General features: G+C 63.7%; 54 protein-coding genes (2 of these 54 running past the window's edge). 19 read left to right on the top strand and 35 right to left on the bottom strand.

What is annotated here, in order from left to right; translation table 11 throughout:
• The 3 genes from GGD63_RS19125 to GGD63_RS19115 all read right to left on the bottom strand — a co-directional run.
• On the bottom strand, positions 1–1266 hold the 5' portion of the coding sequence (locus GGD63_RS19125; RefSeq protein ID WP_183244675.1) for a CopD family protein. It extends 390 nt beyond the left edge of the window; 1266 of the gene's 1656 nt are visible here — the first part of the coding sequence; the start codon lies at positions 1264–1266; its stop codon lies beyond the left edge, outside the window.
• A gap of 1 nt (position 1267) precedes the next feature.
• Positions 1268–1630: a copper resistance CopC family protein gene (locus GGD63_RS19120; protein ID WP_183244673.1), complete on the bottom strand. Its 363-nt coding sequence runs from the start codon at positions 1628–1630 to the stop codon at positions 1268–1270.
• Positions 1631–1802: 172 nt separating this feature from the next.
• On the bottom strand, positions 1803–2873 hold the full coding sequence (locus GGD63_RS19115; protein ID WP_183244671.1) for a HoxN/HupN/NixA family nickel/cobalt transporter: 1071 nt from the start codon (positions 2871–2873) through the stop codon (positions 1803–1805).
• Between the two features lie 525 nt (positions 2874–3398).
• Between GGD63_RS19115 and GGD63_RS19110 the strand changes: the two genes are divergently transcribed.
• A complete protein-coding gene (locus tag GGD63_RS19110) occupies positions 3399–5189 on the top strand; it encodes a peptide ABC transporter substrate-binding protein (RefSeq protein WP_183244669.1) in 1791 nt (596 codons plus the stop codon).
• A gap of 111 nt (positions 5190–5300) precedes the next feature.
• On the opposite strand, the gene GGD63_RS19105 is transcribed toward GGD63_RS19110, so the two are convergent.
• The 5 genes from GGD63_RS19105 to GGD63_RS19085 form a co-directional block, all read right to left on the bottom strand.
• The gene (locus GGD63_RS19105) at positions 5301–6248 is read right to left on the bottom strand and encodes an ABC transporter substrate-binding protein (RefSeq protein ID WP_183244667.1); all 948 of its coding nucleotides are present in this window, start codon (positions 6246–6248) and stop codon (positions 5301–5303) included.
• Between the two features lie 98 nt (positions 6249–6346).
• Complete coding sequence (locus tag GGD63_RS19100) at positions 6347–7387, bottom strand: ABC transporter permease subunit (protein ID WP_183244665.1); 1041 nt, start codon at positions 7385–7387, stop codon at positions 6347–6349.
• Positions 7380–8903 (bottom strand): sugar ABC transporter ATP-binding protein, encoded by a 1524-nt coding sequence (locus tag GGD63_RS19095; protein WP_183244663.1) that lies wholly within the window; start codon positions 8901–8903, stop codon positions 7380–7382. The genes GGD63_RS19100 and GGD63_RS19095 overlap by 8 nt, the downstream gene beginning before the upstream one ends.
• Before the next feature lie 137 nt (positions 8904–9040).
• Positions 9041–10486 carry a xylulokinase gene (xylB, locus tag GGD63_RS19090; RefSeq protein WP_183244661.1) on the bottom strand — a complete coding sequence of 482 codons (1446 nt, stop codon included), beginning with the start codon at positions 10484–10486 and terminating at the stop codon, positions 9041–9043.
• 13 nt (positions 10487–10499) lie between these two features.
• A complete protein-coding gene (locus GGD63_RS19085; RefSeq protein ID WP_183244659.1) occupies positions 10500–11423 on the bottom strand; it encodes a LysR family transcriptional regulator in 924 nt (307 codons plus the stop codon).
• 107 nt (positions 11424–11530) lie between these two features.
• On the opposite strand from GGD63_RS19085, the gene GGD63_RS19080 reads away from it, so the two are divergent.
• The 12 genes from GGD63_RS19080 to GGD63_RS40610 all read left to right on the top strand — a co-directional run bounded on the left by GGD63_RS19080 (position 11531) and on the right by GGD63_RS40610 (position 22653).
• Entirely contained in the window at positions 11531–11854 is a 324-nt protein-coding gene (locus tag GGD63_RS19080; RefSeq protein WP_183244657.1) for a Dabb family protein, read from the top strand.
• Positions 11851–12927, top strand: a complete 1077-nt coding sequence (locus GGD63_RS19075) for a maleylacetate reductase (protein ID WP_183244655.1) — start codon at positions 11851–11853, stop codon at positions 12925–12927. Before GGD63_RS19080 ends, GGD63_RS19075 begins: the two co-directional genes overlap by 4 nt.
• Positions 12928–12931: 4 nt before the next feature.
• Positions 12932–14296 (top strand): amidohydrolase family protein, encoded by a 1365-nt coding sequence (locus GGD63_RS19070; RefSeq protein WP_183244653.1) that lies wholly within the window; start codon positions 12932–12934, stop codon positions 14294–14296.
• A gap of 21 nt (positions 14297–14317) precedes the next feature.
• On the top strand, positions 14318–15220 hold the full coding sequence (locus tag GGD63_RS19065; protein ID WP_183244651.1) for an NAD(P)-dependent oxidoreductase: 903 nt from the start codon (positions 14318–14320) through the stop codon (positions 15218–15220).
• Between the two features lie 15 nt (positions 15221–15235).
• A complete protein-coding gene (locus GGD63_RS19060; RefSeq protein ID WP_183244649.1) occupies positions 15236–16120 on the top strand; it encodes an intradiol ring-cleavage dioxygenase in 885 nt (294 codons plus the stop codon).
• 60 nt (positions 16121–16180) lie between these two features.
• On the top strand, positions 16181–17575 hold the full coding sequence (locus tag GGD63_RS19055) for an FAD-linked oxidase C-terminal domain-containing protein (protein ID WP_183244646.1): 1395 nt from the start codon (positions 16181–16183) through the stop codon (positions 17573–17575).
• A complete protein-coding gene (locus GGD63_RS19050) occupies positions 17572–19095 on the top strand; it encodes a sugar ABC transporter ATP-binding protein (protein ID WP_183244644.1) in 1524 nt (507 codons plus the stop codon). Before GGD63_RS19055 ends, GGD63_RS19050 begins: the two co-directional genes overlap by 4 nt.
• The gene (locus GGD63_RS19045; protein WP_183244642.1) at positions 19088–20038 is read left to right on the top strand and encodes an ABC transporter permease; all 951 of its coding nucleotides are present in this window, start codon (positions 19088–19090) and stop codon (positions 20036–20038) included. The genes GGD63_RS19050 and GGD63_RS19045 overlap by 8 nt, the downstream gene beginning before the upstream one ends.
• Positions 20035–21012 (top strand): ABC transporter permease, encoded by a 978-nt coding sequence (locus GGD63_RS19040; RefSeq protein ID WP_018316000.1) that lies wholly within the window; start codon positions 20035–20037, stop codon positions 21010–21012. Before GGD63_RS19045 ends, GGD63_RS19040 begins: the two co-directional genes overlap by 4 nt.
• 42 nt (positions 21013–21054) lie before the next feature.
• Positions 21055–22029, top strand: coding sequence for a sugar ABC transporter substrate-binding protein (locus GGD63_RS19035; RefSeq protein WP_183244640.1), 975 nt, complete (start codon positions 21055–21057; stop codon positions 22027–22029).
• 76 nt (positions 22030–22105) lie between these two features.
• Positions 22106–22393: a YciI family protein gene (locus tag GGD63_RS19030; RefSeq protein ID WP_183244637.1), complete on the top strand. Its 288-nt coding sequence runs from the start codon at positions 22106–22108 to the stop codon at positions 22391–22393.
• A gap of 137 nt (positions 22394–22530) precedes the next feature.
• Complete coding sequence (locus tag GGD63_RS40610; RefSeq protein WP_018641330.1) at positions 22531–22653, top strand: hypothetical protein; 123 nt, start codon at positions 22531–22533, stop codon at positions 22651–22653.
• A gap of 17 nt (positions 22654–22670) precedes the next feature.
• Here GGD63_RS40610 and GGD63_RS19025 read toward each other — a convergent pair whose 3' ends face one another.
• From GGD63_RS19025 to GGD63_RS18980, 10 genes are all read right to left on the bottom strand, one after another.
• Complete coding sequence (locus GGD63_RS19025; RefSeq protein ID WP_183244635.1) at positions 22671–23684, bottom strand: formate dehydrogenase subunit gamma; 1014 nt, start codon at positions 23682–23684, stop codon at positions 22671–22673.
• A 39-nt stretch (positions 23685–23723) separates the two neighbouring features.
• Entirely contained in the window at positions 23724–24320 is a 597-nt protein-coding gene (gene fdh3B, locus GGD63_RS19020; RefSeq protein WP_011088224.1) for a formate dehydrogenase FDH3 subunit beta, read from the bottom strand.
• Between the two features lie 12 nt (positions 24321–24332).
• On the bottom strand, positions 24333–27275 hold the full coding sequence (locus GGD63_RS19015; RefSeq protein ID WP_183244633.1) for a formate dehydrogenase subunit alpha: 2943 nt from the start codon (positions 27273–27275) through the stop codon (positions 24333–24335).
• Positions 27276–27277: 2 nt separating this feature from the next.
• Positions 27278–27496, bottom strand: coding sequence for a twin-arginine translocation signal domain-containing protein (locus GGD63_RS19010; protein ID WP_183244631.1), 219 nt, complete (start codon positions 27494–27496; stop codon positions 27278–27280).
• A gap of 29 nt (positions 27497–27525) precedes the next feature.
• Entirely contained in the window at positions 27526–28305 is a 780-nt protein-coding gene (locus GGD63_RS19005; protein ID WP_183244629.1) for a molecular chaperone TorD family protein, read from the bottom strand.
• A 121-nt stretch (positions 28306–28426) separates the two neighbouring features.
• Entirely contained in the window at positions 28427–29053 is a 627-nt protein-coding gene (locus GGD63_RS19000) for a DUF3306 domain-containing protein (RefSeq protein ID WP_183244627.1), read from the bottom strand.
• Positions 29050–29565, bottom strand: coding sequence for a DUF3305 domain-containing protein (locus GGD63_RS18995; protein WP_183244625.1), 516 nt, complete (start codon positions 29563–29565; stop codon positions 29050–29052). The genes GGD63_RS19000 and GGD63_RS18995 overlap by 4 nt, the downstream gene beginning before the upstream one ends.
• The gene (locus GGD63_RS18990) at positions 29562–30569 is read right to left on the bottom strand and encodes a DUF6352 family protein (RefSeq protein WP_183244623.1); all 1008 of its coding nucleotides are present in this window, start codon (positions 30567–30569) and stop codon (positions 29562–29564) included. The genes GGD63_RS18995 and GGD63_RS18990 overlap by 4 nt, the downstream gene beginning before the upstream one ends.
• Positions 30566–31105, bottom strand: coding sequence for a DUF6505 family protein (locus GGD63_RS18985; RefSeq protein WP_183244621.1), 540 nt, complete (start codon positions 31103–31105; stop codon positions 30566–30568). The genes GGD63_RS18990 and GGD63_RS18985 overlap by 4 nt, the downstream gene beginning before the upstream one ends.
• Positions 31102–31857, bottom strand: a complete 756-nt coding sequence (locus GGD63_RS18980) for a biotin/lipoate--protein ligase family protein (protein ID WP_246785553.1) — start codon at positions 31855–31857, stop codon at positions 31102–31104. The genes GGD63_RS18985 and GGD63_RS18980 overlap by 4 nt, the downstream gene beginning before the upstream one ends.
• A 151-nt stretch (positions 31858–32008) precedes the next feature.
• Here GGD63_RS18980 and GGD63_RS18975 point away from each other — a divergent pair, with 151 nt between their 5' ends.
• Positions 32009–33979: a 4Fe-4S binding protein gene (locus GGD63_RS18975; protein WP_183244618.1), complete on the top strand. Its 1971-nt coding sequence runs from the start codon at positions 32009–32011 to the stop codon at positions 33977–33979.
• 39 nt (positions 33980–34018) lie between these two features.
• Here GGD63_RS18975 and GGD63_RS18970 read toward each other — a convergent pair whose 3' ends face one another.
• Positions 34019–35311, bottom strand: a complete 1293-nt coding sequence (locus tag GGD63_RS18970; RefSeq protein WP_183244616.1) for a c-type cytochrome — start codon at positions 35309–35311, stop codon at positions 34019–34021.
• An 87-nt stretch (positions 35312–35398) separates the two neighbouring features.
• Here GGD63_RS18970 and GGD63_RS18965 point away from each other — a divergent pair, with 87 nt between their 5' ends.
• Positions 35399–35689, top strand: coding sequence for a hypothetical protein (locus GGD63_RS18965; RefSeq protein WP_183244615.1), 291 nt, complete (start codon positions 35399–35401; stop codon positions 35687–35689).
• A gap of 97 nt (positions 35690–35786) precedes the next feature.
• Here GGD63_RS18965 and GGD63_RS18960 read toward each other — a convergent pair whose 3' ends face one another.
• A complete protein-coding gene (locus GGD63_RS18960; protein ID WP_183244613.1) occupies positions 35787–35996 on the bottom strand; it encodes a hypothetical protein in 210 nt (69 codons plus the stop codon).
• 63 nt (positions 35997–36059) lie between these two features.
• Between GGD63_RS18960 and GGD63_RS18955 the strand changes: the two genes are divergently transcribed.
• Entirely contained in the window at positions 36060–36233 is a 174-nt protein-coding gene (locus GGD63_RS18955; RefSeq protein WP_183244611.1) for a hypothetical protein, read from the top strand.
• Positions 36234–37716: 1483 nt separating this feature from the next.
• Here the strand turns inward: GGD63_RS18955 and GGD63_RS18950 are convergent.
• From GGD63_RS18950 to GGD63_RS40825, 3 genes are all read right to left on the bottom strand, one after another.
• Positions 37717–38448, bottom strand: a complete 732-nt coding sequence (locus GGD63_RS18950; protein ID WP_183244609.1) for a sulfite exporter TauE/SafE family protein — start codon at positions 38446–38448, stop codon at positions 37717–37719.
• 734 nt (positions 38449–39182) lie between these two features.
• Positions 39183–40964 carry an ATP-binding protein gene (locus GGD63_RS18945; RefSeq protein ID WP_183244607.1) on the bottom strand — a complete coding sequence of 594 codons (1782 nt, stop codon included), beginning with the start codon at positions 40962–40964 and terminating at the stop codon, positions 39183–39185.
• A 257-nt stretch (positions 40965–41221) separates the two neighbouring features.
• Positions 41222–41872, bottom strand: a complete 651-nt coding sequence (locus GGD63_RS40825; RefSeq protein WP_312013325.1) for a response regulator transcription factor — start codon at positions 41870–41872, stop codon at positions 41222–41224.
• A 127-nt stretch (positions 41873–41999) separates the two neighbouring features.
• Here GGD63_RS40825 and GGD63_RS18935 point away from each other — a divergent pair, with 127 nt between their 5' ends.
• Positions 42000–42245: a hypothetical protein gene (locus GGD63_RS18935; RefSeq protein WP_183244605.1), complete on the top strand. Its 246-nt coding sequence runs from the start codon at positions 42000–42002 to the stop codon at positions 42243–42245.
• A 140-nt stretch (positions 42246–42385) separates the two neighbouring features.
• Here GGD63_RS18935 and GGD63_RS18930 read toward each other — a convergent pair whose 3' ends face one another.
• On the bottom strand, positions 42386–43036 hold the full coding sequence (locus GGD63_RS18930; RefSeq protein ID WP_183244603.1) for a response regulator transcription factor: 651 nt from the start codon (positions 43034–43036) through the stop codon (positions 42386–42388).
• Positions 43033–44478 carry a sensor histidine kinase gene (locus GGD63_RS18925; RefSeq protein WP_183244601.1) on the bottom strand — a complete coding sequence of 482 codons (1446 nt, stop codon included), beginning with the start codon at positions 44476–44478 and terminating at the stop codon, positions 43033–43035. The genes GGD63_RS18930 and GGD63_RS18925 overlap by 4 nt, the downstream gene beginning before the upstream one ends.
• A 247-nt stretch (positions 44479–44725) precedes the next feature.
• On the opposite strand from GGD63_RS18925, the gene GGD63_RS18920 reads away from it, so the two are divergent.
• Positions 44726–45106, top strand: coding sequence for a response regulator (locus GGD63_RS18920; RefSeq protein WP_183244746.1), 381 nt, complete (start codon positions 44726–44728; stop codon positions 45104–45106).
• Between the two features lie 8 nt (positions 45107–45114).
• Entirely contained in the window at positions 45115–46728 is a 1614-nt protein-coding gene (locus tag GGD63_RS18915) for a winged helix-turn-helix domain-containing protein (RefSeq protein ID WP_183244599.1), read from the top strand.
• A 327-nt stretch (positions 46729–47055) separates the two neighbouring features.
• Here the strand turns inward: GGD63_RS18915 and GGD63_RS18910 are convergent, their stop codons facing one another.
• The 10 genes from GGD63_RS18910 to GGD63_RS18865 form a co-directional block, all read right to left on the bottom strand.
• Positions 47056–47802, bottom strand: a complete 747-nt coding sequence (locus GGD63_RS18910) for an SDR family NAD(P)-dependent oxidoreductase (protein ID WP_183244745.1) — start codon at positions 47800–47802, stop codon at positions 47056–47058.
• On the bottom strand, positions 47802–48668 hold the full coding sequence (locus GGD63_RS18905; RefSeq protein ID WP_183244598.1) for a fumarylacetoacetate hydrolase family protein: 867 nt from the start codon (positions 48666–48668) through the stop codon (positions 47802–47804). The genes GGD63_RS18910 and GGD63_RS18905 overlap by 1 nt, the downstream gene beginning before the upstream one ends.
• A 205-nt stretch (positions 48669–48873) precedes the next feature.
• The gene (locus GGD63_RS18900; RefSeq protein WP_246785552.1) at positions 48874–49845 is read right to left on the bottom strand and encodes an MBL fold metallo-hydrolase; all 972 of its coding nucleotides are present in this window, start codon (positions 49843–49845) and stop codon (positions 48874–48876) included.
• Positions 49823–51217 carry an MmgE/PrpD family protein gene (locus tag GGD63_RS18895; RefSeq protein ID WP_183244596.1) on the bottom strand — a complete coding sequence of 465 codons (1395 nt, stop codon included), beginning with the start codon at positions 51215–51217 and terminating at the stop codon, positions 49823–49825. Before GGD63_RS18895 ends, GGD63_RS18900 begins: the two co-directional genes overlap by 23 nt.
• A gap of 10 nt (positions 51218–51227) precedes the next feature.
• Positions 51228–52430, bottom strand: coding sequence for an acyl-CoA dehydrogenase family protein (locus tag GGD63_RS18890; RefSeq protein WP_183244594.1), 1203 nt, complete (start codon positions 52428–52430; stop codon positions 51228–51230).
• An 11-nt stretch (positions 52431–52441) separates the two neighbouring features.
• Entirely contained in the window at positions 52442–53377 is a 936-nt protein-coding gene (locus GGD63_RS18885) for a hydroxymethylglutaryl-CoA lyase (protein ID WP_183244592.1), read from the bottom strand.
• 17 nt (positions 53378–53394) lie between these two features.
• The gene (locus tag GGD63_RS18880; RefSeq protein WP_183244590.1) at positions 53395–54189 is read right to left on the bottom strand and encodes an enoyl-CoA hydratase/isomerase family protein; all 795 of its coding nucleotides are present in this window, start codon (positions 54187–54189) and stop codon (positions 53395–53397) included.
• Positions 54179–55345 (bottom strand): CaiB/BaiF CoA-transferase family protein, encoded by a 1167-nt coding sequence (locus tag GGD63_RS18875; protein WP_246785550.1) that lies wholly within the window; start codon positions 55343–55345, stop codon positions 54179–54181. The genes GGD63_RS18880 and GGD63_RS18875 overlap by 11 nt, the downstream gene beginning before the upstream one ends.
• 44 nt (positions 55346–55389) lie before the next feature.
• Entirely contained in the window at positions 55390–56082 is a 693-nt protein-coding gene (locus GGD63_RS18870) for an ABC transporter ATP-binding protein (protein WP_183244586.1), read from the bottom strand.
• On the bottom strand, positions 56082–56437 hold the final stretch of the coding sequence (locus GGD63_RS18865) for an ABC transporter ATP-binding protein (protein ID WP_183244584.1). Its footprint extends 538 nt past the window's final position; 356 of the gene's 894 nt are visible here — the last part of the coding sequence; its start codon lies off the right edge, out of view; the stop codon is at positions 56082–56084. Before GGD63_RS18865 ends, GGD63_RS18870 begins: the two co-directional genes overlap by 1 nt.

Raw genomic sequence — 56437 nt, 5'->3', positions numbered from 1 at the left:
CGGCCAGGCCTGCTCGTCGGCGCGGAAGAACAGGAAGGTGGCCATCGCGAGGAAGAGCAGCGGCCAGTGCCTCGCCCAGCGGCCCCAGCGAAAATATTCGACGAGTGCCAGCAGCCCGATCAGCACCACGAAGACGCCGGCCCAGTGATGGTTGTACTCCGACCAGGCGATGTCTTCGGCATTGCGCGGCAGGATCGTGCCCTCGCCGGGAACGTAGGCCGCTTGTGCGTTGGCGCGCCCGGCATCCGCAAGAGTGATCTTCGCCTGGAGCTGCGCGACGGTCAGCCTGTCGTAATCCGGGCTGGTCAGGCGCGGCGGCCATTGCGGCGTGGCGCGCTCGACGATCTCCTGCCAGGCGAGCCGATCGTGGGGGAGATCAGCGCCCGGCGGCAATGAGGTCAGGGACGCGGCGGCAAGCAGCACAGTGAGGCCGATGCCGATCTCCACCTCGGCGAAACGCTTCAGGCGAAGGATCGGCGTCGTGGGGTCGCGACGCAGCCGCTCGACCAGGAAGTAGTTGCCCGCGCCGAGCGCCAGCAGCATCAGGAGCAGGCCGAGCTTGGCCAGGGTCATGACGCCATAGGCGGTGCCGTAGATCGCAGCGACCGAGCCGATATAGTTCGCCGCCATGACCAGGCCGCCGCAGACGATCGCCGCGACCGCGGCCATCGACATCAACGAATAGCGGCGCGCGATGAAGCGCCAGTCGCCGGCGTCCTTGCAGCCGTTCAGCGCGATCAGGAAATAGGGCAGGCCGCCGATCCAGACCGCCGCCCCCGCCATGTGGCCTGCGTCGGACAGCAGCAGCGGCCAGCGCACATCCGGCCGGCTGGCCGCATGCGTGAGCCGGGTCTGCATCGCAAGCGCCAGCACCGACAGGGCGAGAAGCGCGGCCGACCGCGCCCGGTGCGCGGGGCCTTGCGTCAGGACGGCGATGCCCACGGCGCAAGCCGCGATCACGAGATCAGCGCGGCCAAAATCGGCAGTGATCGCCTCGCTCCAGGGCACCTGGAGCGTCCCGACCAGCGCGGCCGCGTTGAGCGCCAGCGAGGCGACGGTGAGGAGCGCCCATGCGGCGGCGCTGAACCGCAGGAACGTCCGGCATCGCTCCTCGATCGTGAGGCCATAGACGGAGAGCTGCGGCTGCAGCGGTCCCCACAGCAGGAGCTGAAGGGCAAGACCACCAAGGGTGAACGACTGGGCGATCAGGATCAGGCCCCGCAGGACCACCGACAGATAGCCGAAAATGTCGAGGAGCAGGTACACGTCAGTGGACGGTGAACGGAATGTCGCCGCGGGTGATGTGGCCGTCGACGCTCAGCACCTGCCAGCGCAGGTGCCATGCCCCCGCCGGCAGCTGCGTCGCGTCGGCATTGAGCTCGTCGGCGGGCGCATCGGGAGCCGGCGTCAGGGCGCGCGCCGCACCGTCCGGAGCCAGCAGCGTCAGTTTGGAGCGTGCGCGATCGATCCGGCTGTTGAAGTGCAGGCGGATCGCGACGGTCTCGCCGGATATTGTCGCGCCGGTTGCCGGCGAGGACGAGACGATGATGGCGTGGGCCTGGGATGCGTTTGGATGAGCAGAAAACCACAGTACAGATAGAACGAACGCGATTCGGAGGAACGCGCACATGATGCTCACTCGCTGTCGACAGCCGTCTGTTTCACCCGCCCCCTGGCGCGTGATCTTTACCGGACGCTATGTTGGCGCGAGTTGGTCGTTCGCAAGGGCGCGGGGAATTCGGATCTGATCGCGGGTCGCGGAAAGTCGCCGATTGTTGCCGTTGCGACACACTGAGGTGCGATCACCCCGGCGCGGCGTCCCTGCTCGGCTCGTCAGGATCGACCATGCGCCGCCGGTCGCACGGAGCTATGCGGCGATAGAGCATAACCGAGAGCAGCCATGCGATCACGAACAACGTGATCACGGCGAGGCCGACATTGGCGAGCGAATCGTTGAGGGCCTCGACCAGCGACCACGGCCCGCCCGACAGGCCGAGCCGGTCCGCGATCAGGCCGAGCGTCTCGATGCCGCCGATCAGCAGTGCGACCGCGACGGAGGCGCCGGTGATGGTGAGGTTGTACCAGAGCTTGCGTTGGGGATCGACGAAGGCCCAGCGATAGGCGCTCACCATCAGCGCGGAATCGGCGGTGTCGACCAGCGCCATGCCGGCGGCGAACAGCGCGGGGAAGACCAGCACCTGCGCGAGCGAGACGCCGCGCGCGGCTTCGGTGGCGGAGATGCCGAGCAGGCCGATCTCGGTCGCGGTATCGAAGCCGAGCCCGAACAGCAGCCCGAGCGGATACATATGCCAGGGCCTGGTCACCAGGCGGAACATCGGAGCGAGACATCGCGCCATGAATCCGCGGGCGGCGAGCAGCGCCTCGAGCTGCGCGGCGTCATGGATGCCCTGCTCGCGCACCTCGCGCAGGATCCGCCACAGGCCAGCGAAGATGGCGAGATTGATCGCCGCGATCGCCAGCAGGAACAGCGCCGATACCGAGGTGCCGATCAGGCCGCCGATCTCCTTGAGCAGGCTCTCGCCGCCGCCGCTCACGGCGCCGAGCGCGAGCAGCATGGTCGCGACCAAGACGACGGTGGAATGGCCGAGCGCAAAATAGAGACCGGCGCTGCGCGGTGTATCGCCCGCCTGCATCAGCTTGCGCACGACGTTGTCGATCGCGGCGATGTGGTCGGCATCGACGGCATGGCGCAGGCCGAATACCCAGGCCAGCAGCGCGGTCGCCATCACGGTCGGTCGGTCGCCGAACAGCGCGAAGGCGAAGGCCCATGCGGCGATGTTGGCGGCGATCAGCCCGCCGAACAGCACGCCAGGCTCGAACGCCTGCCTTACGACACCACCTGACCGAACCACGCCACCTCCAAGTATGATGTTTATACATATCCATCATACTGGCCGGCAAGAGCCCTGGCCATGTTCGGGCGACGCAGCCGACCGCCCGGGAACGCGCATCTCGCGGACACTTCAGGTGCCGGCCCTCTCGCCGGCAGGGCTATCGCATATGAAGAAGAGTGGCGGGTAGCTCGCCCACAGCGCATCCTTCGAGACGCCCGCCGATGGCGGGCCCTCAGGATGAGGGCGGGGTGCGCGGCAGCAATTTCAACGCGGCCAATGCTGCTTAGCCTCATCCTGAGGAGACCGCTGGAAGCGGTCGTCTCGAAGGGCGAGGCGCTTGCTCAGGCCGCCACCAAGACGCCATCTGCGATAGCCCCCTCTCGCCGGCAGCGATGACGGCCGGAACCGCGATCTGACAGAGGCGCGTTCGTCATTTCGCCGCAGGGTATCCCTTTGACTCCACGACATCAGGCGTCCCAATCTAGAGTGCACGTAACTTGCATGCCGGTGACGACTTTTTCTTTGTGAAGGTGGAGGCATCTGATGGACGAAAACGACATCCGCGGTCTGATCGCGGAGGTGAAGCAAGGCACGCTGTCGCGACGCTCGTTCATCCGGACCATGGCTGCGGTCGGGATCGCAGCGCCGGTCGCAAGCCAGATCCTGCTCTGGAACGACGTGGCGATGGCGGATGCGACGCTCGCCTACAAGCCGACCAAGGCCGGCGGCGGCGGCCCGCTCAAGATCCTGCTCTGGCAGGCGCCCACCTTGCTCAATCCGCATTTCGCGAACGGCACCAAGGACCAGATCGCCTCGCGCGTCTTCTTCGAGCCGCTCGCCGGCTGGGACAACGACGGCAATCTCATCCCCTGCCTTGCCGCCGAGGTCCCGACCAAGGCGAACGGCGGCCTTGCGGCCGACGGCACGAGCGTGATCTGGAAGCTCAAGAAGGGCGTCAGGTGGCATGACGGCAAGCCCTTCACCGCCGACGACGTCGTCTTCACCTGGCAGTACGCCGCGGATCTCGCAACCGCGGCCTACACCACGGGCTCCTACAAGGACATCAAGGTCGAGAAGATCGACGACCACGCCGTCAAGGTGATCTTCAAGGCGCCGACGCCATTCTGGGCCGACCCGTTCGTCGGCTCGGTCGGCCAGATCCTGCCGAAGCATCATTTCGGCGATTATGCCGGCGCAAAGTCACGCGAGGCTCCCGGCAATCTGAAGCCGGTCGGCACCGGCCCATACAAATTCGTCGAGTTCAAGCCGGGCGACCTGATCCGCGCCGAACGCAATCCCGACTATCACGTCAAGAACCAGCCGCATTTCGACACGCTCGAGGTCAAGGGTGGCGGCGATGCGGTCTCTGCGGCGCGCGCCGTGCTGCAGACCGGCGAATACGATTATGCCTGGAACATGCAGGTGGAGGAGGAGGTCCTCAAGCGCATGGAAGCAGGCGGCAAAGGCAAGCTCGACGTCACGCCCTCCGGCAACGTCGAGTTCATCATCCTCAACACGACGGACCCGTGGACCGAGGTCGATGGCGAGCGTTCGAGCGTCAAGACCAAGCACCCGACGCTGTCCGATCCCGCCGTCCGCCGGGCGATCAATCTCCTGATTGACCGCGACTCGATCCAGAAGTTCATCTACGGACGCGGCGGCGTCGCAACCGCGAGTTTCGTCAACGCGCCCAAGCAGTTCAAGTCGTCCAAGCTGAAATACGAATTCGACGCCGACAAGGCCAACAAGATCCTCGACGAGGCCGGCTGGACCAGGGGCGCGGACGGCATCCGCGAGAAGAACGCCAAGAAGCTCAAATACGTGTTTCAGACTTCGACCAACGCCCCGCGCCAGAAGACCCAGGCCATCATCAAGCAAGCCTGCCAGAAGGCCGGCATCGAGATCGAGATCAAGGCGGTCGCCGCATCGGTGTTCTTCTCCTCTGATGTCGGCAACCCCGATACATACTCGAAATTCTATGCCGACATGGAGATGTACAACACGACGCAGCCGCAGCCCGATCCGGAGCGCTTCCTGAACCAGTGCGTCTCCTGGGAGATCGCCAGCAAGGACAACAAGTGGCTCGGCCGCAACAATTCGCGCTATTCCGATCCCGAGGCCGACAAGGCCTACAAGGCCGCGCAGAACGAGCTTGATCCCGTCAAGCGCGCCGCACTGCTGATCAAGGTCGACGAGATCTTCTGCGAGGCCAACGTGCTCCTGCCCCTGCTCTCGCGCAACATCGTCGGCGCCGGCGTCAACAACCTGATGGTCGACATCTCGGGCTGGGACGTCACGACGTGGAATCTGGCGAGCTGGTATCGAAGCTCGTAGCTCGCAAGATGTGGGATGCGTGCTAACACAACAGTAAGCCCGGCGGGCGGCGTCGAGCAAAACGCCGCCAGTCATCTCGTGTTTCGAGCGTGCCCGGTAGCGGACCGCGACTTAATGGGAGCGATCCGAGGTCCAGCCCTTGTACTCGGCGACGTTGTCCCTGGTCACGAGCTTGGACGGCAGGAGCTCGACGGTCGAGGCAGGCTTCTGGCCGTTGAGAATGCCGACGCCGACCTGCACGGCCCGTCGCGCCATGAAGAACGGGTCCTGCGAAGCCGAGGCCTGGATCTGCGGCGATTGCGGATCTTTCAGCGCGGCCTCGATATCGGGCGCGCCGTCGACCGCCGTGATGACGATGCCCGTGCGGTTCTGCTGGCGCGCGGCAAGGTCGGTGCCGATCGCCTGCGGATCGTTGATGGCGAAGATGGCGTCGATCTTGGGGAAGCGGGTCAGATAGCCCTGCGCGACGGTAAGACCGCCCTCGCGTGAGCCCTTGCCGTCCTGGTCGCTGGACAACACCTTGATGCCGGGATTTTTCGAGAAGACGTTCTTGCAACCGACGACACGGTCGATGACGGCGGAGACCTGCGGTCCGTTCTCGATGATGACGTCGCCCTTGCCGCCCAGCTTGTCGACGATGTACTGGCAGGAGATCTCGCCGGCCTGCACGTTGTTCGTGGTCACGGTGGCGTCGGCGCCTTCGGCCGCGGTGTCGACCGCGACGACGACGATGCCCGCGGCCTGCGCCTTCTTGATCGCCGGCCCGATCGCCTTGGGATCGCCGGGGTTGAGCAGGATCAGGTCGACGCCGGCGGCGATGAAATTGTCGATCTGGGTGACCTGCTTGCCGAGGTCGTATTCGAAGCCGACCGCCGTGATCTTCACATTGGGATTGGTCTTCTTCGCCTCGAACTCGGCGCCCTTCGACAAGGCGACGAAGAACGGGTTGCCCATCGATCCCAGCGAGACGCCGATCGACTTGAGCTCCTTGGCGAAGGATGGCGCGGTGCTCAGGGCAAGCGCCATGGCGGCGCCGGCAAGCATGATCGTCTTCAACATGGACTTCCTCCCTGGTCTGTCTTCATCCCCGGCACGGCAGACCAGTTGCCGCAACGGAACTTCGCATCAAGCCATGCGCGCTCGGGTGCGCGAGCTTTTCAAGTCCTGGCAGAGCCCTGCAGCCGGTAGCGATCCAGTGCCACGGCGCCGATGATCACCAGGCCCTTGATCACATATTGCCAGATGTCGGAGACACCGGTGAGGATGAGGCCGTTCGACAGGACGGCGATGATCAGCGCGCCGACCAGCGTGCCCCAGATCGAGCCGATGCCGCCGACGAAGGAGGTGCCGCCGAGGATCACCGCCGTGATCGCATCGAGCTCGTAGGACTGACCGAGCTGCAGGCCGTTGGCCGCATAGAGCCGCGCCGCCTGCATGGCGCCGCCGAGCCCGGCGAACAGTCCGGAGACGCCGTAGACGAAGATCAGCACGGCCCAGACCTTGATGCCGGCAAGCCGCGCCGCGCTCTCGTTGCCGCCCACCGCATAGATGTGCACGCCGAGCACGGTCCGGCGCAATACCAGCCACGAGACGAGGATGACGAGCAAGGCGATCACCGAGAGCCACGGGATCGACGCGACGCCGGGAAGGAGCGTCAGCGAGCCGTTGCCGATGAAGGCATAGGGAATCGACGGATTGAACACTGTGGTGTCGGCCCCGAGCAGCCGCGCCAGGCCGCGCACCGCGGTGAGCGAGCCGAGCGTGACGATGAAGGGCGGCAGACGAAGCAGCGCAATCAGCGCCCCGTTGACGATTCCGAATCCGAGGCCCGTGAGCAGCGCGGCCGGCAGCCACAGCATCCCGAGTTCCGGCAGCTTGGACAGCGTCAGCCCGGCCATCGCGGAGGCCGCCAGGATCGAGCCGACCGAGAGGTCGATGCCGCCGGTGAGGATGACGAAGGTCATGCCGGCGGCGAGCACGGTGTTCACCGCGGCCTGCTGCAGCACGATGCCGAGATTTTGGCCGGTGAAGAAGCGGCCCTCGGACAACACGTGGAAGCCGATGCAGAGGATCAGCAGCACCGGCAGCATGCCGAGTGCGCTGATCAGCATCCTCATCCGCTGGCGCCTTGTCTCTGCGGCCGCCCCGTTGGTCGTCGTCGGGGCGGGCTGGGCCTCCGAAGCAGCATTGTCAGGCATCGAGATGCTCCATCCCCGTGGCAAGCGCCATGATGTCTTCCTGGTTCAACGGCGAAGTCGGGCCGCGAGTGACCTCACCGGCGATGTGCCCCGCACGCATCACGACGACGCGATCGCAGATGCCGATGATCTCGGGCAGATCGGACGAGATGACGAGGATCGCGGTGCCAGCCTTGGCCAGGTTGTCGATGATCGAATAGATCTCGGACTTGGCGCCGACGTCGACGCCACGCGTCGGCTCGTCGAGGATCAGGACCTTCGGCGCAATGGCGAGAAGCCGCGACAAGAGCAGCTTCTGCTGGTTGCCGCCGGACAGACCGCCGGCGGGAGCGCCGACATTGGCGGCGCGGATGTTGAGGCCTGCGAAGGCCCTGTCGGCGCGCTCGCGCGCCTTGTCGCGATCCAGGAACCAGCCGAGCTTCGCATCGCGCCCGAGCACTGCGAGGTTGATGTTGTCCAGACACGACATGTCGAGAAACAGGCCGAGCGCCTTCCTGTCTTCGGTCAGATAGGCGATTCCAGCCTCCAACGCCTCGCCCGGCGTGCGGATCTCGACCGGGCGTCCCTCCAGCTCGAGCCGGCCGGAGGTTTTTGGCGCCGCGCCGATGATGAGATGCGCAAGCTCGGTGCGGCCGGCGCCGATCAGGCCGGCAAGCCCGACCACCTCGCCCGCATGCACGGTCAGCGAGCAGCCCTTGACGCGCTGGCCATCGGCCATGTCGATCGCTGCGAGAACGGGATGTCCCCGCCCCGCCTCCGGATCGTGATCCTTCTTGTAGAACGAGGAGACGTCACGCCCGACCATCAGGCGGACGATAGTGTCGGCGCGGATGTCCGGCTTGTCGAGCGAGCCGACCAGGCGGCCGTCGCGCAGCACGGTAACGCGATCGCCTAGCGCATAGACCTCGTCCATGCGATGCGAGATGTAGATGATGGCAAGCCCCTCGGAGCGAAGCTGGCGGATCAGTGCGAACAGCCGCTCGCTTTCGGCGGCCGACAACGACGTGGTCGGCTCATCCATGATCAGAATTTTTGATCTCGCGTGCAGCGCACGGGCGATCTCGACCAGTTGCCGCTGGCCCATGGACAGATGCGCCACCAGCGTCGACGGCAGGAAGTCTGCGCCCAGCCGTTTCAGGATGGGGCCGACGCCCTCGCGCATCTCGCGGCGCGCCAGCAAGCCTGAACGCGATATCTCCCGTCCCAGATAGATATTCTCGGCGACACTGAGATTGGGAGCGAGCGACAGCTCCTGATAGATGATGGAGATGCCCGCCGCGCGGCCACCGAGCGGGCCTTCGATCCGCACCGGTCGTCCTTCGATGCGGATCTCGCCGCCGGGATCCGGCCTGTAGGCGCCGGAGAGGATCTTCATCAGCGTCGATTTGCCGGCGCCGTTCTCACCCATCAGGGCGTGAATTTCGCCGGCATAGACGGTGAGATCGACGGCACGCAGCGCCTTGATGCCGAAGAAAGACTTCGAGACCCCGCGCATCTCCAGGATCGGATCGTTCATCTGCCTCCCGGCGCACAATGCGTTTCCCACCCGCGTCTCGTTTCTCGGCAACGCGGTTTGGTCATTAAACAAAAGCGGGTGACGCAGGGCAATACCGAAGGCGAGTATACTGAAGTATGCAAACCAGATTGGGCCAGCTAGTGGCGCGGCCGATACAGTTCGCGCCAGGCGGGAAGCCGTTCGGCGTAGGCATCGACCAGTGCAGCGTCGGGCTCGAATGTTTCGATGCGCTGCGGCCGCACGCATACGTCACCGATTGCCTCATCCGTGACAGCAAGCCGCCCCAATCTCGCCGCACCGAACGCCGCGCCGGTCTCGCCGCCGGCAAAGCGATGGACTGGAACATTCAGCACGCTGGCCAGCACCGCGAGCCAGAACTCCGAGCGTGAGCCGCCGCCGATGACATCGGCTTCCGCAATCGCAATACCGGCATCCGCGAGCGCGTCGCGGCAATCGGCCAGCGCGAAGGCAACGCCTTCGAGCACCGCCTGCATGATCGCCGTGCGATCGGTGCCATGACTCAGACCATCGAGCATGCCGCGCACGGCGGGATCGTCGTGCGGCGTCCGTTCACCCGCGAGATAAGGCAGGAAGCTCACGGGCGATGGCGCCTGCGGGCGCGATCCCAGCGGCGCCAGCAACTCGGCCTCACTGGCGCCGAACAGGCGCGCGGCCCAGGCAAGGCACGACGCGGCCGAGAGGATCGCGCCGGCTTGAATCCACATGCCGGGAACGGCGTGGCAGAACGTGTGCACGACGCGATCGGGATTGGCGGCTATTCGGTTGGAGGGCGCCAGCAAGGCCCCCGAAGTTCCCAGCGATATGAACGCAGTTCCCGGCTCGATCGCGCCGATGCCGACGGCGCCGGCCGGATTGTCGCCGGCACCGCCCGCGATGATCGGCGGCCTGGCCATGCCCCAGCGCCGCGCGAGCTCGCTGCGCAGCGTCGTTGCAGGCGCGCATCCCTCGACCAGACGCGGCATGTGCTCGCGCGAGAGGCCGGTCGCCGCCAATGCCGCGTCCGACCAGTCCCGGCGCGCGGCGTCGAGCCACAGCGATCCCGATGCGTCCGAGACATCCTCGATGGCTTCGCCTGATAGCACCAGGCGCAAATAGGCCTTTGGCAGCAGGACGAGTTCCGTCGCCGCAAAGATCTCCGGCTCGTGCGTCGCGATCCAGAGCAGCTTCGGCGCGGTGAATCCGGCCATCGCCTTGTTGCCCGTCGTCGCACGCAAAGCGGGCCAGCGCTGCTCCAGGATACGGCACTCGGCGGCGGAACGGCCGTCGTTCCAGAGGATGCAGGGCCGCAGCGGCTTCGAGCTCGCATCGAGCAGCGTGGCGCCATGCATCTGACCGGACAGTCCGATGCCTTCGACCGCCGCCAACGCGCCGGCGTGCGACGCCTTGAGGGCATCCAGCGTGGCAAAAGTCGCATCGATCCACTGCGCGGGATGCTGCTCGTAATAGCCTGATTGCGGCGAGGCGGTCGCGAGCGCCCGGCTCTCGCTTGCAATCACCCGCTGGGCATCGTCGACAAGAACGGTCTTGACCGCCGAGGTGCCGAGATCGATGCCGAGATACATGGATGCTTCCCGCTCACTTCGCCGCGTCGATCCAGATCCCCGGCTCCGAATGCTCACGGATGTGGCTGACCAGGAAGTCCGAGAAGACCCTGATCTTGGCCGGCAGCCTGACGCGGTTTTGATAGGCGATGTTCATGGTGAGCAACGGCAGCTGCCAGTCCCTCAGGACGGGCACCAGCCGGCCGGCCGCGATATCGCTCTGCACGATGTAGAGTGGCTGGATCAGAATGCCGAGCCCTGCGCGCGCCGCGCCGCAGATGATCTGGCCGTCATTGCTGTCGAGCGTCGGTGCGATCCGGACGGTCTGCGTCGTGCTGCCCTTGCTTAGCCGCAGCGAATAGGGATCGTTGGCGAGGTTGTAAATCAGCATGTTGTGGCGGGCGAGATCGGCGGGGTGATCCGGCCGGCCGTGCTTCTCCAGATATGACGGGGCCGCCGCGAGCACGCGGTGCATCTGGCCGATGCGGCGGACGACGATGTTGGAATCCGGCTCGTGCTCGCGCGTGCGGATCGCGACGTCGATGCCGGCCTCGATGAAGTCCAGATAGCGGTTCGCGCTGATGATCTGCACGTTGAGATCAGGATAGAGCGCGCGGAAGGCGGGCAGCATCGGCGCGAGATAGATCATCGCGAAAGACAGCGAACTCGTCACGCGCAGCATCCCCTTCGGCGACAGCGCGCGGTCGGAGACGGCGTCTTCGGCCTCGGCGAGTTCGTTCAGCAGCGTGCTGCAGCGCTGCAACAGCTCCTGCCCTGCCTCGGTCAGCCATTGCCGGCGCGTGTTGCGCTCGATCAGCCGAACCGCAAGGCGCTCCTCCAGCGCGCTGAGATGGCGGCTGGCGGCCGCGTTCGACATCCGCAGCATTTCGGCGGCCTTGGACAGGCTGCCGAGCTCGGCGGTTTTGGAGAAGACTTCGAGTTGGAGTAGTCGATCCATTTTTGCGGAAACAGGAAAAGAGACTTACAAATTTTGACCTTTAATTCCGATTTCTGCAAGGCAAAATGCCGCCAACAAGGCACAATGGCAGGCGAGGAAATCAGGAAATGTCGGGCGCGATCAGGCACATCGTGATGTGGCGGCTGCGCGGGGAGACCCCCGAGGAGCGCTCCGCCGCCCGGTTCAAGGTCAAGACCCTGTTCGAGGGCCTCAAGGGCCGGATCGACGGCCTCACCCATATCGAGGTCGGCATGGACGTCAGTGCCGTCGACTACGCCTGCGACGTGGTGCTGTTCTCCGAGTTCACCGACCAAGCCGCGCTCAGCGCCTATGCAAATCATCCGGAACATCTGCGCGTTCGCGAGGCGTTAGGCGACTTGCGGATCGGGCGCTTCCAGGTCGATTATCCCATCAAAGAGACCGGCGCATGATCGGTTCGTTCATCTTTGAAAACCTGCCCTGCCGCGTCGTGTTCGGCAGCGGAACGCTTGCTTCAGCCAAGGCCGAGGTCGAACGGCTCGGCGGCAGGCGCGCGCTGGTGCTGACGACGCCGCAGCAGGAGGCCCAAGGCAAGAGCCTGGGAACGGCGCTCGGCCCGCTCTATGCCGGCATCTTTCCCGGCGCCACCATGCACACACCGGTCGAGGTCACCGAGCGCGCGCTCGCCGCGATGAAGGCGTGCGAGGCGGACTGCGTCGTCTCGCTCGGCGGCGGCTCGACCACCGGCCTCGGCAAGGTGCTGGCGCTGCGTACCGGAATCAACCAGCTCTGCATCCCCACCACCTATGCCGGCTCGGAGATGACGCCGATCGTCGGCCAGACCGAAAACGGCCTGAAGACCACGGTGCGCGACGCGGCGATACTGCCGGAGACCGTGATCTACGATGTCGATCTCACCATGACGTTGCCGGCGAGTCTGGCCGCGACCTCAGGCATCAACGCGATCGCCCATGCGGTCGAGGCGCTCTACGCGCGCGACACTAATCCCGTGACATCGCTGATGGCCGAAGAAGGCATCCGCGCGCTGGCGCGTGCCCTGCCCGCTATCGCCGCGAAAAACGACGACCGCGAGGCCCGCACGGAAGCGCTCTACGGCGCCTGGTTGTGCGGCGTCTGCCTCGGCACCGTCGGCATGGCGCTGCATCACAAGCTCTGCCACACGCTCGGCGGCACTTTTGATCTGCCGCACGCCGAGACGCATACGATCGTGCTGCCCCATGCATTGGCCTACAATGCGCCGGCGGTGCCCGATGCGATGGCGCGCATCTCGCGCGCGATCGGTGCCGCCGATGCATCGCAGGGTCTCTACGACCTTGCGAAACGGCTCGGCGCGAAGCTCGCACTGCGCGACGTCGGCATGCCCGAGAGCGGCATCGACAAGGCTGCCGATCTTGCCGTCACCAATGCCTATTGGAATCCGCGCCCGCTCGAACGCGGCGCCATCCGCGACCTGATTGCGCGCGCCTGGGCTGGCGAGCCGCCCAGCGCCGTCAAGGCGGCGTGACGCGATGCGGCGCACGCTGATCAGATCGGCCACCGTCATCAGCATGGATGACGCGATCGGCGACCTCGGCACCGGCGATGTGCTGGTCGAGGGCAGCCGCATCGCCAGTGTGCGACCGTCGATCGACGTCGCGGCCGACACCGAGATCGTCGACGGCAAGGGACGCATCGTCATTCCCGGCCTGATCAACGCGCATATGCACACCTGGCAGACGGGCTTGCGCGGCTTTGCCGCGAACTGGACGCTGCTGGAATATTTCCGCCGCATGCATGCGGGCCTCGCAACCGTATTCCGGCCCGAGGACATCCATATCGCGACCCTCGTAGGCGCGCTGAACCAGATCAACCACGGCGTCACCACGCTGGTCGACTGGTGCCACAACAATCCGACGCCTGCGCACACCGACGCCGCGGTCCGCGGCCTGATCGAGAGCAGCATTCGCGCCGCGTTCTTCCACGGCTCGCCCAAACCGGAGCCGAAGCCGGGCGAGCCGCATTTCTCGGAAGTGCCGCATCCGCGCCGCGAGGTCGAGCGGCTGCTGGCAGGCCCCCTCGCCGACCGCGACGGCCTCGTCACGCTCGGGCTCGCCATTCTCGGCCCGCATTATTCGACGCTCGACGTCGCCATCCACGATTTCCGACTGGCGCGGGAGCTGAACCTGATCGCATCCATGCATCAGGGCGGCGGGCCGGCCAAGACGCTCGGCGGCTGGGAGAAGCTGATCGAGGCCGGCCTCGTCGGCTCCGGCGTCAACATCGTCCATGGCAACGACCTGCCGGATGATCTGCTCGATCATCTCGTCGATCTCGGCGTGTCCTTCTCGGTCACGCCGGAGAACGAGATGATCCAGGGCCATGGCTTTCCGATCACGGGACGGCTGCTCAAGCGCGGCGTGCGGCCGAGCATCGGCATCGATCTCGAATCCGTGCTGGCCGGTGATCTCCTTTCCGTCGCGCGCGTTGCGCTGTCGATGCAGCGGGCACTCGACAATGCCGAGTCGCGCAAAGTGAGCGGCGCCATTCCGGCAACGACCACGATTCCTGTACGCGAGGCGCTGCGCTGGATCACGACGGAAGGCGCCCGCATGCTCGGCCGCGAGGACCAGATCGGGTCGCTGACGCCGGGAAAGCTCGCCGACCTCGTCGTCATCAACGCCTCCGATCTCAATCTCTATCCGGTGCACGATCCCGTCGCGACCGTGGTGATGCAGACGAGCCTCGCCAATATCGAGTCCGTCATGATCGGCGGCGCCTGGAAGAAGCGGAACGGCCGGTTGCTGGTCGAGGGCCTCGAGACGAAGAAGGAGCTGTTGGCGCAATCCGGTCAACGGCTGGTGCAGGAAATCGAACGACAGGGACGCGCCGCCTGAAGGCGCCAATGGACAACAACAATGACAGACGCTTCAAGGAATGTTGCTTTCATCGGAATCGGCAAGATGGGCCTGCCGATGGCCTTGCTCGTCGCCAAAGCCGGTTACGCCGTCACGGCGTTCGACCAGAGCGCGGCGCGGACCAACGAGGCGCGCGGGCAAGGCATTGCGATCGCCGCTTCGCCGGCCGATGCCGTGGACGGCAAGGCCGCGATCATCACGTCCCTGCCCGACGACGCAGCCTTGCGCGGCGCGTTGCTCGGTCCGACCGGCCTCATCGCCGCAATGGCGCCAGGCGCCGTTTTGATCGAGACCAGCACCGTGAGCGTCGAGGCCTCCACCGAAGTTGCAGCCGCAGCGCAGGCGCGCGGCATTGCTTATTTGCGTTCACCGGTTTCGGGCAATGCCAGCATCGTCCACACCGGCGCGCTGACCTGCTTCGTCTCGGGTCCTAAGGACGCTTTCGAAAACGCAAAGCCGTTGTTCTCCGCCTTCACCCGCGCGCAGACCTATCTCGGGCCGGCCGAGGAAGCGCGCTACGCCAAGCTCTCGGTCAACCTGATGATCGCGGTGTCGGCCGCGATGATGGCGGAGAGCCTGGCACTGGCGCGCAAGGGCGGCATCGCCTGGCAGGATATCTTGAAGGTGCTCGACGACAGCGCGGTGGCATCGCCGATGGTGAAGTACAAGACCGCACCGCTGCGCACGCGGGACTTCGAGTCCACCTTCTCCTGCAAGCAGATGGCCAAGGACCTCGATCTGATCCTGGGGGCCGGCCACGCCGTCGGCGTGCCATTGCAACTCGCTGCGCAGGTGCGTGAGACCTATGGCTCGCTGGTCGCCCAAGGCGACGGCGACACCGACTTCATCGCGACCGTCAAGCATCTCGAGCGGTTGTCCGGCCTCGGCGAGCCAAAACTCTGATCCACGGAGCCTCCTATGCGCAACTTCAACGAGAACACGATCACGGACGCGGTGCTGGAGCGGATCGCGGGCGCAACCGACCCACGCATCAAGCAGGTCAGCGAAGCGCTGGTGCGTCATCTTCATGCCTTCGTCCGCGAGATACGGCCGACCCAGAAGGAGTGGGAGTACGGTATCGACTTCCTGACCCGCACCGGACACATGTGCGACGACAAGCGCCAGGAATTCATCCTGCTGTCGGACACGCTCGGCGTCTCCATGCTGGTCGATGCCATCAACCATCCGGTGCCGGAAGGCGCGACCGAGACCACCGTGCTCGGCCCCTTCTTCGTCCAGGCCGCGCCGGAGAAGGACAGCGGCGCCGATATCTCGGGTCCGATGGAAGGCGATCCGATGCTGGTCACCGGCTCGGTCTCGACCGTGGACGGAAAGCCGCTGGCAGCCGCCGTCGTGGACGTTTGGCATTCCGACGATGACGGCTATTACGACGTGCAGCAGCTCGACGAGATCGGAGATCTCGCGATGCGCGCGCGCTTCCATACCGATGCCAACGGCCGCTTCCATTTCTGGTCGATCAAGCCTGCCGCCTATCCGATCCCGCATGACGGCCCGGTCGGCGACATGCTGGAGGCGCAGGGACGCCATCCCTGGCGACCCGCGCATGTGCATTTCATGATCTCTGCACCGGGTTTCGAGCAGCTCGTGACTCATGTGTTCGTCGCGGGCGACCAGTATCTCGACAGTGACGTGGTGTTCGGCGTCAAGGACAGCCTGATCCGCGAATTCACGAGGCATCCCGCGGGCCGTGCGCCGGATGGTCGCATGGTGGACAGCGACTATTTTCATCTCAACTATGATTTCGGTTTGAAGCAGGTTGCGAGCAGCGCAAGAGCAGCCTAAGCCAAACGACAACGCAGCGGACCGGCAAGAGTCCGCGATCGGAGCGAACAGGGAGCAAGGATGGGACCGCGGGTCAGCACGAGCATCTTGGCCGATCGCCTCACCGGCATGATCGGCCCGCGCGCGAGCGTTGCCCGCGGCGTGCTCGATCAGCATGGGCAGAGCGAGTCGCATTATCGCAATCTGCCGCCTGACATCGTCGTCTTCCCTGAAACGACGCAGGAGGTCGCGGAAATCGTCAAGCTGTGCGCCGGCGCGGACATGCCGATCGTGCCGTTCGGCGCCGGGACCTCGCTCGAAGGCAATGCCGCGGCGGTCGCGGGCGGCGTCTGCTTCGATTTCGCGCGCATGAACAAGGTGCTGGCGGTGCACGACAGCGACATGGATGTCGTGGTGCAGCCCGGCATCACGCGCAAGCAGCTTAATGCCGAGCTGCGCAATACCGGCCTGTTCTTCCCGATCGACCCGGGCGCCGACGCCTCGATCGGCGGCATGACATCGACGCGCGCATCCGGCACCATGGCCGTGCGCTACGGCACCATGAAGGACAATGTCGTGGCGCTGGAGGTGGTGCTCGCGGACGGGCGCGTGATCCGGACCGCGAAGCGCGCACGGAAGTCAGCCGCCGGCTATGACCTGACGCGCATGTTCGTCGGCGCGGAGGGCACGCTCGGCGTGATCACCGAGATCACGCTGAAGGTGCACCCCGTGCCGCAGGCGATCTCGGCCGCGGTGTGCAGCTTCGACACGCTGCACGATGCCGTCGACACCGCGATCTCCGTGATCCAGTCCGCGATTCCCGTGGCGCGCATCGAGCTGCTCGACGACGTCATGATGCGCGGCATCAACGCCTACGCCAAGCTTGGCTATCGCGAGGCGCCGACCCTGTTCTTCGAATTCCACGGCTCCGAGACTTCCGTCGCCGAGCAGGCCGAGGCGGCGCAGGCGATCGCTACCGACCATGGCGGCCATGGCTTTGCCTGGGCGAAGGCACAGGAGGACCGCAGCCGACTCTGGCACGCGCGCGACAACACGCTTTATGCCGGCCTCGGCCTGCGGCCCGGCGCGCGGGCCGTGATCACCGACGTCTGCGTGCCGATCTCGCGGCTGGCGGAATGCCTGACCGAGACGCGGCGCGACGCGGATGAGCACGGCTTTACCGCGCCGATCGTTGGCCATGTCGGCGACGGCAATTTCCACATGCTGATCCTGATCGACCCGGCGAAACCCGAGGAGGCCGAGGGCGCCAAGGCGCTGCAGGCCCGCATGGTCGCCCGCGCCATTGCCATGGACGGGACCTGCACCGGCGAGCACGGTATCGGCCTCGGCAAGATCGACTATCTCACCGATGAGCTCGGCGCGGCCGTCGACGTGATGCGGCAGATCAAGCAGGCGCTCGATCCAAATGGACTGATGAACCCGGGTAAGATTTTTTCTGGCGGAGCCAGGGCATGAGCGACGCGCTCCCGATCGAAGTCACATCGCCTGTCCCGCTGCTGGAACTGCGCGGCATCAGCAAGGAGTTTCCCGGTGTCAAGGCGCTGGACGACGTGTCCTTTGCCGTTTACCCCGGCGAAGTCCACATGCTGCTGGGCGAGAACGGCGCCGGCAAGTCGAGCCTGATGAAGGTGCTGTGCGGCGCCTACTGCGCCGATGCCGGCGAATTCTACTACAAGGGTGAGAAGGTCGCGATCTCCTCGACCGCGGATGCGCAGAAGCTCGGCATTGCCGTGATCTTCCAGGAATTCTCGCTGGTCCCCTATCTCGATATCGCCCAGAACATCTTTCTCGGCCGCGAGCCGAAGGGTCGCATCCCCGGCACCATCGACCGCCGCAGGATCCTGGCCGATGCGAAGCGCGTGCTCGACACCATCGGCTTCGACATCGATCCCTCCACAACCGTCGACAAGCTGGGCGTCGCCCAGCAGCAGATGGTCGAGATTGCGAAAGCGATCAGCCAGAACGCCCGCATCCTCGTGATGGACGAGCCGACCGCGGCGCTGTCCGACCGCGAGACCGAGCTGCTGTTCGCGCTGATCGCGCGGCTGAAGGCCGACGGCGTCTCGATCGTCTACATCTCGCACCGCATGGCCGAGGTGTTCGCGCTCGGCGACCGCATCACCGTGCTGCGCGACGGCCGCCGCATCGACGGCGTCCGACCGGCCGACGTCACGCCGGACCAACTCGTCCGCATGATGGTCGGCCGCAACGTCGACATGACCTATCCGCGCAATTTTGCCGACAAGCCCGGCGAGGTGCTGCTGCAGGTCAGGGGCCTGACCGCGCCGACCGGCATCTCCGATATCAACATCGAGGTGCGCCGGGGCGAGATCGTCGGCCTGTGCGGCCTGGTCGGCTCCGGCCGCAGCGAGGTCGCGCGCGCCATCTTCGGCGCCGATCCCGTGACGTCAGGCGAGATCATCTTCGACGGCAAGTCCATTTCCGGCGAGCCGGATCTCGCCGCCCGCCGCGGCATCGCGCTGATCCCGGAGAGCCGCAAGAGCGAGGGCCTCGCGCTGCTGCGGTCGGTCGGCGACAATCTGGTGGTGTCCGCGCTCAAGAAGCTTTTTCCGAGCGGCCTGTTCGACCAGCGTCGCGCGCAGCGCACCTCCGACGGCCTGATCCGGCAGTTGCGCATCGCGACGCCGAGCGCGCGGCAGACCGTCGGCCTGCTCTCGGGCGGCAACCAGCAGAAGGTCGTGATCGGCAAGTGGCTGGCCGCCGGGTCAAAGCTCTTCATCTTCGACGAGCCGACGCGGGGCATCGACATCGGCGCCAAGTCCGAGATCTTCGCGCTGATCGACCGGCTCGTCGCGGAAGGCGCGGCAGCGCTGATGATCTCCTCCGAACAGGTCGAGATCTGTCATGTCTGCGACCGCGCCTATGTGATGCGCGAGGGGCGCATTGCCGGGCACCTGACACGCAACGAACTGACCGAGGAGAACATCGTGCGACTGGGGATGCATCATGCGTGAGGCCGCGGTCGTCTCGGAGCCCAATCCGCTGCAGCGCATTCCCGGCGTTGCCATCGTGCTCGTGCTGCTGATCGCGCTGTTCAGCGCCATCGCGCCGGGCTTCCTCTCGGTCGCCAACCTCTCCAACGTGCTGGTGCAGTCGACCATCCTGACCATGCTCGCGCTGCCGATGACGCTGATCATCATGACCGAGGGGCTCGATCTGTCGATGGGCGCGGTGCTGACGCTGACCTCGCTCTGCGTCGCGATCGTGTCGCTCGCGACCAAGTCGATGCTGCTGGGCCTTGGTGCCGGCCTGCTGGTGGGCGCGGCCTTCGGCGTCGCCAACGGCTGGCTGGTCGCGATAACAGGCATCCCGCCCTTCGTCGCGACGCTCGGCACGCTCGGCATGGCGCAGGGCCTGTCGCTGATCGTCAGCGACGGCCAGAGCGTGGTCGGCATTCCCCACAGCGTGCGCGACATCTATTCGGCGACGCTGCTGGGGATTCCCGTGCCGATCGTGATGGCGCTAGTGACCTATGCGGCCTTCCACGGCCTGCTCTATCACACCCGCTTCGGCACCTACATCTTCGCGCTCGGGGGCAACCGCGAGGCGCTGCGCTATGCCGGCCTGTCGCCGAACAAGCTGCTGATCGCGGTCTACGCCATCGGCGGCGCCATGGCAGGGATCGCCGGCCTGTTGATGACCGCACGCATGAACTCCGGCCATCCCACCGCCGGCCTTGGCCTCGAGTTCGATGCCATCGCCGCGGTCGCGGTCGGCGGCACCTCGTTCGAGCGCGGCAATGGCTGGCTGCTCGGCACGCTGCTCGGGGTCCTTTCCGTCGGCGTGCTGCGCAACGGGTTGAACCTGATCTCGCTGCCGTCCTCGGTGCAGGTCGCCAGCGTCGGCGTGCTCGTCATCGTTGCCTTGTTTCTCGACGGCCTCCGGAGCCGCGCATGACCGACATCACCAAAGAGGCGATGATGCCGCCCCGCTCATTCCTGTCGCAGGATGCGATCCAGGTGTTCTATCGCCTCCTTGCAGCGCTCTTGATCTGCGCGGTGCTCGCCGTGCTCAGCGATTCCTTCCTCAGCCTCGGCAACATCCTCAATGTGCTGAGACAGGCGAGCCTGACCTTCTTCATCGCCTCGGGCCTCACGCTGGTGGTGCTGACCGCCGGCCTCGATCTCTCCGTCGGCGCCAATGTCGCGCTGTCCGCCTGCATCGCCGGCACCGTGATTCACAAGACCGGCTCGCCGGCGCTCGGCATCCTCACCGGCCTTGCCTGCGGCGGCATCGTCGGCCTGCTCAACGGCATCATGGTCACCGCCCTGCGGATCCCCTCCTTCATCGCCACCTATGGCATGCTCTGGGTGCTGAACGGCCTCACTTACTGGTACATGGCCGGCGAAACCCTTCACGGCTTCCCGGCAGGCTTCCGCCAGATCGGCAGCGGCTATCTGTTCGGCCTGCCCATCCCGGTCTATCTGCTGCTGGTGTTCCTCGGGATCGGAACGCTGTTTGCGCAGCGGACGATCTGGGGCCAGGAGATCTATGCGATCGGCGCCAATCCGGTCGCGGCGCGCCTCTCCGGCATTCCGGTCGCGCGCCGCCTGTTGCTGGTCTATGCGGTCTCCGGCACCATGGCGGGCCTTGCCTCGATCATCTTCCTGTCGCGGCTCAATTCGGCGGAAGCCGACATCGGCGAAAGCCTGACGCTGCCGGCGATCGCGGCCGTGCTGATCGGCGGCACTTCGCTGTTCGGCGGCGTCGGCACCGTTTTCGGCACCTTCATCGGCGCGCTGATCCTGACGCTGGTGCTGAACGGCATGAACCTCTTGTCGGTCAGTGCCAATTGGCAGCCGCTGGTCACCGGCATCATCGTCATTCTCGCGGTCTGGCTCGACATGAAGACCCGCCGCCGCGCGCAATGAGCTCTCGGAAATCCAACAAGCAAAATCAGGGATGGAGGCAATATGAAATTGAGACTGGACTATCTGGCGCTGCCGCTGCTGATGGCGGCCGCGTTCACGACCGGGGCGCGCGCCGACGGCGAGACCATCGCCGTCTTTACCAAGAACCAGACCAACCCGTTCTTCCAGACGGTGCGGGTCGGCGCCGACAACATGGCGAAGGCGCTGAACGCGAAGACGCTGCAGTACATCCCGACCAAGCCGGATTCGATCCCCGAACAGCTCAGCCAGATCGAGGACGTCGTGGTGAAGAAGCCGAGCGCGATCGTCTTCACGCCGGTCGACTACAAGGCGATGGTGCCGGGAGTCGAGAAGATCAACGATGCCAAGATCCCCGTCGTCAACATCACCGACCGATCCGCCGGCGGCAAGTTCCTGTCCTTCGTCGGCGCCGACGATTACAGCCTCGGGCTCGAGACCGCGCGCTTCCTGCTGAAGACTTTGGGCGGCAAGGGCAACATCGTCATCATCGAGGGCGTCAAGGGCTCGCTGACGAACGTCGATCGCGTGCGCGGGTTCAACGACGCGCTGAAGGAAGCGCCCGGCGCCAAGCTGCTGGCTTCGCAGCCTGGTAACTATCAGCGGCTCCAGGCGCTTCAGGTGATGGAGAACCTGATGCAGTCGAATTCGCAGATCGACGGCGTGCTCGCCGCCAACGACGCCATGGCAGTCGGCGCGATCGAGGCGCTCGACGGCGCCAACCGCAAGGCGCAAGTGATCGGCATCAACGGCACCAAGGAGGCGATCGACGCGATCAAGTCCGGCAAGCTGCTCGCGAGCGGCGACTACAACGGATTCGCGCAAGGCTGCCTCGGCACCATGATGGCTGTCCGCTCCTTGCGCAATCAGCCTGTCATCAGCGAGATCGTGCTGAAGCCGACCGTCATCACCAAGGACAATTACCAGCCGTTCGACGTCCCGCTGGAGCAGCGGACCTGCCCGAGCTTCGAGGACGCCGGCAAGCTCGGCGCCAAGTAGATCGCCCGATCACGACGAACCCGGACGGCCGCACCTCGCGGCCGTCCCAAGAACTGAGCCAAGAAATGGAGACACCATGCTGTTCGCCATCCACGCCCTCGACCGCACCGGCGCGCTGCCGACCCGGCTCGCCAATTACGACGCCCACAAGGCCTTCCTGAGCGATACCTCGCGCTTCGGCGTCAAGATCGTGATGTCGGGACCGCTCGTCTCCGACGACGGCGCGACCATGATCGGCAGCCTGTTCCTGGTCGAAGCCCCCACGCATGCGGAAGTCGAGGCCTTTAACCGCGCGGATCCCTTCGCTGCGGCCGGCATCTGGGAGAAGGTCACAATCACTGGGTTCATCCGGCGACAAGGATAGGCTGCCAGGCGTTGATCGGAGCCATGGATGAACGAAAGCGGGCCCGGGCTGGCGGTCCGCATCCACTTACACGATCCCAAGCGCAGCCTTTGTCCGCGGCCAGCGGTCCTGTATAATGCGCGCGAGGAGGGATCGCGATGAAGGCTTTCATCCTTGCCTGTGTTGCGACGATCGTCATCACGATGGCTGGAGTTGCCGTGCTCGACAGCGTACAGCTCCCCGTTGCAGAGGCCTTTTCGACGACGGGCGTCCGGCTTTAGGCAATACTCCGTAGGCTCTATTCGGCTGCGGACGCAGCATGGCGAGGCTGCGGCTGAGAATCGTTCGGGCCGGTCCGTGCCAACTCCTGGTCGAGCCACAGGCTATGGTGCTCGCGCGCCCAGTTGACATCCACTTCACCTGATCCCATCGCCTCGAAAGCCCCCTCCATCCCGATGGTGCCGATGTAGATATGGGCAAGCATCGCGGCGATGAACAGCACGGCCACGATGGAGTGAACGATCTGGGAAAACTGCATGCCCTCGATTCCCGTCAGGTAGAACGGGAACATGAGTTGATACCCGGTCGCCGCGACGAGGCTACCGCCGATCACGACGATCCAGTAGATCCCCTTTTGACCCGCGTTGAAACGGCGAGCCGGCGGATGATCGTGACCGAACAGGCCGCCTCCGCGCTTGATCCACTCGATATCCACCTTGTTGGGGATATTGCCGCCGATCCACATCAAAAAGATCAGCACGACGCCAATCGTGAACGGAAAGCTCAGGTAGTTGTGCGCGAATTTCGCCCATTGCGACCATTCCGAGAAGGCTTCAAATCCAATCAGCGGAAGCAGCAGCGGCCGCCCGAACGTGATGTTCAATCCCGAGATCGCCAGGATGATGAAGCAGGTCGCGGTCATCCAGTGCACGAAACGCTCGAAGGTGTTGAACCGCACGATGGTGCGGCCGGATCGTCCGCTTTCGAGGCGGATCATGCCGCGCGTCAAATAGAAGATGACCAGCACCGCCAGCATCCCGAGCACAGCTACGCCGCCGATCCACCGCAGCGCAACGTTGCGGAATTCACGCCACTCGCGGCCAGCAGGTTGCATCAGCACGCTGGAGCGCTGGTCGGGGATGCTGACGCGCCCCTGGATCCGGTCCATCTCCTGCAGCAACTGGCGCTCGTTGACCGAGCTCGCCGTCGGATTGACCTGCTGGGCCGGCGACGGCACCGGAGCTGCCACGACCAACAGAAGCAACGCCCACGCGCCGATGGCTGGTCGAATGAACCTTGAAAATGAGGACATCTGCTCCTCCCGGCATTTGTGCCCCGGCGCGCGGCGCCTTCAGGACTCGATTGTTTCGCGATAGGCGGTCTTCCAGCCCCATGCGCCTGAACCATAGCCCCGCTTCAAGACGCGCTCCTTATAGATCTGGGCGATGATCTCGCCGTCGCCGGCAAGCAGAGACTTGGTCGAGCACATCTCGGCGCACAGCGGCAGCTTGCCCTCGGCCAGGCGGTTCGCGCCGTATTTTTCGTATTCCTCCTTGCTGCCGTCGGCCTCGGGACCGCCGGCGCAATAGGTGCATTTGTCCATTTTCCCGCGCGAGCCGAAATTGCCGACCTTCGGATATTGCGGCGCGCCAAACGGACAAGCGTAGAAGCAATAGCCGCAGCCGATGCAGAGATCCTTGGAGTGCAGGACGACGCCATCGGCGGTGGTATAGAAACAGTTCACCGGGCACACTGCCGCGCACGGCGCATCCGTGCAGTGCATGCAAGCCATCGAGACTGATCGTTCGCCCGGCTTGCCATCGGCGATGGTGACGACCCTGCGGCGGTTGATGCCCCAGGGGACCTCGTGCTCGTTCTTGCAGGCCGTGACGCAGGCGTTGCACTCGATGCAACGGTCGGCGTCGCAGAGAAACTTCATACGTGCCATCGTCGTTGCTCCTTATGCCGCCGCGATCTGGCAGAGAGTGACCTTGGCCTCTTGCATGTTCGTCGCGGGATCGTATCCGTAGGTGGTGATCGTGTTCGCGCTTTCACCAAGCACGATCGGATCGGTGCCCTTCGGGTAGTTGCCGCGAAGATCCTTGCCCGCAAACCAGCCACCGAAGTGGAAGGGCATCCAGGCAACTCCCTTGCCGACGCGCTCGGTGACGAGCGCCTTCATCCTTGCCCGGGAATTGTTCTCGGCTCCCGTGACCCAGACCCAGCCGCCGTCCTTGACGCCGCGCTCGGCGGCGTCGGCAGGGTTGATCTCGATGAACATGTCCTGCTGCAATTCGGCGAGCCACGGGTTGGTCCGGGTCTCCTCGCCGCCGCCCTCATATTCGACCAGGCGGCCGGACGACAGGATGAGCGGGAACTGTTTTGCGATTCCCTTCTCCACCGCAGCCTTCTGCACGGAGAAGCCGATATTGGGCATCCGGAACTGCTTGGCGTCGGGCAGCGTCGGGTATTTGGCGACGAGATCGGCGCGCGGCGTGTAGATCGGCTCGCGGTGAACCGGGATGGGATCGGGCAAGCCGAAGGCATGCATGCGCGCCTTGCCGTTGCCATAGGGAACGCAGCCATGCGCCAGCGCGACGCGCTGGATGCCGCCCGACAGGTCGAGCGCCCACGACACCGCATCCGGAGTGGCCGGGTTGACCTTGTTGATCACGGCCATTTCCGCTTCGGTGAGCTCGGTGTCCCAGCCGAGTTTCTTCAAGCTCGCGAGCGTAAATTCCGGATAGCCGTCCTGGATGCCCGACCCCAGCGAGTACGAGCCATCCGCGAGCAGGCTCACCTTGCGCGTCGTGCCGTCCGGCAGCTTCTCCTCGCGCTCGACGCCGAACCGCGGCCGGAACGTGCCGCCGCCATCCATCACGTGCAGATTGGTATTGTAGAGCAGCGGCGTGCCGGGATGCTTGACCTCCGGCGATCCCCAACACGGCCAGGGCAGGCCGTAATAGTCGCCGCCGACCTCGGGATCGTCCTTCGGCGCGCGCATCGTCAGCATGTCGAACTTGGCCTGGTTCTTCATGTGCGCCTTGAGGCGCTCGGGCGATTGCCCGCAATAGCCGGTCGACCAGCTGCCGCGGTTCATCTCGCGCAGCACATCCTCTGCTTCGGGAAGATTATTCTCGACCTTGATCTTCTTGAACATCTGGTCGGCGAGGCCGAGCTTCTTCGCCATCAGATAGATGATTTCGAGATCATCCTTCGACTCGAAGACCGGCTTCACGATCTGCTCGCCCCATTGCAGCGAGCGGTTGGAAGCGACGCGCGAGCCCTTGCACTCGAATTGCGTGGCGACCGGCAGAATGTAGACGCCATCCTTGCGCCCAGCCTCGACCGCGAGCGAGGCCCAGGTCGTCGGATGCGGATCGGCGATAACGAGCAGCTCCAGCGCCTTCAGGCCATTGAGGGATTCAGGGATGCGGGTGATGCTGTTGGAGGCGTGTCCCTGCACGAACACCGCCCTGACATTGTCCTTCTGCGCGACCTGATCCTTCGGCAGCGTCACCGCCTCGAACCAGCGGGTCAGCGGGATGCCCGGCGTTTCCATGATCTGCTTGGAGTCGAAGCGCGACTTCAGGAAGTCATAGTCGACCTCCCAAACCCGCGACCAATGCTTCCAGGCGCCCTCGGCGAGGCCGTAGTAGAACGGCAGCGTGACGATATCGAGCCCGACGTCGGTCGCGCCCTGCACGTTGTCATGGCCACGGAAAATGTTGGCTCCCATGCCCGCTCCGCCGACATTGCCGGTCATCAGCAGCAGGATGCAGCTGGCGCGCACGTTGGCGGTGCCGACGGTCTTCTGGGTCTGACCCATGGCCCAGATCAGCGTGGCCGGCTTTTCGGTCGCAAACATCTTGGCGACGCGCTTGAGCTGCTCGCCGGGAATGCCGGTGACGCGCTCGACTTCTTCCGGATTCCACTTTTCCACTTCTTTGCGGAGATCATCGAACCCGTAGACCCGCTGCCGGATAAACTCCTTGTCCTCCCAACCATTCTGGAGGATGTGCCACATCATGCCGTAGAGCACCGGGATGTCGGTGCCCGGCCGCATCCGCACATATTCCGTCGCATGCGCAGCCGTGCGCGTCAGGCGCGGGTCGATGACGATGAAGTTGGCCTTCTGCAGCTCCTTCCCCTCGAGCAGGTGCTGCAGCGACACCGGATGCGCCTCTGCCGGATTGCCGCCCAAGATCATCTGCGTCTTGGCGTTGCGGATATCATTGTAGCTGTTGGTCATCGCCCCATAGCCCCACGTGTTGGCGACGCCGGTGACGGTGGTCGAATGGCAGATGCGAGCCTGGTGATCGGTGTTGTTGGTTCCCCAGAATGCGCCGAGCTTGCGGAACAGGTAGGCGCCTTCATTGGTCATCTTGGCTGAGCCGAGCCAATAGACCGAGTCCGGGCCCGACTTCTCGCGCACGGCCTGAAGCCTGTCTCCAATCTCGTTGATCGCGGTATCCCAGGAGACGCGGGTCCACTGGCCACCCACCAGCTTCATCGGATAGCGCAGCCGCCGCTCGCTATGCACGAGCTCACGCACGGAGGCGCCCTTGGCGCAATGCGAACCGCGATTGATCGGCGAATCCCAACTCGGCTCCTGACCGATCCATACCCCGTTCAGAACCTCGGCCGTGACCGTGCACCCGACCGAGCAATGCGTGCAGATGCTCTTGCGGACGGTCGCGCCTGCGGTGAGCGGACCGGCCATCGCCGCTTCCGCCTTACGCACGCCGCCGACCGGCAGCGTGCCGAGCGCGGCGAGCGCGCCACCGGCAAGACCGGATTTGCGCAAGAAGCTGCGGCGGTCGAGACCGCCGGCCTGCCCCGCAAGGGACTCGGCAACGGAACCATGGCGCAGGGAATGCTGGTTTGTTCGCTTGATCAGCACGGTCAACCTCCCTTGGCCGGATAACGATTGACGCGATAGAACGCCTTGACGTGATCGGTTTCCTTGTAGCGCGCCTTGCGCTTCTCATCGTTGGTTTCGCTATCAGCCTGCGCGGACCCGACCAGCGGCGTCGCAAGCGTCGCGCCGGCGCCCACCGTGCCGACACCGACCTTGCGCAGGAAGGCGCGGCGCCCGACTGTGGTTTTCCTGTCTTCACTCATCGCATCTCTCCTGGACCTGCTGGTGCAGGTCAGTTGGCGAACGTGAATGCTTCCGTCTCGATCTCGACAAAGGCGCGACCGAGCGCGCCGACCGCACGATAGAAGATGGCGCTCTCCGCGCTCTCGATGTCGGCAAACAGCCGCCCCATCCAGGGCGCGATGTGCTTCTCGAAGAAGGCGCGCTGCGCGTCGGGCGTCGCCGCGAAACCGCCTCCCGCGAACCCTGCCATGATCTCGCACAGGATGGCCGCGTGATCCTCCGGCTCCGAATTGTTTGCGACGCGCTCGATCCCAAGCGCAGCGAGATCGGCGCGCAGGCGCGACAGCGGCCGCTCGTTGAGAAAGCCGGTCAGATAGTAGGAGGCATAGGGCAAGAGCTCGCCGCGGCCGAGACCTGTGAACAGATCGAAATATTCGCGTTCGACCTTCGCTGCGACTGCATTGGCGGCGGTTGCGGCCAGCGCAGCATGCGCGCGCCCGAGCGGCGTCGCGTCACCAGTCAACGCGGCCAGCTGATCGAGCAGCCTTCCTGACGGTGCTGCGGACAAGAGCGTTGCGAGCAGCAGATACTCCTGCGCACGCGCCGCATCGACGGGATCGATCGGCTGTTCGGACAAAAGCGGCTCGCTGTACAAATCAGGCCGGAGGTCATTGCGCGACACGCCGGTGGCCGCTTCGACTGCAATCACCCGTTGTGCGGGCACCTTGCTCCAGTTCGAAACGGAGGGTTGGCTAATGCCTATTTTGCGCGCAAGCCCGGCAACGCCGCCAGCGGCGTCAATGGCTCGTTCAAGGCCATGATCACGCACGCGGACCTCCCATCTAAGTCCCAGGTGCTTGATTTTGCTTTTGTTAGGCAAAGCGTAGTCCCGGTTCCGCGGAGGGTCAATCGCCTCCCATAGCTTGAGACTATGGTCTTTCGTCGAGTCCCTAGCGGGGCAGCGCGCCGCCATGCGGGCGACGCCGCACCGGCACTGGCTCGCTTTCGCTGTTTTCAACGATCGTTGGTTGCGTTGCAGCAGGAGCCGGCGCGGACTCGGGGCGCGCTTCGTCTTCGGCGACGATCTCGACACTTGATCTCTCGACCTGGCGCAATTCCCGCGCAGAATCCGCGACTTCAACCGAGGTGTCAGCCAGCGTCTCGGCTGACTTGCTGATCCCGCCGATGATCCTGTCCACGAACGTGGCCAGTTCTGCTTCCGAACAATCCAGCGGCCCAAAGCCCGGCATTGCGGAGGGATCGTTGAAGTCCCACGCGTTTTCGGCAAGTCCCACGAAGTCGCGTATGGCTGGATCAGCGCTCCAGGCGCGACGAAGCGCCGCACGTGTCAGCTCCTGCGGTATCCCCTTGCGCAGGAACGCCTTGATGTCGGTCGCTGACGTGATCGAGTCGATCGAAGGCAGGCTCGAAAGGTCGAACTCCACGTCGTCGTCTTTCGTGGCGGGCGGCAGTGCCGACTGCATGTCGTCGTGCATTGCCGGATCCGGTTGCGTCGCGTTCGCCTTTGCCTCCTGCTTGCGCCGGGACCAGCGCGCCAGGAACTTATCCTCGCTCATTCGTGTCCGCCCTCATGCTGCCGACGCGCCAGCGCCTCCGGATCGGCCTGCCGCCGCTCGCGTTTGAAGAACTCCCGTTCGACGTGGTGCTCGGCGACGAAGCTATCAATCTGCTCGCGCAGCACGTCCGGCATGGGAACGGCCTCGACCAGATTGTCGGCGGCCTCCGTGAACGCTTCGCCTTCCGCAGGATCGGCGGTGGCCGCAGCCACCGAATAGGGCCAGGCGCCTTCCGCAGGCGACAACACTGTCCAGATGCTCGGACTCCCCGAAGCGAGATTATCGCGATAGCGCGCCGTCTCGGAACTGTAGAGATCGACTATCGCGCTGCCGGCATAAAACAGTGTTCCATCTCTCTCCTGACGGAGCACCGTCCAGGGCTTTGTGTCCGGCTCGTCCGGCAGCACAGCGACAGCGCGCCAGACGAAGTCGGCCCACGGCGAGTCCGCCTTGTGGCGCTCGACCACGATGCCGACGGGAATGCGCACGAGCGGCAGCGCGGCCGGGCTCATGTCACCATCTCCAGATGTTTGATCGGCAACCCCGTCAGCAAATTCTGCGGCTTCATCCGGAGCTTCTGATCGGAGTTCATCGACAGAATGAGATAGACCGGCTCGCCCTGCATCTCGTCTGCGGCCGCACTCTTGTCTGCAAACGTCAGGCGGAACAATGAAAGCACACGTCCGGCGCTGCGGTCATCGAGTTGCTCCCCATGCCAGAGACGGTCGCCGAGCCTGGTCGCATCAGCGTCGAGCCCAACATACCAGGTGAGCCGCGCATCACGCAATTCGTGCAGCGGCTCAACGACGACGTCGATCCCGAGCAGATGGGAGATCCAGCGCGTCATCGCCTGCGCCAGCGCCCTCGGCCCGCGCCCCCCTGCGGTGAGGTCGAACGCCATGTCGAAATCGTCGCTTCGGTGCCAATAGTCGTCGGCATTGTCCTCGCTCAGGACGTCGAGCTGGGCATCGGTCACCGCCCCCAGCATCGACATCAGCGACAGCACCGGGGTCGGGCTCTGCCCACCGACGACTTCTTCATCTCCGAGCAGCAAGGCCTGCTCATGCGGCAGGATACGCTGCGGGCGGAAGAACAGCTCGGCTGCGCGCAGCACGAAGGGATCATCGCAGCCATCGAGTGCATTGCGCAGGATCACATGCACGAGCTGATTGACGAACAGCGGCGGCAAGTCATTGGCCCGCGACCGGACGGTTGCGAGATAGGCGGCCTCGAGCGTCGGATGCCGCACCAGGAGATCGCGAAAGGCAAGCACGAACCGCCAGTTCTCCCGCGCATCCGCATCGACAATCGCAGCGACCTCGTCAGCGCCGACCGGCCGGCGGGGAGCGGCGAGCAGCGCGCGGTGCAGCCGGCGCTCGACCGGGCATGCTTCGTCCGGCGGAATCAGCTCGGGACGGGCAAAATAGGCCTTCAGGAACTCGTCGGTGACGCAAAGCCCGCCGCTCTCGTTGCGATCGAGCAGATGGTGGCCGCACGCGATCCAGAAATCGTTCATCGGTGCTGCGGCTCCTGGCTCATATCGGCAAGTCTGACATTGCTGTCGGGTTCGACGTCATCCTCGGCTTCCATGAACGAGAACGCCTTGCTGTGCCCCTGCCCTTGCCGCAGCTGCAGCCTGCGGAACGACTCGCGGACCTCGCCGTCGCTCACCGAGCGGTGGACGGCAATGAGCGAACTAATCGGATGCGTGCAGAGCGACTGCACAAAGGCAACCTCGTCTTCGGCGGCCATCCGCGCGGTTGCCGGATCCGGCGCGCCGAAACGATCGATGAGTTGAGCGGCGAGGAGCTCGATCAGCGCCCGGCAATCGCTCTCGGTTGCCGGCACAATCTGCGCCAGCGTCGACCAGCCCCAGGATTGCACCCCGAGGAAGCCGCTCCGAAACGCCGCGCGCGCCTTGCCGCTCAACGTCGCGGGATCCCGGTCGCAGAAGCGGAACGCGCCGGAGACGGCCCATTCGCCGGGCTCTGCCGCCGCATCGAACACGAAGGTATCGGAGGGATCGAGCGCGATGGTGCGCAGCAGTTTCATAACCGCGGTCCCCCGAGTGTCGGATCGAGCCAGGACGGGGTGGCGAGCGCCTTGACGAGCCCGCTCCGCTCGACCCTGTCGGTGCCGACGTGGCGCGTGAGGAGATCGCCGCTCTCGTCGATCCGCAGGACGGTTCGCCGTTCACGGGGAACACGGCTGAGATAGTCGCGCGCGACGCTGTCAAAGCCGTCGACCTGCCAACGATCGATCACCCGCATCAGGTGCCGCGCGAAGCTCTCGGTCACCTCTGCGGCTCCCGCTTCACCAAACCCCTCCTCATCCAGTGCGGACGCGAGCGCATGAACGCCGAGCCCCTGGTCGGCCGTTGCCACCGTCCGGATTATGGCGCCGAACACCAGCCAGGCGGGCGGCTTATCCTCGCTCGCGGACGACGGCCATCCCATCCGCCCACCGCCGACCAGCCCGCCATCGATCTCGACCGCGTCCGGCCAGCCGATCGCGACGGCCTTGTTCGGTGGCGCGTAGGCGCGAAGAGCGTCGGTGAGCGCGACCATGCCGGCGTAGAAGGCGCGCCGCGCGGTGCGCAAGGGTTCGCCCGGCTCGAGCACCACGGCGAATTCGGCAAGATCGAACCGCCCGACATACACCAGCGTGCCGGCGCCGCTCTTGGGTGCAATGCGGCAAGCGTCGGCAAAGGCGTCTCTGCTCTCACGCAACCGGACGAGCGTGAACGGCGGCGGCAGCTGGATCGGCTCCGCCGGGGAGACGTAGCTGGTTGGGGTCGACCGCAAGGCCGTCCTCCACTTTCCTTTTCTTTCCGATAGTGAATATCTATACGAGGTGCGGGAATGGCGCGAGTCTGTAAGTCGGCACCGCACTGGCGGAGGGATTGACCTGAAGCAGCCAGCGAAAACCGTCCTGATCTGTTCGTGTGAAGACACGATGCGCCTTGACACGGCCACGATCCGGCGTGGATGCCCCAACTGCGAGATCAAGAGCTATCGCCATCTCTGCGGCGCAGAGCTCGATCATTTTCGCAACGCGGCAAAGGCGGATGGCCCGCTGACGGTGGCCTGCACGCAGCAGGCTGCGCAATTCACCCAAGAGATCGGCGAGCGCCCTGGCGGGATCAGCTTCGTCAACATCCGCGAGACGGCAGGCTGGTCCCGCGACGGCGCGAATGCGGGCGCGAAGATGGCGGCGCTGCTTGCGGCAGCTGAGATCCCCGCACCGGACTATCCGCTGGTCACATTGTCGAGTGACGGCATCATCCTGATCTACGGGCAGGACGAGGCCGCGATCGAAGCCGGGCTGCTGCTCGCAGATCATCTCGATGTGACGGTCATGCTCAAGCAGCCGGCAGACGTTACGCCGCCTGCCGCGGCCGTGTTCCCGATCGTGAAGGGCACGATCCGCAACGCGCGGGGCCATTTTGGCGCCTTCGAACTCACGATCGACGACTACGCGCAGCCGCACCCGTCTTCGCGCGACCGCTTCGTGTTCGGAGCCCAGCGCAATGGGGCGACCTCGCGCTGCGACCTGGTGCTCGACCTCTCCGGCGATTCGCCGCTGTTCCCTGCGCACGACCTGCGGGACGGCTATCTCCGCGCCGATCCGCGAGATCCCGCGGCAGTGCTGCGTGCGGTTCTTGCCGCTCGCGATCTCGTCGGAACTTTCGACAAGCCGCGATATGTCGACTTCACCCCCGGCCTCTGCGCGCATTCGCGCTCGAAGCTGACCGGATGCCACCGCTGCCTCGATTTGTGCCCGACCGGCGCGATCACCCCGGCCGGCGACCATGTCGCCGTCAACGCGGAAATCTGCGCGGGTTGCGGGCAATGTGCGGCTGCCTGCCCGACAGGAGCTGCGTCCTACGCACTGCCGCCCGCCGACACCCAGTTGCAGATCCTTCGCGCCATGTTGCTCGCCTACCGCGAGGCCGGCGGTGCAGATCCTGTGCTGCTGCTGCATGACAGCGGGCACGGCACGCCGCTGATCGATGCGCTCGCCCGTCATGGCGATGGATTGCCGGCCAACGTGCTTCCCCTCGCCGTCAACGAGTTGACGCAGGTCGGGCTGGAGGCCGTTATCGGCGCATTCGCGTATGGCGCGGCGGCCGTGCGGTTCCTCCTGCGTGCCAAGCCGCGACACGGCATGACCGGGTTGTTGCAGACGATCGCCATGGCCGAGACGGTTCTTGCCGGGCTCGGATTTGACGGCCGCCGCGTGGCCACGATCGAAACCGACGATCCCGACATTCTGGCTGACCAACTGACGGAGGTTGGTCCCCTCGCCGGCCTCGCCACTCCTGCAACTTTCCGGACAGTCGGCAAGCGCGGCGATCTGCTTCGCTTTGGACTGAGTGAATTGCATCGCCTCGCGCCCAAGCCTGTCGACGTGATCGCCTTGCCCGCGGGCGCACCGATCGGAGCGGTCGCCGTTGACGTCAGCGGTTGCACGCTGTGCCTGTCCTGTGTCTCGGCCTGCCCGACCGGCGCGCTTCGCGCCGATCCCGAGCGTCCCGTCCTGAAATTCGTCGAGGACGCCTGCGTGCAGTGCGGTCTGTGCCAGAGCACCTGTCCTGAGAAGGTCATCACGCTCACCCCGCAGATCGACTTCCGGGCAAGGCGCGCGCCGGCACGGGTGATCAAGGAGGAAGAACCGGCCCTGTGTGTTCGCTGCGGCACGCCCTTCGGCGTCAAGAGCACGATTGATCGGATCGCGGCAAAGCTCGAGGGGCGGCATTGGATGTATCCCGCCGGGGACCGCCGAACCGAGGCCTTGCGGATGTGCGCCGATTGTCGCGTCATCGTCATGAGCGAACAGCAGTTCGATCCGATCCAGGACGTTCCGGAGCGCGCGCCCCCACGGACGACCGACGACTATCTGCGCCAACGCGAGAGCAAGGAATAGCCGCATGCCCCGTTTCATGCCGCAGAGCGTCGTTGCCAGCTACTTCGAGGTCGCACGCGCCAGAAAGTCCGTGAGCGCGCGGCGATCCTCGGCCGAGCCGATGTGCTGCTCCGGCATCTTGGTGCCGGGTGTGTAGGCGTTCGGCCCGATCTCGAACAGTTTTGAGACGGTCTCCGGCGTCCAGACGATATCCATTGCCTTGAGCGCGTCGGAGAAGCGATAGCCCGGCAGCGAGGCGATCTTCCGGCCGAACAGTCCCGCAAGCGTCGGGCCGGCACGCTGGACCTCGGTTTCCGACAAGGTATGGCAGGCGACGCAAGCCCTGAAGATTTCGGCGCCGTGATCGCCGGCATAGGCCGCGAGCGGATCCGCCGGCGTGCCCACCACGTTCGACCCGATCGCCGCGCCGGTCAGCGCATTCCAGCGCCTGATCCTGCCGTCGGTACCGCCAGTCAGGAGCGTCGCGCCATCGGGCAGGAACACGACCGACCAGACCGGCGCGCCAGGCCCAGCGAGCGTGCGCACCACGGTCCTCGCCTTGCGATCGACAATCGCGACGGTACCGTCGATGGCCCCCGTGGCAAGCAAAGCGCCGTCTTGCGCGATCGCCAGGGCGACGATCGGCGTGGCGCCGACCATGACCTCGCCGGTCTGCCTGCCATCGGCGGTCATCATGCGCAGCTTGCCGTCTGCCGCGCCGGTGACGATTTCGCCATCGGGCGAGATGGCGACCGCATTCAGCGGTGCCGGCATCACGATGGTCTCGGGGCTGCCACCCGGCAGAGGCCAGATCCGCACCGTCAGGTCGTAGCCGACGCTCACCAGCGATTGTCCATCGGGCGCAAAGGCCACGCCGTTCACAGCTTGCGAATGGCCATGCAGCACGCGCGTCCCGCCGCCGGACAGCGACGAGATCCGCACGGTGTGGTCCCATGAGGCTGATGCGAGCCTTGATTGATCGGGAGAAACGGCGAGCCCGACAATGGGTCCGGTATGAGCTTCGACAACCTGGTCCGGCTGCGGCTGGCCCGGCCTCCAGATGGCAATCTGTCCGTCCGCACCAGCCGTCGCCATTCGTCCGTCCCCGAGGAAGGCCGCCGCGTTCACTGCACCCGCATGGAAGCGAAGGACCTGCTCGGCGGACTCCGTTGCCAGGGACCATCGGATGGCTGCCGTATCGAAGCTGCCCGACAAGACCGTCTTGCCATCGACCGAAACGGCGAGCGCCCGGACAGGCCCGCCGTGCCCCGCCAATTGCGCCAGCGTGGGCCGCAGCGGGAGAAGCAGCGATGCCGTCAGAAGGACGGTGGCAAGACGCAGGCGCGTCGACATTGGCCTTTGGGCAAAAACGCCCCCCTTTGATCCAGCTCAACGAAGGCAGCTCGGGTTCGGTTCCAGGTGCGACAAGCGGCGCCTTGAATGGCGATCAACGTGGTCGCAGTTTTATCAACGGCGCCTCATGGACCGAGGCCGAATATGCAGCTACGCCCGAAAGCCTGTCTGCAATCCATCTCGCGGTGGTGGCACGTTCGCGACCTGTCGCCGCGAAATCGCGATTCCAGCACCCAGGAGGCATCGCCTCTGCTCGTCTACATCGTCGTCGTGCTGGCGCTGCTGCTGGCAATCCTTGAAGTCGACCTCCACCGACCTCCATCTGTGGATCTGCCCGCCGACCCCAATTGGATCAACCCGATTTTCTTGAGTCCTTGAGACCGCGCGTGCAGCAATTGCGGCACTCGCGATTCGACCAGCCGCATGGCGGTCTGTTCGAAGACATACGAGCCCTCCAGGACGTCCAGCTCGATCGCTACGGCTGCGTTCCCCCTGGAAACACGAGAGATCGATCCGTGAACTCTTGAGCCGGCAGTCTGCCTTGTTGCGCCTTCATTTGCATCTCTTGCAACGAAGGCATCCCTACGCCCGGTGTGCTCTTCACCGGTAACGGATGCAATCGCATATTCGTCGCAGCCATGACAACTGTCAGCGCCGCCAGGGCAGAGATCATCAGGAGCTTCATGCGAACCTCCATTTGTTCGAAGAGAGTCGAAGCTCTGACTAGTGCAGGACTCGAGATCCCCGTGTGAGATCCCTCACATCTCTCGTTCTCTTGATCGTCGCTGCGGCGGGCGGTTGCGCCGCGCTCCATTTCTCCGAGATCATCCAGGTCCTCGGCGAGATTCCGAAGACGGCCTCCGAGAACCCCATCGCGTGCGCCTGCATCGAGCGGCTGCGGGAGAGCGGAGTGGCCGATTGAACGCAACTCACCCGCACGCGTACAATTTGCCATTCAGCTTCGATGTCAAACGCCAGACGCAGCTTTGCATTCTCGCGGCTGATTTTCACCCGAGCTTTGCTTGATCTCTCCACCCTCGAAGACAAGAGGGCGCAGGGAAGGCCGGGTGCTGACCTCGCACCCGCGGTCCGCTGCGCGAAAGGTAGCGCAAAGGAGACCGCACAGCAGCATACAGGTGGTGCCAATCACTCGGCCTTCCCTGCGCAGTGGTTGGACGGCTTATGCCGCGCTCTTCCGGGAGCCGAATTCCTTTTGGCCTCCCTCACTCTCACGGAATTCACCAGCACCGCGCCGGTTGACGCGATCACCGCCTCCGCAAGAGCTTGACCGTAGCAACGACGGCCGGAACCACACGGTTTTGCCGTACGCGCGGCCCGCCATTTCGCCGCAGTTTTCCCAGCCCTGTCGACGGAGCCGGAAACTTACAGACGAGACGAACCTGTCAGCGCCGTTCGTCCGCGCGAAGTTTTGGGCTCACGGAGAGCAATCCGCCCTGCCCTTGGCCATCGCGCCCGACACTGCCGCGTCCACCGCAAGCCCGGCTCGCGAAAATGACGACCTCATGATCGCCCCTCAAGGATGAGCCGGGATGGGCGAGGCATACGACATTTCCGAATTTCGGTAAAGTGGAATATTTTTACGATGAGGGGTTGACGGGGTGGCGGGTGTTTTGCCCGACGGGAGGTCCAGCCCCCTGAGTGAAGACAACAGTGATCGCTCTAAGGTTAAGTCCGCTGTCATCTTCGTGAAGCCCATCAAAGTCTTCAACCTTCCAAGGTTCACGCTGTCATCTTTCTCACTGTGTGATGCAGGTCACAGCAGAATCAAACGTTTCGCCTTACAAAGACCGAGCATGGCCGCAAACAAGGTAACGGCGGTACGCACGAGACTGTCGAGCGATCGACAGCTAAGGACTGTTCGAAGCCGCCAGCGTGAAAAACCCGGCGGCTTTCTTCTCGCCCGCCAGTCCACGTGCGATTGGCGGGGCCTACCTCAGAATTTCGTGGGCGAGGGAAAACGGATTCCCGAGCGGTTAGCCACCCAGCATCCCCCCGGATGAATAGCTGCCGGTGGTGAGGTACGGCCAACCGCCGCCTGTCACATCGTCCAGCGAGCTGTCGCTGAGCGCATCAGAGGTCGTCGAGAAGCGCTACGGAAAACCGTTTCGTCGCTTCACCTTCTATCCACTCACGCGAATGCCCGAGACGAACTTCGCCCCACGACCAGGCTTCATATCTTTTTCTGCGTCGCTGGGCGATACGGCAGATGTCGTATTTCGTCGTCGGTCAGGAGCCCGATGTCGAAACGCCCTGCGCCGCCGCAGGTGGCGACGCGGTGTGAGATCAGCGCCGAGACAATCTCAACCGTGGCCGGGTGATCGCCAATCTCGGGGCAACTGCGCATCCTTCTAGCAGCCACTGCCGCCGTTCGGCGACGCCCCCGTCTAGATCACAAGGCAAAGTCCCGAAAACAGCAGCAAGCCAAGGATAACACGTTTGAAGGCTGTTTCGTTGATGCGACCGAACAGGACGATACCTGCAGCCGTTCCGGCAGCTAAGGCGGGCAGCGAAATGCCAAAGTCGATCAAGACCTTTAACGAGAGGCTGTGGTGCGAAAGCATGAGCGCGAGGGCAAAAAGTTGCATGACCCCGATATAGGGTTGAACAAGGCCGCGCTGCTGCGTTTTCGGAAGACCATGGATGTCGCACCAGATCGCGGGAAGCGCGCCGGGCATCGCTGTCAACCCGCCGACCAGCCCGCCGCCAAACCCCACCAGCGCGTTCCTGCTCTGGCTCTCCATCTGACGCAGGTAGGCAGCCGTCGGCCGCACCAAGGCATATGCCGCGTAAAGCGATACGAGCGTTCCAAATCCCAGTCTGAAAATGGCTGTATCCACGTTCTGCAGGAGATAGATCGCGATCGGAATGCCTAATAGTCCACCAGCGATGAAAACCAGGCTGGTTTTCCATTGCATGCTCTTGCGTAACGCATACAGATTGGCCGCTTGTACGGTGATGCTGCAGGCCATCATCAATGGCACAGCTTCTATGGGCGGAAACACGTGTAGCAGGATTGCGCCGGCGACCGCCGAGAACGCAAACCCTGAAAGGCCGGACACGAACGCGCCTGCAAACACCGCCCCGCTTAGCACAAGATAAACCGCTATGTCGGACATGACATCGCTTCCTAAAGATGGTGATCGTCGTCGGTGGCGGGACAGCGTGGGGTCGTCCGGACCCACTCAAGTGACAAACAACCAATCCATCTAGTCGCCGTGGATCGCCGCCGTTACCGTTTCGATCGGTCGAATACTCGGCGCCTGATGCAGCGTGCATTCTCCGACGACGTGCAAAATGCCGAAGCCAACCAGGACAGCCATTGTCCACGCCTTGAGGGGTGGCGATGGTCGCCGGGCGTGGGAGCTATCGGCAATTGCCATATCCAAATTTCCCCTTGTGCGCGTTCGAAAATTCAACGAAGCGCAGTCCTTCGCAATCAAATGCCGGCATTCTCCGATGACGTGCTTCGCCCTAAGGCGCCGTGATGCGTGAAGGGGGACGAGGAGATCTTTAAGGACGCTTCGCACCTTGCTGTCGAAAATTGATACTGAGGGAAATAGATCGCGCGATTGATGACACATCGTCTGCTTCTCATATGTCGTCATGCTGTAAACTCGAAAATGGACTATCGCTGCCGGGCGAAATAGCACCGCTCCCTGGCGACGGCGGCAATGACATCCACATGGATATCACTGGGGCAATCCGCGAGCGATACGGCAGATGTCGTATTTCGTGGTCGGCAAGAGGGGAAAGCCGAAAGACCTTTGTCGCCACAGGTAGTGGCGCAGTGGGCGTCCGCGCGGAGCTACAATCTCAACCGTGGCCGGCTGATCGCCAATTCTGGGGGCAGCTACACGTCCTTCGAGCAAGCACCTATGATTGATCCCTTTCCGTCAACACAGGCTGCAATGATCGCTTCGTGCAATTGCTCGCCGGTGATCGGCTTGTGAAGAATACGATGACCGCTGGCGGTGGCTTCCTTGATGCGCGCCGGCGAGGTATCACCGGTCACGATGACGGCAGGCAGGGAGCGGCCGATATAGGCGCAAAGAGCCTCGATTGCGTCCTGGCCAGTAACACCACCTCCGAGGCGGTAGTCAGCGACGATCAGATCGACCGGCGCATCGCCGGCCGCCATCGCCTCGGCATGAATCTTTTGCACCTCGGCGGCAGATCGGCCGGCATAGACCCGATGTCCCTGCAGCGTGAGCAACTGCACCATGATATCGAGAACGTCCCCCTCGTCTTCCACGACCATGACACTGACGGTGATGTCGGCGGGTGGTGCCCTGTGATCGGGCGGGGTAGGCGCCACTGCACTGGCTTGCGGTACCGTAACGGAAAACATCGAGCCGCGGCCGACGACGGAGACCAGCTTCAGCGGATGTTGCAGCAGTGCGGCAGTGCGGCGAACGATGGCGAGGCCAAGGCCAAGGCCTTGCGTGCGATCCCTCGCCGGATTCTGCAACTGCACGAATTCCTCGAAGATCATCGCTTGCTGATCTGCGGGAATGCCGGGTCCGGTATCCCATATCTGGATTTCCACCGAAGCACCGCGTCTGCGGCAACCGAGCAGAACGCCACCGGATCTCGTGTATCGAAACGCGTTCGACAGCAGATTGCCCAGGACCCGTTTCAGCATCATGGGATCGCTGTCCACCTGGAGACGGCTTTCAACGACACGCCAGTCAAGTCCGCGATCCTTCGCGTCCGCGCCGAATTCGTTGCTGAGCTGGTTGAACAGCTGGGAGAGATTCACCGTCTCCTTCGCAACGGTGACGACGCCGGCATCGAGCCGGGAGATGTCGAGCAGTCCGTTCAGAAGGGCGCTGAGGTTTCCGACGATGGACTTTGCCTTGCCGGCGAGATCGCGCGCATCGCCGGATTGGACGGCGCCGCGGCGACCCAGGGTCGCGAGCGTGGCGATCAGCAGGCTCAAGGCATGGATCGGCTGGCGCAGGTCATGACTGGCGGCAGCGAGGAAACGCGTTTTCGCATGATCGGCGGCTTGCGCGCGGTCGCGTTCTTCCTGGAGGTGGCCAACCAGCTCGACGTTTTCCAGGCGCAACCTGATGGACTCACGCAGCATGCGGTGCGTCGTGCGGCAATAATAGAGATTGATGGTCACAAGTCCCGTAAGCAGGGCGAGATATGCGCCGGAGGTATCACCTCCATTGATAAAGGCGCGCACCATGACCGGCAGCACCGTCGCGATAATCGAGCCGACGAGCGCCGGCGGAAAGGCCGAGAGCGACGGAACTGTGCCGCAGACCAGGCCGGTCAAGGCAACAATGGTGAATAAGAAAGGAACGGGCTGTTCGGGAACGAACCCGACCCAGCCGAGCATTCCCCACAACAGTCCCGACACGCAGGAAAACCCGGCTGCGAGCCACGCCCATCGCGACACAGACGCTGGTTCTCGATTCCGGCTGAAGAACCGGCGCGCCGCAAAGACGCGTACGACGGTGAGCAGATACAGCGCACCCAGCCATCCGACCAGCCAGCTCGGCGGCACGGTGCTCCTCATCACGTATGCCGCCGCCAGGGAGATGAGGACATTGGAAGCCACTACTCCATAGGCATTGCGATACAGAAGTTCTACGAGGGCCTCGCGTATCTTGTCTTCCTGCATCGAAACCTCTCCGCGCGCCGGCAAGTGCGGCGGCTTCGCCCACAACTTTCACTGCGCTGGAGCGTGGTGGCTTTTCTTCATCGTCATGCGGCGATATCGCTTCATTTGAGCATGAAATGGTTCTGAAATCCGGCGCCCGCTTTTGCGGATCATGCTCTAAAGCGCGATGAGATTTGAATGAATCGTCATCGCGCTTTAGGTCGTTGTTTGCGCATGATCTTTTCGGAAAACCGCTTCGCACTTTTCCGGATCATGCTCTAGCCCGCCGGAAGGCCGAGACGGACTGCGTAGGCGGTCAGCTCTGCGCCACTGTGCAGGTCGAGCTTCCGCATAAGATTCTCGCGATGTTTTCGGGCGGTCAGCAGGCTAATGCCGAGACGGCTGGCGATGTCGCGGTTGGTGGCGCCGTGAGGGATCATCGCCAGGATTTGCCGCTCACGCCTTGTCAGCGTGACCGGAGATATGATCACTGCCGAGGGCTCCGGGATTTCGCTCGGGCCGTCATGATGGTCCACCGCAAAGCGGACCTCCTCCGCCACATAGGCGTGGCCTTTTCTGATGGCATCGATCGCATCGATGAGCTCGGATGGATCGCCGCTCTTGGTCAAATAGCCATTTGCGCCCGCGGAAAAGGCTGCCCGAACGGAACGCGGCTCGACATTGGCGGTGAGGACAAGAACCCGCAGCTCCGGCCAGGCGGATCTCAGGTGAGCTATGAATTGAAAGCCGCTCACACCCGGCATGCCGAGATCGAGGATGAGAAGATCGGCGGGGCTTTCGTTCAGCAGCCGGTGAACAGCCTCTGCGTCCGCTGCTTCTCCGCTGACAATGAGATCGTCCACGGTCGACAGAAGCTGCTTCAGACCTTCCCGCATAATCGCGTGATCGTCAGCAATGATCGTCCGCACCGGTCCGCACCTGTGTTGCCCGTCAGCAAAAGTATTAGGGTATCAATCAACTCCGATCAAGGATCGGGATCCACAATTCGATTTGCCGGATGTGGTCGCCAGGCAATTTTGAGATGGTCGTGCTCCGTTGCCTCAACACGCCCTGGTTGAAGCGGCTCCGATCAAGTCGGGCCTCGTCTCCGGCGTCTTCGTCTACGGCGTCGTGACGCCACAGAATGTGGCGGGCGAGAAGACCCTGGTCGCAGCGGTTGTCCTGCGTACGCCTGATTTCACCAGAGCCGCGCTAGGCGAAGAGCAACTTGAAGACGTGACGATCATCTGCCGTTCTTGTCACGACAAGGAACACGGACGAGATGCGGAGGGCAAACAGTAACCTGATCCACGGGGGTACAGCTACTGAACCAGTCTTTCTCTTTGCCGCGATTTCGGGACCGTCTCGATCATCGGCCCTCTCATATGACTTCCCACAGAACAAGGCTGCTCGGATCGCTTCCGTGCGCAAGCTGGACGGCGTTAATCATCGGGCGGCGCGTGAGGGTCAAGCGTGACACCCCTGCTCCGGAGTGCCTCCCCCATTTTCACAAGATCAGCCAGGGATCGCGCATTCATCTTCCGCATGATTTCGCGCCGATGCACCCGTACCGTGACCTCGCGTATGCCGGCAGCGCCTGCGATCTGTTTGGTCTGCAGGCCAGAGATCGTCAGCGCCATCACCTGGCGTTCTCGGGATGTCAGCGCTTCGAAGCGCTGCCTGATATCGGTCAGGGTGCGGTCGTTCGCTCGACGCTGCCGGTCCTTGTCGATGGCCGACAGCACCGCCTCCAGCAGATCCTGGTCGCGATAGGGTTTGGTGAGAAACTCGACCGCGCCCGCCTTCATGGCCTGGACGGACATATGGACGTCGGCATAGCCCGTCACGAAGATGATCGGCGCCCGGATACCGGCCGCGGTCATCTCGCGCTGAAAATCCAGTCCGCTCGAACCGGGCAGGCGGACGTCAAGAATGATGCAGCTCGGATTGTCCTTGCGCCTGGCCTGCAGATATTCGCGCGGCGAGGCGTACAGCTCGACGCGAAGCGCCGCCGTCTCAAGCAGTCCCTCGATGGATTCACGCACCGACACGTCGTCATCAATGACCGCGACTACAGGGGATTCCTCGTTCATAGGTCGGCGTGCGCCTTGTTCGGCAGGATGAACTGGAATTGCGCGCCGTGTGGTTCCGCGGGTGAAGCCCATAGCCGTCCACCATGCGCTTCGATGATCGAGCGGCAGATCGTCAATCCCATTCCCATCCCCCTGGCCTTGGTCGTGAAGAAGGGACTGAAGATCTTGTCCACCGTCTCCCGGTCGAGACCAATACCGCTGTCACGCACGAATACCACCCCCTCGCCATCGTCCCCTTCGCGCGAACCGACGACCAGCACCTTCGGTCGGCTGGTCACCTCCGACATGGCATCCGCTCCATTGATGACAAGATTGAGCACAACCTGCTGAAGCTGGACGGAATCGCCGAGAAAGGCCGGCAGCGCCGGCGCGAGCTCGGTCTGCACCGCCACATCGCGCAGCCGCAGTTCGGTTTGCAGCAGATCGAGGACCCCGCCAATCAACTCGTTGAGATCGATGTCGGTGGCCTGGGGCGGCGTCTTCATCAACAGCCCCTGGATGCGCCGGACGACACCGCTGGCACGCTCACCATCACGCAACACGCGTTCCGCCGTCGTGCGGGCCTTGTCCAGGTTCAGCGTCCTCTCATTGAGCCAGTGCAGCACGGTGTGCCCGTTGGTGACGACTCCGGTGAGCGGCTGATTGATCTCGTGTGCGATCGATGCCGCGAGCTGACCCATGGTCGTGGCCCGCGTTACGCGGGCGAGATCGGATTGGGCGCGCTGTAGTTCGTCAGCAGCGCGCCTGGCAGCGGTGATATCCATCACCGCGCCGACGATACCCGCCTCGCCCGCCCACTCCCTGGCAATGCGGGTGACAATCCGGACATAGCGAGTTTCGCCGTCGGGCATCGACAGCCGATGCTCAAGTGCAAAGCCCGTCTGCTCCCGGAAAGCCTTTTCGATGGTCTGCTCAAGCAGCCTTCGGTCGTCCGGGTGCGTGCGCGCAAGCATGGCAGCGAGAGTGGGCGCCGTTTGGCCCGGTTCATATCGATAGATGCGCCATGTCTCCCGCGACCAGTACTGTTCGCCCCGAGGATCGCGCCAGCCGACGCTGCCCGTGCGGCCCAATTGCTGCGCTTCCACGAGGAATGCTTCGCTCCTTTGAAGCGCGTCCATCGTGGACTGGTTGCGCATCACCAGCAAGGTCGACATGGCAATGCCGACAACACCGATGACGCGGTCGATCAGCGACCAATGCGACCAGGGATCGCCCGGCGAAAGCGGATGCGCGATCAGGGTCAATGCCTCGCAAGCCAGCCCGGCGACCAAGATGCCAGTCCGGCCGTAGATGGACGAGGCGACAAGCACGACAAACACGTAGAGGATGCTGACCGACACTTCGAGCGGCGTAATAACGTCGATGGCGAAAATGCCGGCCGCGAGAGCGATGATACCGATCGTGGGGAGGACGCGGTCATGTCTGGAAACGGGCTGGCTCATCGATCCGCGCTGACCATTTGAAGGCGATCGGAGCCAAGGTGACGCTCTCCGATTTCAGGGCGTTCTACGCCTGCCTCACATCGCCTACTTTACTAGCAAAAACCGTGAAATGCGGCAACGCACCTAAACGAAACGATAGTATCCGCGACTCCTTGGTTAATTCGGGCAACGAATTTGGCATCTAGAGTGCCACCTTCGCCAATGGTTACCCCTTTGGATTCCCGTCAATCTGGGATGATAGGAGAGCATCTTGAACGATGAACCCTTGATTGCAATCGTGGACGACGACGAGTCGGTGCGGGTCGCCATGGGCGGCATGGTTGAATCGTTCGGATACACGCCAGTCACGTTTGAATCGGCCGACGACTTTCTGAAATCCGACAAGCTGCCCGATACTTCCTGCCTGATCCTGGATGTCCAGATGCCCGATATGAGCGGACTTGAACTGCACGGCAAACTGACTGCCTCCGGCCGCAGGATTCCGACCATTTTCGTGACGGCCTTTCCGGACAAGCGCGTTCGCGATAGAGCCCTGCGCGCCGGCGGAGTTTGTTTCCTGTCCAAGCCATTCGGACGAGACGATCTGCTCGGTTGCATCGAATCCGCCCTCGGCAAGCAGACCTTGTAGGGCATGCCATGACCGCGGACACCGTCATAACCCAGGAGGTTTCGGCGGTAGGCCCTCCCAATGCGTTGCCGCGGGCAACCCAGGCGAATGCGCCGGCACAAGGCAGCGCGGCAGAGGACTTCTTCGCTTTTGGTCCGTACCGGCTCTTTCCCCGTCAGCGGCTCCTGCTCAAGGACGGCAACGCGCTCCCAATCGGCAACCGCTCTCTCGAAATCCTGATCCTGCTGGCGGAACGACAGGGTGAGGTCGTCGGCAAGAACGAGCTCATTGCCCGCGTCTGGCCTGGAATCAACATCGAGGAAGGCGGATTAAGGGTGCAGGTCGCCGGGCTGCGCAAGGCGCTGGGCGATGGAATTGGCGGTGCGTGCTACATCAAGACGGTAGCCGGCCGGGGTTATTGCCTTGTTGCGACCACCGACCACTTCGAATCTGCTGGCGCGATCGCGCGGGGCACGGAGCGGGGTCAGGCACAACGGCTTCCGCTGCCGCTGGCCCGAATGGTCGGCCGCGACAACGACGTGCGCAAGGTCTCGGGCCTGCTGAGAACGACGCGATTCGTCACCGTTCACGGACCGGGAGGTGTCGGAAAGACAACAGCCGCCATTGCTGTCGCTCACGACCAGCTTGCATCCTTCCAGGGCGACATTCATTTTCTCGATCTTGCAAAGATCACCGAGCCGCATCTTCTGCCGGTCGCGTTGGCATCTTCTTTCGGACTAACCGCCCCGACGAGCGATCCGAATGCAGCCATTCTCGAACTTGTACGCGATCGACGCATGCTGCTGATCTTCGATAGCTGTGAACACTTGATCGATGCTGCCGCGGCGTTAATTGAGAAAATTCTACGCGAAGCCCCCGACATACGTGTCCTTGCGACGAGCAGGGAGACACTCCGGGCCGACGGCGAGCACGTGTACAGGCTTTCGGGTCTTGAGTGTCCATCGGTCGAAGATGAACAATCGGCCGAGCGGCTTTTTTCCCGTCCAGCACTCAGCCTGTTCATCAACAAGGTCGCAGCGAGCGGACACCAGTTTGAGTTGACGGAATCCAACGCACAGATCGTTGCGAAGATTTGCCGCAGACTGGACGGACTGGCACTTGCCATCAACCTGGCGGCAACGCGCGTGCCGACGCTTGGCCTCTCGCAGATCGTCGGCTCTCTTGAGACGAATACCTGGCTGTTCTGGCAAGGTCACCGAACGGCGTTGCCGCGTCACCAGACGATGGCTGCATCGATCGACTGGAGCTACAGCCTGCTTGACGAAGACGAGAAGGCAGTGCTGCACCATCTGTCCGCTTACAGGGAGTCCTTTACGCTCGATGCAGCCTGCGAGGCTGCTCGTCAGGTCTTGCTGACTCCCTTCGATGATCTGCTTGTCATCGACAAGTTGATCACGAAGTCATTGATCTCGTTCGATGCCGGCCAGGGTCTCGCGCGATACCGATTGCTCAACTCGATCCGAAGCTATGCACTTGAAAGACGCGACACAGCCGTGAGCTTGAAGGAACCGCGCCGAACATTCGCGGCGAGCGGATACGGTTGCTCGGTCGATTCCTCGAGGACAGCCCCTGTCGGAACCGACACCATCGAGCGCACGAGGCGGATCGGAATGCCCTTTTAAGAAAGTGTAGAGGAACCATTAGAGGTAGACTGGTTGGTCATCACCGCTCGCAGCGAACGCAATTCGCGGCAGCGCTCGAACCGCTACCGTCGAGCAAACATCGTAGAAGATCGTAGACTGGCGCAAGAAATCGTGGCCCGGGGGAGCGCTACCGCCTTTCCCCACACCAGCCAAACCTACGATATCTCATCCAATCCTTGGCATGAGAGTGCTTGCCGCTCGCAGGGCGAGGGCCGCTCTACCCGCTTGAAGAGCGGCATTGAATAGCCGCCAGCTACAGCTGGCGTGAAATTGGGTTGTTAGTCGTTAAGCGCTCCTGATCGTGCTCTAATACGTAGCCCGACCTCCCGATAAGTCGAACGCGGCACCCGTGCTGAACGAGCATTCGTCACTCGCAAGCCAAAGTACGAGTGCGGTCACCTCCTCTACACGTCCGAATCTTCCGATCGGAATCTTCGAAAGCATGAAATCGATGTGCTCGGGCGCCATCTGGTCGAATATCGGGGTGCGAATTGCCGCCGGAGTGACGCAATTGATGCGCACATCGGTGCTGGCCAACTCCTTCCCGAGAGATTTGGTAAGTCCGATGACACCGGCCTTGGACGCACTGTAAGCTGGTGCGTTGGGATTGCCTTCCTTTCCCGCAACTGAGGCAACATTTACGATCCGACCATAGCCTGTTTTCGCCATTTCCCGGACGGCAGCGCGATTGCAGTAGAACGTGCCATTGAGATTGATATCGATCACGCGCCGCCAATCGTCTCCCGAATAGTCTTTGGTCGTACGATTTGGTCCGCTGATGCCTGCACTGGCAATCAGGATATCCAGGCGACCGCCGAGCGCGGCCACGCTTCGCTTCATGGCCAGGTCCACAGCGTGCTCGCTGGCAATATTGACCACCTGAATATCCGCACCGCCGAGTTCATCGGCCCTCCGCGACAAGGCCTCCTCGTTAGAGTCCCACAGCGACACGACCGCGCCCTCGGCCCGCAAGCGATCCGCGACATCGCGCCCAATCCCGGATGCGGCGCCGGTCACGATCGCGGTCCGCCCCCCGAATCTTCCCGCGAACATCAAGCGGTCCCCTTCGAAGGCGACCAAGTCGTCACCTCCTGACGCTGCGTTCCGAGTCCCTGAATGCCGAGCGTCATGACGTCGCCAGCCCTGAGGTAGACCGGATCCGGCTTTATGCCCATGCCCACTCCGGGAGGCGTCCCCGTCGCGATGATGTCGCCAGGCATCAGCGTCATGAACCGACTTACGTAGCTGACAATTTCGGCGCAGCCAAACACCATTGTTCTCGTGTTTCCCTGCTGCATTCGCCGACCATTCAACTCGAGCCAGATTTCGAGCCTCCCCGGATCCGGGACCTCATCTGCCGTGACGAGCCAGGGCCCGACGGGACCGAAGGTATCGCAGCCCTTTCCCTTGTCCCAGGTACCTCCGCGCTCCATCTGGTACTCGCGTTCGCTCACGTCGTTTACGACGCAATAGCCGGCTACGTACTGAAGCGCCTCCGCCGGCTCCACGTAGGAAGCGCGACTCCCGATCACGATTCCGAGTTCGACTTCCCAATCTCCTTTCAACGATCCCCTGGGCAGCACCACGGCATCGTTCGGGCCGCTCAACGAAGTAATGGCCTTCTGAAATACGATGGGCTCCGGCGGCAGCGGAAGACCCGCTTCGGCCGCGTGATCGGCGTAGTTCAGCCCGATCGCGACAAATTTCCCGACGCCTGAAACCGGCGCCCCAAACCGAGGAGCGCCCGCGACGGCCGGCAGCGACGAAACGGGCACGCGAGCGAGGTCCCGCAAGGCGTCAGGCGAGAGATGTCGAGGCGTGATATCGGGAATGACGGCGGAGAGGTCACGCAATGTTCCCTCTGCATCGATGATTCCCGGCTTTTCCTCACCTGGCTGACCGAAACGAATAAGCTTCAAGCTTTGCACTCCTCTCACCTCCAGATCGGGCACATTGGTGTCCCCATCCGGAGCTCTTTCCATCCTCAACCCGCATGACTCAGAGTCGGAGCCAAAGGCTCAAACCCTGGCACTACGAGAACTCTCAGAAACTGTCCTTCGCGATGACGGTTTCAGTCGACCTTGTCGGGCCCCGCCCGGATGGTCGCGACCGATCGCCTCACAGTCAGATCTCGAACGCCCATTGTTCGGCCACCACGGTGTATTTTCCGCCTTCCCGCCGCATGTGGCCGAAGCCGGGGAAATGGAGATGCATGCCCCCGATCAAGACGTCATCGGTTACGACCATGTCGAAGATCATTTGGCGCGCCTTGGCTGCGGCTTCCGGATCGACGTCGAACTGCATCGTCACGTGCGGAGCCGCCACCTGGATTTCAGGCACGTGCACAGTGTCTCCCCACACGATCATCGATGTGTTGCCGGAGGAGATGACATAGGCCGTGTGCCCCGGCGTATGCCCGGAGATCGGGACGGCCGTCACTCCCGGCAGGACACTTCCGCTCTTGAAGGTACGGACGCGATCAGCGGCCATATATGGTTTCAATTGGATCCGGCCTGCCTCGAAGTAGCGGCGGCGCTGACGCTCCGGCGCCTTCTCCATCTGCGCGTCGTCGAACCAATGATTGATCTCGTTCTCGTGAACGATAATTTCGGCATTGGGGAACAGGCGCGTGCCGCTGGTTGCATCGGTCAAACCGTTCGAGTGATCCGGATGTATATGCGTGAGCAGAACGCCGTCGACGGCGGCCGGATCAATGCCCGCCGCGGCGAGATTTGCCGGCAAGCGCCCGCAGGTGGGGCCCATGATATCTGCCGAGCCGCAATCGATGAGGTACGTGCGGCCTCCAAAACGCAGCGCGAAGGCGTTTACCGAAATGCGCGGCGGCGAGATCCGGTGCTCCCTCGAAAGGACGGCCTTGATCTCCGGTTCCAGCATGTTCCGAAAGATCCCATATCCCAGGTCGACGTAGCCATCGCTCAAGCCGGTGACGAGAACGTCGCCAAGTTTCCGGTGGTAGACGCCAGCCACCTGCTCAGACGGCAAATTCTTCATCTTGCATTTCTCCTTCCAAGGCTGTTCGACAATCTCAGGCTCGTTGCGTCGAGTTTGCCAGCTACCGGTGACGCGACGCGTCATCCTGCATCGGTCCGCTCGCCGCCAGCCGCAACTCCCGGATCGAGCCCAACTGCTCGATGTCCCAGAGCTGATCGAACAGAATGGTTGCCTGATCCCTGTCGAAGACGCGCGTCGCGCAATCCAGAAACTTGTCCTGCAACTCCTCTCGCGTCAGGGGCTCTTGCCAACTTCCCTTGGCCTGGGCGACGGGTTCGCAAGTCAGAATTTCGCCCGACGTAAGTACGACACTGACCTGATCTGTCGGCGCGAACGGCTGATCACCTTCCATCACTTCGGTCGTGGTCGAGCATCTGACCTTCGCGATGACGTCGTTGACATCGACCCGGCAAACGAACTCGTCGGTAAGCTCGACGAGGCCCACCCTCCCGGCGACCAGCGCCGCTGCCATCGCGAACTCCATACTGAACTTCGCTTCGAGGCCAGTCCGAGGGTTGCTGTTTCGCAACATCAGCTTTTGGGTGATGCCGGTATGAACGCGGATTTCCCGTACTAGCTCCGGCTTCAGCCCATACTTGCCGACCAAACCAAGCATGGCATCGATCGATCGGTGGGTGGCATAGCAAGTTGGATAGCGCTTCACGTTGACGCCGAGATCCGCCAAACGCCAGTTGGCACCGATATCGATCGTCCCGTTCTCGATCCGCGGCTGTCCTGACGGCGAGTGCGCGCGCAAAAAGCCTGTCCGGTGTTCAAGCACGTCGAGCGAGCCCGTAAAGCCCTGCTCCGCCAATCGAGCAGCGATGACACCCGATTGCGCCGTCCGCCCCGCATGGAGAGACTTCGTCATCGTGCCGAAATTCGCTACGAGGCCGGACGCGAACGATGCAGCAATTGCAATGGCATGAGCGGCCTTCTCGGGCCCGAGACGGCGGATATTGGCGCAGGCGGCCGCCGTCGCGAGCGAGCCCATTACCGCGGTCGGATGGAAACCTCGCTCGTGGAACTGTCCAGGCTCCAGCGCGGCGAGCTGCGCCCATAGCTCGTACCCCGCGACATAAGCGGTCACCATGTCGGGCCCGCTCGCCCCGCGCGACCAACCCTCAGCCAGAATAGCCGGCACGAGCACCGCACTCGGGTGGCCCGCAAGCGCCACGTCGTCATAGTCAAGCACGTGAGCAGCTACACCGTTGACCAGTGCCGCATCTGAAGCAATCAGATTGCGCCCGGAGGGTATTTCCGGCGCTCCGTCATTCTGCGTGGAAGACGTCGACATCGCCGAGACTATACGAACCGGCTCCTCGGCCGCACCGGCGATCATCACGCCGACGCAATCGGTGATCCCGGTGCGCGCGGCGTCCCGGCACAGCTGGGGCGGATCGGATGGCTTCAGGCTTGCCACGAAGTTCGCCGTTTGGCGGGTGATCGCAAGCATGATCGTCTCCTCAGTACGATCGTGGAAGGCCCAGCACATGCTGCGCGACATAGGCGAGCACCATATTGGTGGAGATCGGCGCCGTCTGATAGAGGCGCACCTCCCGCCACTTTCGCTCGACGTCGTATTCCTGCGCGAAAGCAAAACCACCGTGGGTCTGGAACGCCGTGTCCGCCGCCTTCCAGGTCGCTTCCGAGGCGAGCAGCTTCGCGATGTTTGCATCCGATCCACAGGGCCGCCCGGCCTGAAACAGAGCCGCGGCTCGACGACACATCATGTCGGCGGCCTCCAGCTCCGCGTAGGCGCGCGCCAACGGAAACTGGACTCCCTGGTTCTGACCGATGGGGCGGCCAAAAACACTTCTCTCGCTCGCATAAGCGACGCCCTTGTTGAGAAGCCAGCGGCCATCCCCGACGCATTCAGAGGCGACCAGAATGCGCTCCGCGTTCATCCCGTCGAGGATGTAGCGGAAGCCCTGCCCCTCCTCTCCGATCAGATTCTCGGCCGGCACGCGCAGGTTCTCGATGAACACCTCGGTCGTGTTGTGATTGATCATCGCCTTGATGGGACGGATTTCGATTCCATTGCCCTTGGCCGCACGCAGGTCGACGACGAAGACCGAGAGCCCATCCGTTCGCTTCTTCACTTGATCCAACGGCGTCGTGCGCGCCAGAAGCAGCATGAGATCAGAATGCAACGCCCGGGACGTCCAGATCTTCTGTCCATTGACGACATAGACGTCGCCTTGCCGCTCCGCCCGGGTCTTGAGCTGGGTCGTATCGGAGCCTGTATTCGGCTCGGTCACGCCAAACGCCTGCAAGCGGAGCTTTCCTTGCGCGATGTCCGGCAAGTATGTCCGCTTTTGCGTTTCGCTGCCGTGACGAAGCAGCGTACCCATGATGTACATCTGGGCATGGGCAGGACTTGCCGTGCAACCATTCGCGTTGATTTCCTCGAGGATCACCGCGGCGGCACGCAAAGGCAGGCCCGAGCCACCGTATTCCTCCGGAATCAACGCTCCGAGAAAGCCCGCCCCTGTCAGGGCTTCGACAAATTCCGTCGGATAACCGCTACGATCTTCGAGAGCACGCCAGTATTCTCCCGGAAACTTCGCGCATATCTTCCGAACCGTGGCGCGCAGCTCCGGAAAGTCTTCGCCGAGGGCGACGCTGACCTCGGCATCGGCCTCAATGGCCGGCTCGTGATAGTTCATGGCAAATCCCTTCAAACGGCAGCAGTCGTGTGAGCGCGATAGGTCTTGGGCAGCCCCGCTCGCGCGATGGCTCCGGAAAAGCGTTCACCTGGCAGCCAGCTTTCGACCTCGCGACGAAAGGCAACGAGCGCTTCGACGTCGGCACCGGTATCGAATCCGAGCTGCTCCAAAAGAAAGACGGTGTCCTCCGTATCGATGTTGCCAGTCGCACCGGGCGCGAACGGGCAACCGCCGAGCCCGGCAAGGGAGGCATCGAAGGCTCGTACCCCGGCGTCGAGCGCAGCCGCAACGTTCGCCAGCCCCAACCCACGGGTGTCATGAAAATGGCAGGCGACCGGGACCCGCCCCACAGCGGCGATCACCTCCTGCATGAGACCTCGGACCTGGCGCGGATGGCCGTAGCCGACGGTGTCTGCGACGATGATCTCATCGGCTCCCATCTCGGCGAGCCGGCTCGCGATTTCCACGACCCGCGAGCTCGCCACGGCGCCCGAGATGGTGCAGCCGAATGCAGTCGCGATTCCGGCACCTAGGACGATACGCGCCCCGACGCGCTGATCGCGCGCCGCAACGATGCGGGCAAAGTCCTCGAGCGATTGTTCGGTGGTACGGCGGACATTGGCCAGATTGTGCTGCTCGCTCGCAGAAAGGACATAGTTGACTTGCGGGACGCCGAGCGCGAAGGCCCGTTCCGCGCCGCGGAGGTTCGGCACGAGGGCCGACGGCCGGCATCCGGCGATGGCTATCGCGCCCCGCGCTACTTCCTCCGCGTCGCCAAACTGCGGAATGAGCTTTGGCGGGACGAACGAGGTCACCTCGATTTCATGGATACCGGCTGCGACCGTGCGTCGACACCAATCAAGCTTGCGCTCGGTCGGGAGGATCGTCCTGACCATCTGGAGCCCATCCCTGGGCCCCACCTCGCGGACATGGGCTCTTTCGCGCATTCTGGCTTTCCTCGTCGTTACTTGCCTTGGAAGGTCGGCTTGCGGCGCTCGTTGAAGGCGAGCACGCCCTCGCGGCGATCGGCCGTCGGGACAAGGCGGTTGTACGCTTCGATCTCGAAGGCAAGGCCGTCGGCCAACGACATCTGAAGGCCGCGATGAATGGCCTGCTTTGCCTGGCGCACCGAGAGCGGACCGTTGCCGGCAATGCGATCGGCGATCCCGAGCGTCGCATCGAGCAATTGATCTTGATCCAGCACCTTGTTCACAAGGCCCCAACGCTCCGCCTCCTCGGCGGAGAACGGCAGACCGGAAAGGATGAGCTCCTTGGCCCGTCGCTCGCCGACGGCGCGTGCGAGATTCTGCGTGCCGCCGGCTCCCGGCATAATTCCGAGCGTCACTTCCGTCAGGGCGAAGCGCGCGTTTCGCGATGCGTAGACGAAGTCGACCGCTGCGGCGATCTCGCACCCGCCGCCGTATGCCGCGCCGTACACCGCGGCGATCACCGGGATTGGACATGCAATGATGGCGCGGAGCATGCGCTCGAAGACAAGGTGCTGGGCCTGCCACGCTTCGTCGGTCATTCCATTGCGTTGTTTCAGATCGCCGCCTGCGCAAAACGCCTTCGTGCCGCTCCCTGTCAGGACCACGACACGAAACTCCTGCAGATCCACTGAGAGCCCTTCGAAGAGCTCCATCAGATCGAATCCCATCTGGGTATTCATCGCATTGGAGGCCTCGGGTCGGTTCAACGTGACAAGCAGGACGTGATTATCGCGCCGCTCCATAGCTATCGTCTCGTAATCACTTCGCATTGGCCATCTCCGTGCTTGCTTGTGTCCGGAGGATTGCGTTGTGCTCACCCAATCTCGGTGCTTGCGTGCGGGCCCGAGGTCGCGTGCCATCGAAGGTGAGTGGTATGCCGACAAGGTCGATCTCGTCGTCGACGCATCGCACGGTCATCTCAAGCGCGCTGGTCTGAGGATGCATCGCGACCTGATCGACGCTAAGAAGCGGCGCGTTGGGCACGCCGGCGTCATCCAGAAGCTTGCCAAGGGCCTCGGCAGAATACCGGCCCGCCGCCAATTCGATCTGCGGGATCAACCGTTCGCGGTTCGCGACACGCGCGGTGTTGGTCGCGAAAGCCGGATCGGCACTCAGAGCTTCAAGGCCGAGAGCGCCGCACAGCTTGCGAAAGAGGTTGTCGTTGCCTGCGGCAATCATGAGCCACCCGTCACTGGCCTGGAAAGCCTGGTAGGGCACGATTTCGGCGGCACCCGACCCATGCGGTTTGCGTACCTCTCCGGAGGCAGCAAAGCCTGCCAGCGGCCCGGTCATCCATGCGAGGCCCGTCTCGTAGAGCGAGGTCGAGACTGTCCGCCCTTCACGGCCGTTCATGCGTGCGATCAACCCTGCGAGCAACCCGATGATGGCCCACATGCCGGATCCCATATCAACGAGCGAGACCCCTACCCGCACGGGCGGACGATCGCCCTCGCCCGTCACGCTCATGATTCCCGTGCTGGCCTGCGCCAGCGGATCATAGCCCGGCTTGCTGGCGAGAGGGCCTTTGGCTCCGAAAGCTCCGATATCGCACCAGATCAGTTCGGGCTTCTCCGCGCGCAGCGTCTCGGCCGTCAAACCGAACTTGTCGAGGATGCCCGGCCGCAGATTTTGGATCACCGCATCCGCCTTCTCCACGATGAGCAATTTCAGCCTGGCACAGTCCTGCGCATCGCCGAAGTCGACGGTTACTCCTTCCTTTCCCCGGTTGAGAGCATGAAAGAGGCTCGCCGTATCCCGCCAGAATGGCGGCCCCCAGCCTCTCGCGTAGTCGCCACTGCGGGGATTTTCGACCTTGATGACGCGCGCGCCCAGATCCGCCAATATCAGCCCTGCGTAGGGAGCCGCCACGCTGTGCCCAAGTTCGACGACCGTGATGCCTTCGAGAGGTCTATCGATCTTCGTCATTTTCCGTAAGACTCCCAGTCGCGGCATCGCATTGTCCGCTGTCATTAAAGGTACTCCTCCGCAAGAGCGACTTCGCGGATTTCCTCGACGCTGCCGCCGCGTCGTATCTCGCCGCCGCGTACGACGTAACCGCGGGTCGCGAGCTTCAGCGCCGGACGAGCCATCTGCTCTGTCATCAGGATGGTCGTCCCCCGCGACTGCATGTGCCGGATGGCCTCGCTGATCCGCGCGATCCAGACCGGTGCAAGCCCGAGGAAAGGCTCATCCAGCAGCAGGAGCTTCGGACATGAAGCCATCGCCCGGGCGATCGCGACAACCTGCTGTTGCCCCCCCGACAGCTGACCAGCCGGCTGCTCGGAGCGGTCGCTCAGCAGCGGGAAGATGCTGCAGAGCCATTGCCAGGCGTCGCGCTGCATCACCGCGCCGCGCCCGCAGGCGCCGCTTAGAACATTGTCGCGCACCGACATGGTGGGAAACACACGGCGCCCCTCGGGAGAATAGCCGATGCCGGCCCGGGCGCGGGCATCGCATGAAAGACGAGTGATATCCTTGCCGTCGAAACTCATAGCTCCTTGCGAGGGAGCGACGAGACCGATCACGGCATTGATGAGGCTCGACTTGCCGGCTCCGTTGGCGCCGACCAATAGAATCGTCTCCCCTTGTTGCACGTCGATCGATATGCCGCGTAGCGCGGCGATGCCGCCGTAGTGCAACTCGAGGTTCCGGACCGTCAGCATCAACGCGCCTCCTCGTCGACCGCTCCGAGATAGGCGTCAATGACATCCTTTCGAGAAAGCACCTCCGCCGGATCGCCTTCGGCCAGCACCCGCCCGGAATCGAGCACGAGGATCCTCGGACAGAGCCTGCGCACCAGCTCCATGTCGTGCTCGACGATCACGACTGCGCAACCGAACTCACGCCTCACGTGATCGACGAAGACGTCGATCCTCGGGCGCTCCCGGCGCTCCAGCCCGGCCGCCGGCTCATCGAGAAGCAGCACTTTCGGACTCGCTGCGCAGACCAGAATCAGTCCGAGCATCTTCTGCAAACCGTAGGGCAGCTTGTCGCTCTGCACGGCGAGATAGGGCTCGA

The organism is Bradyrhizobium sp. cir1 (genome assembly GCF_014198245.1).
Classification (GTDB): Bacteria; Pseudomonadota; Alphaproteobacteria; order Rhizobiales; family Xanthobacteraceae; genus Bradyrhizobium.
The sequence above is the reverse complement of the archived record's forward strand: the minus strand, read 5'-3'. Positions and strand labels throughout refer to the sequence as shown.

What these genes read in the sequence shown, in the direction of transcription:
- GGD63_RS19105 (WP_183244667.1), bottom strand. Translation starts at nt 6,248, where the DNA reads ATGTTGAAGACGATCATGCTTGCCGGCGCCGCCATGGCGCTTGCCCTG.
- GGD63_RS18895 (WP_183244596.1), bottom strand. Translation starts at nt 51,217, where the DNA reads ATGCTTGCGATCACCCGCCAAACGGCGAACTTCGTGGCAAGCCTGAAG.
- GGD63_RS19055 (WP_183244646.1), top strand. Translation starts at nt 16,181, where the DNA reads ATGGGACCGCGGGTCAGCACGAGCATCTTGGCCGATCGCCTCACCGGC.
- GGD63_RS19100 (WP_183244665.1), bottom strand. Translation starts at nt 7,387, where the DNA reads ATGCCTGACAATGCTGCTTCGGAGGCCCAGCCCGCCCCGACGACGACC.
- GGD63_RS19000 (WP_183244627.1), bottom strand. Translation starts at nt 29,053, where the DNA reads ATGAGCGAGGATAAGTTCCTGGCGCGCTGGTCCCGGCGCAAGCAGGAG.
- GGD63_RS18885 (WP_183244592.1), bottom strand. Translation starts at nt 53,377, where the DNA reads ATGCGCGAAAGAGCCCATGTCCGCGAGGTGGGGCCCAGGGATGGGCTC.
- GGD63_RS18880 (WP_183244590.1), bottom strand. Translation starts at nt 54,189, where the DNA reads ATGCGAAGTGATTACGAGACGATAGCTATGGAGCGGCGCGATAATCAC.
- GGD63_RS18930 (WP_183244603.1), bottom strand. Translation starts at nt 43,036, where the DNA reads ATGAACGAGGAATCCCCTGTAGTCGCGGTCATTGATGACGACGTGTCG.
- GGD63_RS19030 (WP_183244637.1), top strand. Translation starts at nt 22,106, where the DNA reads ATGCTGTTCGCCATCCACGCCCTCGACCGCACCGGCGCGCTGCCGACC.
- GGD63_RS18910 (WP_183244745.1), bottom strand. Translation starts at nt 47,802, where the DNA reads ATGTTCGCGGGAAGATTCGGGGGGCGGACCGCGATCGTGACCGGCGCC.
- xylB (WP_183244661.1), bottom strand. Translation starts at nt 10,486, where the DNA reads ATGTATCTCGGCATCGATCTCGGCACCTCGGCGGTCAAGACCGTTCTT.
- GGD63_RS19095 (WP_183244663.1), bottom strand. Translation starts at nt 8,903, where the DNA reads ATGAACGATCCGATCCTGGAGATGCGCGGGGTCTCGAAGTCTTTCTTC.
- GGD63_RS19025 (WP_183244635.1), bottom strand. Translation starts at nt 23,684, where the DNA reads ATGTCCTCATTTTCAAGGTTCATTCGACCAGCCATCGGCGCGTGGGCG.
- GGD63_RS18945 (WP_183244607.1), bottom strand. Translation starts at nt 40,964, where the DNA reads ATGCAGGAAGACAAGATACGCGAGGCCCTCGTAGAACTTCTGTATCGC.
- GGD63_RS19060 (WP_183244649.1), top strand. Translation starts at nt 15,236, where the DNA reads ATGCGCAACTTCAACGAGAACACGATCACGGACGCGGTGCTGGAGCGG.
- GGD63_RS19110 (WP_183244669.1), top strand. Translation starts at nt 3,399, where the DNA reads ATGGACGAAAACGACATCCGCGGTCTGATCGCGGAGGTGAAGCAAGGC.
- GGD63_RS19075 (WP_183244655.1), top strand. Translation starts at nt 11,851, where the DNA reads ATGATCGGTTCGTTCATCTTTGAAAACCTGCCCTGCCGCGTCGTGTTC.
- fdh3B (WP_011088224.1), bottom strand. Translation starts at nt 24,320, where the DNA reads ATGGCACGTATGAAGTTTCTCTGCGACGCCGACCGTTGCATCGAGTGC.
- GGD63_RS18990 (WP_183244623.1), bottom strand. Translation starts at nt 30,569, where the DNA reads ATGAACGATTTCTGGATCGCGTGCGGCCACCATCTGCTCGATCGCAAC.
- GGD63_RS18950 (WP_183244609.1), bottom strand. Translation starts at nt 38,448, where the DNA reads ATGTCCGACATAGCGGTTTATCTTGTGCTAAGCGGGGCGGTGTTTGCA.
- GGD63_RS40610 (WP_018641330.1), top strand. Translation starts at nt 22,531, where the DNA reads ATGAAGGCTTTCATCCTTGCCTGTGTTGCGACGATCGTCATCACGATG.
- GGD63_RS18960 (WP_183244613.1), bottom strand. Translation starts at nt 35,996, where the DNA reads ATGAAGCTCCTGATGATCTCTGCCCTGGCGGCGCTGACAGTTGTCATG.
- GGD63_RS18925 (WP_183244601.1), bottom strand. Translation starts at nt 44,478, where the DNA reads ATGAGCCAGCCCGTTTCCAGACATGACCGCGTCCTCCCCACGATCGGT.
- GGD63_RS19045 (WP_183244642.1), top strand. Translation starts at nt 19,088, where the DNA reads ATGCGTGAGGCCGCGGTCGTCTCGGAGCCCAATCCGCTGCAGCGCATT.
- GGD63_RS19080 (WP_183244657.1), top strand. Translation starts at nt 11,531, where the DNA reads ATGTCGGGCGCGATCAGGCACATCGTGATGTGGCGGCTGCGCGGGGAG.
- GGD63_RS19065 (WP_183244651.1), top strand. Translation starts at nt 14,318, where the DNA reads ATGACAGACGCTTCAAGGAATGTTGCTTTCATCGGAATCGGCAAGATG.
- GGD63_RS18915 (WP_183244599.1), top strand. Translation starts at nt 45,115, where the DNA reads ATGACCGCGGACACCGTCATAACCCAGGAGGTTTCGGCGGTAGGCCCT.
- GGD63_RS19120 (WP_183244673.1), bottom strand. Translation starts at nt 1,630, where the DNA reads ATGTGCGCGTTCCTCCGAATCGCGTTCGTTCTATCTGTACTGTGGTTT.
- GGD63_RS19040 (WP_018316000.1), top strand. Translation starts at nt 20,035, where the DNA reads ATGACCGACATCACCAAAGAGGCGATGATGCCGCCCCGCTCATTCCTG.
- GGD63_RS19035 (WP_183244640.1), top strand. Translation starts at nt 21,055, where the DNA reads ATGAAATTGAGACTGGACTATCTGGCGCTGCCGCTGCTGATGGCGGCC.
- GGD63_RS18970 (WP_183244616.1), bottom strand. Translation starts at nt 35,311, where the DNA reads ATGTCGACGCGCCTGCGTCTTGCCACCGTCCTTCTGACGGCATCGCTG.
- GGD63_RS18870 (WP_183244586.1), bottom strand. Translation starts at nt 56,082, where the DNA reads ATGCTGACGGTCCGGAACCTCGAGTTGCACTACGGCGGCATCGCCGCG.
- GGD63_RS18985 (WP_183244621.1), bottom strand. Translation starts at nt 31,105, where the DNA reads ATGAAACTGCTGCGCACCATCGCGCTCGATCCCTCCGATACCTTCGTG.
- GGD63_RS18890 (WP_183244594.1), bottom strand. Translation starts at nt 52,430, where the DNA reads ATGAACTATCACGAGCCGGCCATTGAGGCCGATGCCGAGGTCAGCGTC.
- GGD63_RS19085 (WP_183244659.1), bottom strand. Translation starts at nt 11,423, where the DNA reads ATGGATCGACTACTCCAACTCGAAGTCTTCTCCAAAACCGCCGAGCTC.
- GGD63_RS18965 (WP_183244615.1), top strand. Translation starts at nt 35,399, where the DNA reads ATGGCGATCAACGTGGTCGCAGTTTTATCAACGGCGCCTCATGGACCG.
- GGD63_RS19050 (WP_183244644.1), top strand. Translation starts at nt 17,572, where the DNA reads ATGAGCGACGCGCTCCCGATCGAAGTCACATCGCCTGTCCCGCTGCTG.
- GGD63_RS18875 (WP_246785550.1), bottom strand. Translation starts at nt 55,345, where the DNA reads ATGACGAAGATCGATAGACCTCTCGAAGGCATCACGGTCGTCGAACTT.
- GGD63_RS18900 (WP_246785552.1), bottom strand. Translation starts at nt 49,845, where the DNA reads ATGACGCGTCGCGTCACCGGTAGCTGGCAAACTCGACGCAACGAGCCT.
- GGD63_RS19010 (WP_183244631.1), bottom strand. Translation starts at nt 27,496, where the DNA reads ATGAGTGAAGACAGGAAAACCACAGTCGGGCGCCGCGCCTTCCTGCGC.
- GGD63_RS18975 (WP_183244618.1), top strand. Translation starts at nt 32,009, where the DNA reads ATGCGCCTTGACACGGCCACGATCCGGCGTGGATGCCCCAACTGCGAG.
- GGD63_RS18995 (WP_183244625.1), bottom strand. Translation starts at nt 29,565, where the DNA reads ATGAGCCCGGCCGCGCTGCCGCTCGTGCGCATTCCCGTCGGCATCGTG.
- GGD63_RS19070 (WP_183244653.1), top strand. Translation starts at nt 12,932, where the DNA reads ATGCGGCGCACGCTGATCAGATCGGCCACCGTCATCAGCATGGATGAC.